The organism is Nocardioides sp. LS1, from assembly GCF_003865225.1.
GTDB lineage: Bacteria > Actinomycetota > Actinomycetes > Propionibacteriales > Nocardioidaceae > Nocardioides > Nocardioides ginsengisegetis.
The window spans coordinates 621,219-676,908 of record NZ_BIFF01000005.1; the positions used below are offsets into that span (position 1 = coordinate 621,219).

Consider the following 55,690-nt stretch of genomic DNA (forward strand, 5'->3'; position numbering starts at 1 on the left):
GATGATCGGCGTCGGCGGATCCGGCGGAAAGACCCTGCGGATCATCCATCACGAGCTCGAGCGCCGCCTCCACGATGTGGGCTGGGAAGGCGACTTCCCCGCAGGCTGGCAGTTCCTCCACGTCGACGTTCCCAGCATCGCCGACGGAGATGACTCAGACCTACCTCCGCAGCTGTCCCACGCCGAGTACGCCGGCCTGGTGGCCGCCGGGGTCAACTACCGCAACATCGACGCCGCGCTGGCGGGCAGCGGACGCACTGCGGAGGGCGATGCCATCGCCGGATGGCGGCCCGCGCCCGACCATGTCGCGGTGCCTGTCGAGCGGGGTGCCGGTCAGTTCCGCGCGTTGGGCCGCATCATCGCGTTGGCCAACCTCAAGACAGCGAAGACTCGCCTCGACAGTGCCATGCGCAACATCGGCGGACGAGAGGTCAACGCCCAGCTCATGGAGCTCACCCGCCTGATGGGCGGGGTCCCCTCGCCCGTGGTCAAGACGCCCGTCGCGGTGGTCGTCTCATCGATCGCCGGAGGGTCGGGCGCAGGCGCCCTGATCGACATCTGCGACCTGCTGCGCGCGAGTGGCACTGGTGTCTGGGCTGGAGAATCGGTCGGCATCCTCTACTCCCCCGACGTTTTCGACTACCTCGACCCCGCACGCAGGCGCGGCGTCCGACCGAACGCCCTGGCCACGTTGTCCGAGCTGGTGGCGGGCTACTGGAACAAGTCGGGGCCGTCGAAGGACACCGCCGACATCCTGAACCGTCAGGGGATCGTGGTCGGGGACGCGGAGCGGCTCGGACCTCGCTACAGCTTCCTCGTCGGCGCCAAGAACGACTTCGTCACCTTCCGGACCCAGAACGACATCTACCACGCCATGGGACGCTCGCTGGCTTCGTGGGTGACGAGCGCCAGCCTCCAGGACCGCATGGATGCCTACGTCTCCGGCAACTGGAGCGCGTCTGCGATCTCAGTTCCGGACGAGATGGGGCTGAAGACGAACGAGATGGAGACGCCGTTCACCGCCCTGGGCTCTGCCAGGGTCGGCCTCGGTAGGGACAGATTCCGCGACTATGCCGCTCAGCGACTTGCGCGCGCGGCCGTGGAGCTCCTCCTCGAGAGGCACGAGCAGTTTCGTGCTCGCGGCGATGAGCGCCAGTCGCGGTTGATCGCACAGGAGACAGCCGACGCCGCATTCCAGGGATTCCTGGTCAACTCCAACCTCAATGAGCGCACCGAGGACTTCAACCAGATCATCGACGCGATCCGGCCCGAGACGCGGCAGGACGACCTTCTGCAGCTCAACGACCGGCTGCTCAGCCAAGTCATCGAGAACGCGCCCGCGAAGGGTCTCGGCATACCTGAGTGGCGAATGCGCATCGAGCAGCGCGTGAAGGAGGTCATCGACCTCCAGCTCGACGAGTTCGACGTCGGCAACCGCGACCGCGGCCGTGCTTGGGTCGCCTCGATCCAGCCAGACCTCCGCAGGCTGGCGGCACGGACCCTGTCGATGCACGGGTACGTCGTCAGCGGGATCCTGTTCCGCAAGTTGGCCGACGAGCTGACGGCAGTGCGCACCGAGCTGCAACAGGAGTCCAGCAAGTACCAGCGGGCCGGGGAGAACATCGAGAGCCAGATCGACGAAGCGCTCCGGCGTGCCGGTGGTGACGTTCTTCCTCCCAACCACCCCTCGGTCGGCGACGCAGTGACGCAGGCAGTTGCCGCGATCCACTACCGGTCCGAGGCACGCTTGCGATCTCTCGTCGTCGCGATCCTTCCGGACTTCGTGCAGAACGTCGTCCTGCGCCTCGCGGACGAGATCGAGAACGCTGGGCAGTCACTGCAGGTGGACCGGACACCGGGCAACGGCCAGACTTCGATCGTCACGAGTTGGCCGGACGGCGACGACATTCCCAAGGCGCTCCGCCCTGCCGCCAACGAGTTCCTCCTCGAGGACCCGGCTGAGTACGGCGCCGCGCTGCACCGGTTGATCGGCCGCACCGTCCAGACCAACGACCGTGACGGGGCGTTCTTGAGGGTCCTGCAGGACATCATCGCCGGCCGCGAACACGCTGACTCCCCAGACCAGGGGCTGGTGTCACAGCCGGCAGATTGGACACCCAAGGCGCACGACCTGCAACTCGAGCTGGCAACACCGCAACCGGCGTCGTACAAGATCGCGATGTCGGCGGCCGACCTGCTCGAGCGGGCCACGGCGTGGCTGAACCGGCCAGGCACTCCGGCCGGCAACTTCGTGAAGGAGGGACTCGACAGCTATCTCGACTCCGACACGGCCGAACCTGCCGAGCTGAGTCAGCGCCTGACGCGATTTGAGCAGCAGTTCGCTGCCTCAGTCGATGCAGCCCAGCCGCTCATCAGCATCAAGAAGGGTGTGCTGGTGGCTGTGCACCACCGTAACGAGGTTCGCAGCGAGACCTTCTTCACCGAGCTGCCCGTGGCCCCCAAGTCCAAGGCAGCGGCCGTCATCCAGAAGGTGCTCGAGAGTCGCGGCCGCTGGAATGCGGAGCTGGCCAAGAGCTTCAACGTGAGCGACCTCGGTTTCATCGACGCCTTCACCGTCCTCGTGGAGCCCTACGAGCCGGTCGTGTTCGACTCGCTGATGAAGCCGATCGCCGAGGAGTGGGGGGACCGCAACCAGACCGCCGATGGGCGCGAGGAGTTCTGGCGGTGGCGTCGGGCCAGGTCCTTGCCGGAATTCATCCCGGCAGCGCCTGCGGTCCGCAAGGCGATGGTGCGCGGCTGGTTCACCGCGACCATGCTCGGACAAGTGCGGTTCGAGGACCAGCGGGTCTCGATCTTCGTCCCGAACACGGTGGGAGGCAGCGGCACCTGGAGGGACTTCCCCTGTCCCCTGCTGACGAGCGGCCTGTCGGCCAGCTTCGAATATCTACCCCTGGTCCTGGAGGCCCTGCCCCTGGCCTTCGTCGACGTGAATGTGCGGGCAGACATCGCGCCGATCCTGCCCTACCGTCGCCTCCGCGAGCTGGGGACGAGTGGCAACGGCGGACTCGAGGCCTACGACCTGGCCAACAAGGAGCTCGAAGCCTGGATTGCTTCGGGCGAGGTGCCGCAAGGTGCCCCGACGCCCAACTCAGAGCAGATGGGGGCCACGGAGGACGCCTGGAAGATCAGGCGTGACTCGGTCGTGCGACGGGTCGAGACGCTGGCGAAGAGCTACCACCAGCTCTTCGAGTCCACCCGGCAGAGCAGCGACTTCGGCGTGCCTCGGGCCTACGAGCTCCGCACGGAGATCTCGAGCTCGTTCGATGAGCTCGCCCGAGCCGTGCGCGACCACGACGTGGCTGCGTCAGGACCCGACACATGGAACTGAGCCGGCGGGCCCTGACGATCGTCATCACGGATGACTCACCGGACGGTCAGGCAGTCATCGACCTCGCGGAGGAGTGGCATCGACTCGGGCTGCTCCAGGACTTCGCGGTCGTGACGCCGTGCTCGATCACCTCACCGGGCCGCGGGCCTGCCCACATCTCGGCCCGCCTCGTGGGGGCGGATCGTCAGGTGGACCTGATGGCTCACCTGGGAAGTCGACGTCGATCGCTCATCCGCCTCGTGGTCCTGCATCAACTGACCCACGAGCACTCAATGGCCGCAGACCTGGTTGCGGCGTGCAACCAGATCGCCGGGCTCGTAGAGCGGGCCATGCCGATCCGGGGGACGAACGGGGACGCTGACGCCACACGACTGCTTCGGATCAACCTCCTCGTCCCGGAGAGTGACGTGGCGGCGCAGTCGGTGGACATCTTGCAGCCGGGCTGGGAGATCAACGCGGTCGTGTCACCCGAGGATCGGCCCGACCTCGATCGCCTGAGTGTGTTCGTCCGCGCCGGCTCGAACCTTCACGGTCATGCTCTCGCGGCCGCTGCGTCGGTGGGTGGATTCTGGTCCAACGTGACGGAGGCCGTCTTCGACAGTCACGAACTCGACTCGACGGGCGGTGCCGATGACGTGCTCGTCCTTCGCTGCTCCACCAGAATCATCGTGGGTGACCAGCGGGCAGAGCTCCTGACATCGTCGGCGCTGGAAGCAGTGATCGGCCATCGTGACGGCGCCGTGCAGCACATCACCTGGGGCTATCCCTCCGATCGTCCAGCAGAGGTGGTTGACGGGGTGCTGTCCACGTTGCTCCGACAACAGGAGTGGGCCCCCCTGGAGCGGGTCCGTCGGCCGCTCGAGATCCGAAGCGTTCCCATGAGCCACCTGATCGGTGACTGGCTGCGCTTCCAGGCGACCCTCCCCTTTGCTGCGCTCGGCTTTCTCGGCGGACAGGCGATCTCCGCGGTCGAGAGGGGCGTCACGAGCGCGGTCGTCGGGTCCGAGTCCGGGGTCGTGGGACGCATCCTGCCGGTGTCACCCGACGAAGCGGGGCGCCGAGCTGCACAACGCCTCACCGAGCTCTCACAATCCCTCGAACCCGACCGTCTGGCCGAGGCGGCAGACACATGGGGGCAGGCGACGCCCACCGCTTGGCGGACGCTGCGCGAAGTCGCGATCGGCCAGGTCGACGGCTCTGAACTTCCGGACGGCTTCGTCCGATTGCGTCGGGCGAACATCGACGAAGTCCTCCCTCCCAGCTACGTCGTGCCGGCGCCACCCGACCCGGCGGCGGGACGCGACACGTGGGCAATCCGTTGCGTTGACGTTGCGGCCGTCGCACAGGTCGCAGCAGCCATCCCCGAAGGGCCAGATGCCGATGGCGCAGAGGCCCCGGGCGGGTTGGGCGATGAGCGCCTGGCCAGCGATGCGCCAATCCCCGACGACGCCCCCGAGGAGGGCAGCGCCGAGCAGGATGCCGCGGAAGCAGTCACCGATGAGCAGGGACTTGAAACGTGGGTCGAGGAGCGCCGCGAGTCACTGTTCTGGAAGCTGGCGTCACGCGTGTACGAGTTCCGACGCAGGGAGTCGGCGCGCGTCTCAGAGGCCAGACAATCACTGGCCGACAACGCCGATCCTCCGTCGACAGAGCAGCTCGAACGGGCTCGCAGCATCCTGGTCGGCTGCTGGATCGTCACCGCCATCGGACTGCTTGCCACCGCAGGCTGGCTGTGGAACGAACACGCCGAGTCACCCGTCATCCTCTGGCTCCCCGAGGGCACTTGGCGCAGAGCCATCCCGGTCGTCCTGGGGCTGTTGATGCTCTCCTTGGTGGGCGGGCACCACTACTTCCGTTCCCTCCGCAAGTACGAGTGGGCGGTACGTCGGCAGATGCACGATCTGGCAGCGGCGAGCGACGAATACGTCGTCGCCAGCCAACAAGAGAGGCGCTGGGCCCTCATGTATGCGGGTGTTCTCGACTGGGCGGACATTCTTGCCCAGCTGCTCCACCGTCCTTGGAGTTCGTGGTCGCCGGGGAGTCGAATCGTGCACGAGGAGTTCAGGGGTCTGCCCGCTGCCGTCGCCATCGCTCGCCCGACCGGGGAAGCAGCCACCCCGGCGCCGGACCTGGTGACTACGGTGGTGGAGTCCTTGTGTCATCCGGGCTGGCTGAAGGAGGAGTTCCAGCGCCTGCTGGTCAGGAGCCCACTCAACGACCCGTCTTCAGGGACCCAGTGGGGTGACCTCGCAGCCGACATGGACCTTGGCCTCCGCCCCGGAGGTCCGCGAGCAGACCTTCGCCGCGTCGCCGAGTCGGGACAAGCCAGGGAAGCCGCCACTGCGGTGGTCCTCGACGAGGTGGAGAAGCTGATCGCGGCGGGACGAGTCGCAATCCCACCACTCGCCGTACGACGGATCGATGCCTACTCGGCGGGCGAGCTGCAGAGCGATCGGGACTTTCTGCTTGGCACCAGCAAGATTCGCACGCCCTTGGCCTCGGACCTGTTCAGCGACCGCGCACGAGTCTCCGGCCTGGGAGTTCCCCAAACGGTCTCGATCAACGATGGGGCGGCCCACGCAAGGTCCGGGGAGTCCGACGTCACCGGCTGCGACGTGTCCATCAGTGCCCGAGTTGATGTCTCCCGCACTGTGCAGCCAGCCGAGCTGTCGATCTTCGAGGCGTCGAGCCACACGGCGGTGTTCGCCCGCACGGATCGCGCCGACGAGTTCAACTGACTGAGAGTCGACTGTCAGCAGCTGCTCGGCGCCGGCGTCCCGGCGAACCGCGACCCCAGCCAGGCCGTCGCCTCGTTGAGGAACGTCAGCCCGGCGTTGCTGTGGTCGGCGCCCTGGATCTCCTCGTACTGCACCGTCACGCCCTGGCTGCAGTACTCATCCGCCAACGCCTTCTGGTCGGCCGCGATCATCACGTCGTCGCCCTTGCCGTCGTGGTTGCCCGCGACGATGAACATCGGCGCACTCGGGTGCCCCTTCACCGAGCCCATGACCAGCCCGTCCAGGATCCGCTTGAAGACGGGCACGTGGAGGAGGTCCTCGTACTTCTTCTTCATCAGGTGCTTGATCGTCAGGTTGGGGAACTCCCCCGACATCTCGCCGATGCACTGCGTCGACTCGGTCCGCACCACCATCCGGCCCCAGTCGGAGAGGTAGGGCATCAGGTCGAGCCCGTGCGCGCGGCTGATGCCGAGCATCGCGCCGGGGATCACGTCGGACCACTCCGGCGTGCCGTCGACGTACGGCAGGGCCTCCAGTGTTCCGCGTCTTCCAAGCGCCACCGGCCCGGCCTCTCCCATCGGGAGAGGCCGGGCCGGTGTTTCGTTCTGGCCAATCAACTATGACTCTCGCAGCGAGAGTTGATAGGTGCTGTCATCGCGCAATAGTGGTGATAGATCACGCAATTCCCGGTGACATCTCCGTGCAACGCGTCATCAGCTGCAACCGCTGGTGCTGCCGCAGCCCTCGCAGACGTAGCAGGAGCCGGCGGGGCGCATCTTGGTGCCGCAGGTGAAGCAGAGCGGGGAGTCGACGGCGTGGCCGGTGATCTTCTCCAGGAGCTCGGCGGAGGTGTGGGCCACCTTGGTCTCGGCCACCGGGGTCTCGGCAGGCTCGACCACCGAGGTGGCGTCGACGGTCTCTACAAGCTCGACCACCGGGGCATCGTGGATCTCGATCAGCTCGGCGGCGGAGCCGGTCTCCTCGACGGGCTCGTAGGAGCCGGTCTCGAGGTGGCGCTGGCGCTCCTCGGCGGAGTAGATGCCCATGGCGGCGCGCTGCTCGAAGGGGAGGTAGTCCAGGGCCAGGCGGCGCCAGACGTAGTCCATGAGGGACTGCGCCATGCGGACGTCCGGGTCGTCGGTGAGGCCGGCGGGCTCGAAGCGCAGGTTGGTGAACTTCGCGACGTAGGTCTCCAGCGGCACGCCGTACTGGAGGCCGATGGACACCGCGATCGAGAAGGCGTCCATCACGCCGGCCAGGGTGGAGCCCTGCTTGCCGAGCTTGAGGAAGACCTCGCCGAGGTGGCCGTCGTCGTGGGCACCCGAGGTCATGTAGCCCTCGGCGCCACCCACCGTGAAGGAGGTGGTGCGCGAGACGCGGGACTTCGGGAGGCGCTTTCGGGTCGGGGCGTAGACGATCTTCTCGACGACCTTGGTCTCGGCAGGCTCAACCGCGGCGGTCTTGGCCGTGGCGGCCTCGCCCTTGTTGTCGCCCTTGCCGGTGGCCAGGGGCTGGCCGACCTTGCAGTTGTCGCGGTAGATCGCGGTCGCCTTCAGGCCGAGCTTCCAGGACTGGAGGTAGACGTCCTCGATCTCCTCGACCGTGGCGGACTCGGGGAGGTTGACGGTCTTGCTGATCGCCCCGCTCAGGAACGGCTGGCAGGCCGCCATCATCCGGACGTGGCCCATCGGCTTGAGGGCCCGCGCGCCCATGGCGCAGTCGAAGATCTCGTAGTGCTCCGAGCGCAGGCTCGGGGCGTCGATGACGTGGCCGTGCTCGGCGATGTGGGCGACGATCGCCTCGATCTGCTCGGGCTGGTAGCCGAGCTTCTTCAGCGCCCGCGGGACCGTCTGGTTGACGATCTGCATCGAGCCGCCGCCGACGAGCTTCTTGAACTTCACCAGGGAGAAGTCGGGCTCGATGCCGGTGGTGTCGCAGTCCATCATGAAGCCGATGGTGCCGGTGGGCGCGAGGACCGAGGCCTGCGCGTTGCGGAAGCCGTTGGCGGCGCCGAGCTCCTGCACCTGCGCCCACGCGACGGTGGCCAGCTTGTGGACCTGGCTGTCGGCGATCGCGAGGGTGCGGACGGTGTCGTTGGCGGCCTGGTGCTTGCGCATGACCCGCTTGTGGGCCTCGGCGTTGCGGGCGTAGCCGGCGTAGGGGCCGACGACCGCGGCGAGCTCGGCCGAGCGCTTGTAGGACTGGCCGGTCATCAGCGAGGTGATGGAGGCGGCCATCGCGCGGCCACCCTCGGAGTCGTAGCCCAGGCCCATCGCCATGAGCAGCGCGCCGAGGTTGGCGTAGCCGATGCCGAGCTGGCGGTAGTTGCGGGTGGTCTCGCCGATCGGCTCGGTCGGGAAGTCGGCGAAGCAGATCGAGATGTCCATCGCGGTGATGATGAACTCGACCGCCTTGGCGAACAGCTCACCGTCGAAGGTGTCGTCGTCCTTGAGGAACTTCAGGAGGTTCAGCGAGGCGAGGTTGCACGAGGAGTTGTCGAGCGACATGTATTCCGAACACGGGTTGGACGCGGTGATGCGGCCGGTCTCCGGGTTGGTGTGCCAGTCGTTGATGGTGTCGTCGTACTGGAGGCCCGGGTCGGCGCACTCCCAGGCGGCCTTGCTGATCTTGTGGAACAGGTCGCGGGCGTCGACCATCTCGATGACCTCGCCGGTCTTGCGGGCACGCAGGGCGAAGTCGGTGCCGTCCTCGACGGCGCGCATGAACTCGTCGGAGACGCGGACGGAGTTGTTGGCGTTCTGGTACTGGACGGAGGTGATGTCGGCGCCGCCGAGGTCCATGTCGAAGCCGGCGTCGCGGAGGGCGCGGATCTTGTCCTCCTCGCGCGCCTTGGTCTCGACGAACTCGACGATGTCGGGGTGGTCGACGTCCAGGACGACCATCTTGGCCGCACGACGCGTGGCGCCGCCGGACTTGATGGTGCCGGCGGAGGCGTCGGCGCCGCGCATGAACGAGACCGGGCCCGAGGCGGTGCCGCCGGAGGAGAGCAGCTCCTTGGAGGAGCGGATGCGGGAGAGGTTGAGGCCGGCGCCGGAGCCGCCCTTGAAGATGAAGCCCTCCTCCTTGTACCAGTTGAGGATGGAGTCCATCGAGTCGTCGACCGAGAGGATGAAGCAGGCCGAGACCTGCTGCGGCGACGGGGTGCCGACGTTGAACCACACGGGGCTGTTGAAGGAGAAGTACTGGTTGACCAGCAGCCAGGTGAGCTCGTGCTCGAAGATCTCGGCGTCGGCGTCCGTGGCGAAGTAGCCGTGGTCGATGCCGGCCTTGGTGTAGGTCTTCACGATCCGGTCGATGAGCTGCTTGAGGCTCCACTCGCGGACGTCGGAGCCGACCGCGCCGCGGAAGTACTTGGTCGTGACGATGGTGCTGGCGTTGACCGACCAGGTGGTGGGGTATTCGACGCCGCGCTGCTCGAAGACGGTGGCGCCGGTCTTCCAGTTGGTCTGGACGACGTCGCGACGCTCCCAGGTGACCTCGTCGTAGGGGTGGGTGCCCTCGGTGCTGAAGACGCGCTCGATCTTCAGGCCGGTCTTCTCGGCGCCCTCGGCGCCGGTCTGGGCACCACTCTGCGTCTCGGTCATCTGCAATCTCCTCTGTGCGACAGCGTTGTCTGGTGGTCTGGAATGCGTTGGTGCTGGTGATGGCCTCCTCGACCCCCCTGTCCCCCATGAACAGGATGGTCGGGACCACCGACAGTTGGTGCGCCCGGCGCGTACAGCTTCCCCACTGCACACGCCGGGCGGTCTGGGGTCAGCCCGGTGGGGCCGAGGACGCCGCGTCGACCAGGTCGGCCGGCGTCATGGGGAGCGACCGCTCCGCCTTCAGGAGGGCGATCTCGTCCTCGAAGTCGTCGGCCGACTCGAAGGCGCGGTAGACGCTCGCGAAGCGGAGGTAGGCCACCTCGTCGAGCTTGCGCAGGGGCCCGAGGATCGACAGGCCGACCTGGTGGGCCGGGACCTCGGCGAAGCCCTCGCTGCGGAGGTTGTCCTCGACCGCCTGGCCCAGGCAGGCCAGGTCGTCCTCGGAGACCGGGCGGCCCTTGCAGGCCTTGCGGACACCGGCGACGGCCTTCTCACGGGTGAACGGCTCGGTCGCGCCGCTGCGCTTGAGCACGGTCAACTGCATCTGCTCGACCGTGGTGAACCGCTTGCCGCAGCCCCCGTTGTCGGCCGGGCAGGTACGACGGCGACGGATCGAGCCGCCGTCCTCGGCGACCCGCGAGTCGAGGACCCGGGTGTCGGTGTTGCGGCAGTACGGGCAGTGCACCGTCGGGCTCCTCTCCTGGGTCGTCCGGGGTCTCGGCAAGCTCGACCACCGAATGGGCCACCGACCTCCGGGCTCGCCTGTGACCCCTTCGCGAGGGGTGTCGGCGTTGTGGAAATCGGCGGTTCTACTGTGGATAACAACCGGTCACCTGTGGGGCTTCCACGTGTTCCTGTGGAACTAGATGTGGATAACTACACCGGTGTAAGTACTAGATGTTGTGGTTACCGTACGCCGCCGCCGCAAGGCTTCGCAAGTGGATCCGGAGGGTTGCGGCGCGTCGGATCGGCGCCGTCGGAAAACCGCAGGTCAGCGCGTCGCGGGGTCCCGAAAATAGTCATATCGGGTGGTGTGTCGCGGGCCGTTCGACAGGGCCTGCGGGAGGGGCTCAACCGGTCTGCTGGGAGCCGTTGGAGCCGCTCCCCCGCTCGAGCGCGAACCAGGCGGTGGTGCCGGTCGCGTCCTGCTCCGAGCCCCACCGGTCCGCGAGGGCGTCGACCAGCATCAGACCCCGGCCGAAGACCCGCAGCGGGTCGTCGTCCTCGGAGATCGTGATCGTCGTCGGGTCGCCCGCGCGGCTCGATCCGCCGAGGTCGCGGACCAGGACGGTGAGCACGCCGTCCTCCAGCGCCACGATCAGCTCCGACGACGTCCGGGCGTGCATGACGACGTTGGTGACCAGCTCGGACAGGCACAGCTGGGCGGTGTCGATGGCGTCGTCGTCGATGCCCCAGCCGGCCAGGGCGTCGCGCAGGAACCGGCGCGCGGCGCCGGGCGCCCGCGGGTCGCTCTCGAGCAGCACCGCGACCCGCTCCCCGTGACCGACGAGGGCCGGGTCGTCGGGGGCCACCTCGTCCGGGCCGCGGCCGGTGGCGATCCGCACCCGGCGTACGGCGTCGGCGGTGCGGCGGGCGGCCGCCTCGAGCAGCCGCTGCTGGCGCTCGCCGAAGGCCTGGGGCTCGTCGAAGAACAGGATGAGCCCGCCGACGGGCGAGCCGGTGCCGGGCAGCGGCCAGGCCCCCATCGCGAGCGTGCCCACGTCGCGCTGGTGCCCCACGACACCAGGGAACCGCGGCTCGAGGTCGTCGAGGCTGCCGAAGACCGGCTCCCCGCTGCGCACGACCGCGGTGAGCGGGACATCGTCGTAGGCGTCGATGTGGCACCACTCGAGATCCGCGTCGCCGACCTTGTCGGTGGCCACGAAGCGGAGCCGGCGGCCACCGCCCTCGGTCAGCGCGAGGCCGACGCGGGACACGTCAGGCAGCGAGACGAAGTCGGCCAGCAGGCTGCGTGCCACCTCGTCGAGGTCGTGGGCGTTGCGGAGCGCGAAGCCGAGGCGCGACAGATGCCCCAGAGGCGCGCGAGGCTGCCCGCCCCCCGTCGCGTCCGGGCCGGGTGCACCCCCACCAGACGACACACGAACATCCTAGTTCCGCACCGCCGGAGCGCATCCTCCAACCGGCCCTTGACAGACGGTTGCGGGGAACTCGCGGGTCGACCGGTCTGGACTGCGCACGATCAGTCAGAATGGGTTGGTGGGGAGTCAGGGCAAGCGCGCGGGTTCACGGAGGGGTCCGAAGAAGAAGGCCCCATCCCGCGCACCCCTGCTCGGACTCGCGCTCGGCGTGACCCTGTCGGTCGTCGCCTGGGGCTACCTCGTGTACGCCGCCATCGACTTCGGTGCCTCGGCCCGGGGCGGCGAGCGCAACGCGTGGTACTTCCTCGGCCTCGCCTCGCTCGGCGCCGTCGCCTGCCTGTTCATGGGGCTGATGCTCGTCGCCAGACTGCTGCGCCGGCTCGGCATCACCAGCGGACCGCGGCCGCCACGCCCGTGGCAGATCGTCGAGGACGACGAGCCCGAGGCACCACTGGACGCGACCCAGGAGATCACGCCCATCGTGCGGCCGCCCGGCGGCCGGCGCGCGGCGCGCTGAGCCCTGCCTGACATGGCCGGCTACTCGGGCACGCCCCTGGTCCGCAAGCTCGGGATCAAGGAGGGGCAGGTGCTCTTCCTCGACGGCCTGCCCTCGTTGGTGTCCCCCGACGTCGCGGCGCTGGCCCAGCCGGGCACGGCCGCGAGCGTCGTACGCCGCCTGCCGGCCCGCGCCGACGTGACGCTGACCTTCCACACCGAGCTCGCCGCGCTGACCCGCCGGCTGCCGACACTCTTCGAGCGCACCAGCACGGCCGGGATGGTGTGGGTCTGCTGGCCCAAGAAGGCGGCCCAGCGCTCGGCCCGCAACCCCCACGGGCCGGTCTCGGACCTCGACGAGAACACGGTGCGCGGCCTCGGCCTCGAGCTCGGGTTCGTGGACGTGAAGGTCGCCGCGCTCGACGAGGTCTGGTCGGGGCTGAAGTTCGTGCGGCGGGTGGCGGACCGGTAGGTCCGGCGTGAGCCGGGGATGCAGCGAGGGCGGGACTCGATGAGTCCCGCCCTCGTCTTCCCCTGCTCCGTCAGCCGGGGTCGAGGCGGCTGACGAAAGTCTGTGTGCGTCAGTCGACGATCGGCACGCGCAGGCGCTGGCCGGCGGCGACGAGCGCGGAGTCGAGGGCGTTGAGGTCCTCGATCTGGGCGATCATGGCGCGGACGTCACCATCGGGGGCGAGGTCGGAGGCGATGTCCCAGAGGGTGTCGCCGGTGCCGACCATGACCACCCGGGTCGAGGTGGGGGCGCCGGGGTGCTCGGTGGCGGCGGAGCGGGCTCCGCCGAGCAGGGCACCGACGGTGAGCACGACGAGCAGCGCCGCCAGGAGCACCACGGTGCGGCCGCGGCGGGTCAGCCGGACCTCGCCGGAGCGGGGACGCGCCGGGGCGAACGTGGGGTTGATCGTCATGGTGCTCATCGGGACCTCCTGGGGAAGTGGCGGTCAGCCATCGGTGCCTGTCCGTCGAAGAGATGTCTATCGGCGGCCGCCGACAGTCCTGGTCGGGCTGTCTGGTCCACCGATTCGATCAAGCATTCGATCGAACACATGTGCGACGTTAGAGCAGGTGTTCGAACGAGCGCAAGAGGCGCGCCGAACATTTGTTCGAACGGGTACTAGGACCACGCGCCTCCCACCACCACCCCCGGATGGCTCGGACGGGGCATGCCCGAGCCCCGAGGCCGCGAGTAGAGAGGGAACGACCGCCAGCCCCCTCAACGACAAGGACCCCCGCATGTCGTCTTCACGCACCTCAGCCAGCCCAGCCCGCGGCCGCACGCTCCCCGTGCTGCTCGCGGCCCTCGTCCTGATCGGCGGAGCCAACGTCGCGGCGTACGCCGCCAACGGCCACCCGCTCCTGCTCGGTAGCAGCAACTCGGCCACCAGCCCGACCACCCTGAAGAACACCGGCAACGGACCGGCGCTCGTCCTCAAGAGCAAGGCCAACGCGCCCTCGCTGGCCGTGTCGTCGAAGAAGCGGGTCGCCCGCCTCAACGCCGACCAGGTCGACGGCTTCAACGCCTCCAACCTGCAGTCGCGGGTCTGGAACTACACCGTCCCCTCGACCAGCTCGTCGAGCTCCGCCAGCGTCGCGTTCCCGGGCCTGCCGGCGGGCCGCTACCTCATGAGCTACAGCCTCGTCCTCAACGCGAGCGGGCAGCCCATCTGCTTCAGCCGCGACGCGACGATGACCGCCCTGGGGCTGACCTACGCCGTGCAGAGCAGCGGCTTCTGGACCGCCAGCAACACGATGCTCGTCGACACGACCGCCGGGCCGATCACGCTGGACTGCATCGGGGCCGGCATGTCGCTCTACACGGTCTCCGGCGACGCGGCCTCCACCGTCGCGTTCAGCCGCGTCGACCGGGCCGACGCGGCGACCAGCGCGCGGCACGCACCCCCGGGCGCCCGGCACCAGGGACCGGCCACGCGCCGCTGAACCGACCCGCTCAGGCGCCGGCGGACTTCTTCAGGGCCCGCCGGCCCTGGGCGGCGAACAGGCTGATCCCGCGCGCACTGACCGACGGCGCCAGCGCCGAGGCCCGTACGACGCCCCCGCGCCAGCCGGGCACCGCCCGGATCACTCGGTGGCTGCCGACCAGCGCGACGGCCTCGTCGGCGACCTCGTCGACGGTGAGGATCCGGCCACCGGAGTGGACCAGGAGGTTGCCCAGCCCCCCGGGCGTCTGCGCGTCGAGCATCGCGGTCTTGACCCCGTCGGGGCAGATCGCGTGGACCCGCACGTTCTTGGGCGTCTCGGCGTCGCCCGACATGGTCAGCGAGACGATCGCGGCCTTCGTGGCGGCGTACAGGCTGTAGCCCGGGACCGGCCCGAGTCCCGCGAGCGAGGCGGTGTTGACAACGTCGCCGCCGGCCTCGCCGAACGCCTCGAGCGCGGCGCGCATCCCCCATACGACGCCCATCAGGTTGACGTCGACCAAGCGTCGTACGGCGTCGTCGGAGAGCTCCGACAGCGTGCCGTCGTCGCCGACGCCGGCGTTGTTGAACCACGCGGTCAGGACGCCGTGGCGGGCCGCCTCCGCGACCGCGGCCGCATGCCCGGCGGGGTCGCGCACGTCGTGGGCGATGCCGGCCGCGGCGCCGATCTCGGCGGCCGTGCGGGCCGCGCCCTCGCCGTCGACGTCGGTGACCACGACCCGGTGGCCGCGGGCGACCATCCGCTCCGCGATGCCGCGGCCGATCCCGCGGGCTCCGCCGGTGACGACACAGCTGGTGTGGACAGGCGGTGCAGACATGGGCGAGGAAGGCTGGGCGGCAGGCATGCCGGGAGTCAACCAGATCCGCGAATTCGCCGATCCCGATGTCCCACCCGGCGTACGGTGCCCCGGTGACCCCCGTGCTTGCTGATCCGCGGGTGGCTCCGGTCGAGGACAACCTCATGGAGTTCCTGCGGGTGACGGCCTCCAACCCTTCCTTCGGGACCGAGGGTGCCGCCGACCTCCACACCTGGCACACCACCGTGCCGCACCCCGTCTTCAACGGCATCGCCGGCGCGCGCTTCGCACCCGGCGAGGAGCTGCGCCGCACCCGCGAGGTGCTGGCGGCGTACGTCGGCCGCGGACTCCCCTTCCTGTGGTGGGGCTCCCCCTCCACGATGACGGCCGAGATCGCCGACGTGCTCGTCGCCGCCGGCATGCTGCGCGACGAGACGCCCGGCATGCACCGCGTCCTCGACGGGCCGGTGCCGATGGCGCCGCCCGGACCCGGCGTCCGGATCCACGTCGTGGGCCCGGAGTGCCACGCGGCCACCGCGCGGGTGATGACCGAGGGCTTCGGCTTCCCGGCCGAGCTGGCCGGCCCGATCGTGGAGATGATGGCGCCCTTCGACGCGGCACATCTCCTCACCGTGCTCGCCACGGTCGACGGCCAGCCCGTCGCCTGCGGCACCGCCTGGCTCACCGGCCGCACCGCCGGCCTCTACAACATCACCACGCTCGAGGCCGCGCGCGGCCGCGGGATCGGGTACGCCGTCACCGCGACGCTGCTCGAGATGGCACGTGACCGGGGCTGCACCGAGGCGATCCTGCACGCCACCGAGATGGGCCGGCCGGTCTACGAGCGGCTGGGCTTCGAGGAGGTCTGCCGGATGCCGATGTTCGTGTGGGTGCCCCAGCTCTGACCGCGTCGTGGCGCCCCTCTCCGGCGCGACACGCTGTTCGAACAGATGTTTGAACAGGCGGGCCGACATGGCTACGGTGGGAACACCGGCCCGGGGTGCGTCCCCCGGGCGCACCGCCGTACACCGGAAGGCACCGCCATGGCCACGAAGAAGACGGGCGACGACTCCCCCACCAAGCCTGCCCGGGGTCGAGTCGCCGAGCTGCCCGACGGTCCCCCGGACGCCCACGGCCTGACCCCGCGGCAGCAGCGGGTCCTGGCCCACATCAAGGAAGCCATCGAGAAGCGCGGCTACCCGCCCAGCATGCGCGAGATCGGCGAGGCGGTCGGGCTCACCAGCTCCTCCAGCGTGGCCCACCAGCTCAAGGTGCTCGAGGAGAAGGGCTTCCTCAAGCGCGACCCCAACCGGCCGCGCGCGCTCGAGGTGTTCCTGCCCGAGGTGATGAAGGCACGGCGCTCGATCTCCTCGGCCGACGAGTCGACGTACGACGAGACCGGCGTTGGCGACGCCATGCCCGCAGCCTCCTACGTGCCGATGGTCGGCCGGATCGCCGCCGGCGGTCCGATCCTGGCCGAGGAGCGGGTCGAGGCGCTCTTCCCGCTGCCCCAGGAGCTGGTCGGCGACGGCACCCTCTTCATGCTCGAGGTCGTCGGTGACTCGATGATCGACGCGGCCATCTGCAGCGGCGACTACGTCGTGATCCGCCAGCAGCCGACCGCCAGCAACGGCGAGATCGTGGCCGCGATGATCGACGGCGAGGCCACCGTCAAGACCTTCCAGCGCAAGGACGGCAAGGTCTGGCTGCTGCCCCACAACGACGCCTACGAGCCCATCGACGGCACCCACGCGACGATCCTCGGCAAGGTCACCGCGATCCTGCGTCGGGTCTGATCGGAGGCATGATCGGGGTCCGGTAGCCTTCGGACCGGAAATCCTCACGAACCCCCGAGATAAATCCCGGGAACATTTCGGGGTGATTCCGTATTTTGTTACATGTGGGAACGACTGAGGGTGGGGGTATGTCTGTGACTGCCCTGCGCCGACGCCACCCGCAGATCGTGCGGGGCGTGCTCGAGATCGTCCTCATCCTGGCCCTCTGGGTGGGCTACAGCCTGTCCCGGCTCGTCGCCGACACCGCGATGGGGCCGGCCATGCACCGAGCCCACGAGCTGCTCCGCTTCGAGACCGTGCTCGGCATCCACTGGGAGGTGCCGCTCAACGAGCTGTTCACCAACCACCAGGTGATCGGACTGCTCGGCTCCTACTGGTACGCATCCCTCCACTACGTCGTCACCGCCGCGGTGCTGCTCTGGCTCTACCGGCTCGGCACCCGTGTCTATGCCCCGGCCCGCCGGGCGCTGGTGATCGGCACCCTCCTCGGGCTCGCGGCCTACCTGGTGATGCCGACGGCACCGCCGCGCTTCATCACGGGCTACGTCGACGTCCTCTCCCTGCACGCCTCCGACGGCTGGTGGGCCTCCGACGCCTCCGCGCCGCGCGGGCTCGGCGGGCTGACCAACGAGCTGGCCGCCTTCCCGTCGCTGCACGCCGGCTGGGCCCTGTGGGTCGCCATCTCGCTGCAGCGCCACGCCCGCCACCGGTGGGTCCGCGCCCTCGGCTGGACCTACGCCGTCGGCACCGGCGTCGTCATCATCGGCACCGGCAACCACTGGGTCATCGACGTGCTGGTGGGCTACCTCGTCATCGCCGCCGGCTGGGCCGCTGCCGAGTGGGCGCCGCGGATCCCCGTCCTCCTCTCCGCGCCCGCCGCCCGGCCGATGCCGGCCGCCGCGGCTCCGTTGCCCACCCCGGCCGCCCGCGGCCGTCGCGACTGACACGCGCCACCCCGGGGTGACCTGCGGGTGAACGGACGGTGCTCACACCGTCGATCCGGAACACGCCCGGCGCTGGCTCGTTGGGCCTCTCGTGAGCTCTCCCCGTGACATTGCTTCTGCCCAGCCCCTGACCTCCCGCCCCGTCGGTCGACGTACGGTCCTGGCCACCGGCACCGTCGGGGCCGTCGGCGTGGCCGCGGTCTCCTCGCCGCTGGCGACGGCCGCCCCGGCAGTAGCCGCGTCACGGGCCGCGGGCGACGGCACGGTGTTCGCGCACGGCGTCGCCTCGGGCGACCCGCTGCCCGACGGGGTCGTGCTGTGGACCCGGGTGACGCCGACCGCGGCGAGCACCCCCGGCTCCGGCGCGGGCCCGAAGGTCACGGTCCGCTGGGAGGTGGCGCGCGACGCAGGCTTCCGCGACGTCGTACGCCGTGGCCGCTTCGAGACCGGCCCGAGCCGCGACCACACCGTCAAGGTCGACGTGCGCGGCCTGCGGCCCGCCACGGCCTACCACTACCGCTTCCACCTCGGCGACGCCACGAGCCGGGTCGGCCGCACCCGCACCGCTCCCGCCCACGACGCGACGCCGGACCACCTGCGCTTCGGCGTCGTCTCGTGCGCCAACCTGCAGGCCGGCTGGTTCAGCGCCTACCGCGGGCTCGCGGCGCGCGACGACCTGGACGCGGTGGTGCACCTGGGCGACTACCTCTACGAGTACGGCCCCGGCGAGTACGGCTACGGCCAGTCGGACGAGGACATCCGCACGCACGAGCCCGCGCACGAGATGCTCTCGCTGGCCGACTACCGGCAGCGGCACGCGCAGTACAAGCGCGACCGCGACCTGCAGGACGCGCACGCGAAGTTCGCCTGGATCGTGACCTGGGACGACCACGAGGTCGCCGACAACCAGTGGAAGAACGGCGCGGTCAACCACAACCCCGGCGAGGGCGACTACAAGGCGCGTCGGGCGCGGGCGCACCGGGCGTACGACGAGTGGATGCCCGCGCGGCTCGACGGCACCGCCGCGCTGGGGGACGGCGACCGGCTCTACCGGCGGCTGCGCTTCGGCACGCTGGCCGAGCTGAGCCTGCTCGACCTGCGCACCCACCGCGACCAGCAGGTCGAGACCACCCCCACCCCGGTGCCCAACCCCGACCCGGCGGTCAACGACCCGGCCCGGACGATCACCGGCAACCGGCAGATGCAGTGGCTCAAGGACTCCCTGTCCGGCGACCGGCCGCAGTGGAAGATCATCGGCAACCCGGTGATGATCGCGCCGGTCAACTTCGGGGCCCTTCCCGACCCGATGGTCGACGCGGTGCACCAGGTCACGGGCGAGCCGGCCGCGTCCGACGGGACGCCGTACAACACCGACCAGTGGGACGGCTACACCGCCGACCGCCGGGAGGTCTTCGACCACATCCGCACCCACCAGGTGAAGGACGCGCTCTTCATCACCGGCGACATCCACTCCGGGTGGGCCGCGGAGCTGCCGTACGACGCCTCGACCTACCCCGTCGGCGACTCGGCCGGCGTGGAGTTCGTGTGCACGTCGGTCACGGCCAACAACCTCAAGGACATCACCGGCACGCCGGCCCACACCACCAGCGACGGCGTGGCCGAGACGATCAAGGCCAACAACCGGCACGTGAAGTACCTCAACTGGGACGACCACGGCTTCTCCGTGCTCGACGTGACCGCCCAGCGCGCGCAGATGGACTGGTACGTCATCGGGGACCGCAAGGACCGCAACGCCCCGATCACGTGGTCGGTGTCATGGAGGACCGACACCGGCACCGGCCGCGTGACGGAGGCCACCAAGCCGGTGGGCTTTTAGCCCGGGCCGGAACGGGCACTCTCGGTGTTGACCCCCTCGCGCGGCGCCGCGCAGGGGGCGCATCCCCCACCGAGAGAAGACCATGAGCATCAACGCACACGCCTACAGCGACCCCCACCCAGCCCCTGGCGACGTCCCGGACAGCTCACCGGCGGCGGCTCGACTGCTGGAGATGACCGCCCGGGAGACCGACCAGTGGCGATCCGAGGCCAGGAGCGAGGCCGCCACGATCGTGGCGGGCGCCCGAGATGAGGCGGCCGAGCTCGTGCGAGCTGCGCGCGAGGAAGCCGAGGCCCTGGTGGCGTCGGCCCGCAAGGAAGCCGCGCAGACGCTGCGCGACGCCCGCGCCGAGGCATCCCGGGTGCAGAAGGAGACGACCGCGTCCCGTGAGCGCCACGAGGGGGTCATCGCGGACCTCCAGCAGGCGGCCACGGAGCACCGGGAGAAGCTGCGGGAGCACCTCACCGACATGCTCGACCGGGTCGACTCCGCCCCGGTGGACTAGTTGCCGGCGAGGCGGGTGAGCGCCTTGCGGACCACGGCCGGGTCGGTGGTGGTCCACATCGGCGGCAGGCTCGCCTTGAGGAAGCCGCCGTAACGGGCGGTGGCGAGGCGCGGGTCGAGCACGGCCACGACCCCGCGGTCGGTGGTGGTGCGGATCAGGCGCCCGGCGCCCTGCGCCATCAGCAGGGCGGCGTGGGTGGCGGCGACCTGCATGAAGCCGTTGCCTCCGGCCTTGTCGGCCGCGCGCTGGCGCGCGCTCATCAGTGGGTCGTCGGGCCGCGGGAACGGGATCCGGTCGATCAGCACCAGCTGGCAGGTGTCGCCCGGGACGTCGAGGCCCTGCCAGAGGCTCAGGGTGCCGAAGAGGCAGGTGTGCGGGTCGGCGACGAACTGCTTGGCGAGCTCGGGCAGCTGGGCGTCACCCTGGGCCAACGTGGTCAGGTGGGGCAGCCGCTCGCGGACGGCCTCGGCCGCGGCCTCGGCCGCGCGCCGGCTCGAGAACAGGCCGAGCGTGCGCCCGTCGGCGGCGTCGACGAGGTCGACGATCTCGTCGAGCTGGGCCTTGACGAGCCCGTCGCGGCCCGGCGGCGGCAGGTGGCGGGCGACGTACAGGATCGCCTGCTGGCCGTAGTCGAAGGGTGAGCCCACGTCGAGCCCGCGCCACGGCAGGGCGTCGCCGCCCGAGGAGACGGCCCCGGACTCCACGACCCGCTCGGAGGGCTTGAGACCGACGCTGGTGGCGACCGAGGAGAAGTCACCGCCGAGCATCAGGGTGGCGCTGGTGAAGACGACGGTCTTGTCGCTGAGGAGCTTGTCGCGCATCTGCCCCCACACCTGGAGCGGCGCCACGCAGAGCCGCGGCGGGATCCGGTCGCCTCCCTCGGAGAGCCACAGCACGTCGGCGTCGGAGCCCGCGGCCATCCGCTCGGCGTTGACGAAGACCTCCTGGACCAGGCCCTTGGCCTGGGTGCGGCCGGCGTCCACCTCGCTCTCGGAGGTCTCCTTGGGGAAGGCCGAGAGGCAGGCCCGCGCCGCGTCACGCACCAGCACGAGGGCGTCCTTGAGCTGGTCGGGGACGACCTCGAAGCGGCCCGGGCTGGCCGCGGAGATGGCGTCGGCGAGCGCGTCGCCGGCGTCGGCGAGGTCGTCGGCCTGGCTGCCCTCGACCCAGCGCTGGCTGCGGCGGGAGGCACGGTCGACGTCGTTGCTGGCCAGCTCGTCGGTGGCCGCCTGGGTGACCCGCTGGACCAGCTCGTGGGCCTCGTCGATGACGACGGTGTCGTAGTCGGGGATCATCGGCACCCCCTCGATCGCGTCGATCGCGAGCAGGGAGTGGTTGGTGATGATCAGCTGGGAGCGCTGGGCCTGCTCGCGGGCGCGCTCGACGAAGCACTCCTGGCCGAAGGGGCACTTGGTGGCGCCGAGGCAGTCGCGGTGGCCGACGCTGACCTGGCGCCACTCGCGGTCGGTGTGGCGGGGCGCGGCGTCACGCTCGCCGGTGCCCTTGTCCTGGGCCTGCTTCTCCGCCCAGGTGCGCAGCTCGAGGACCTTCTTGGCCATCGACCCCTCGGGCACGTCGACGAGGGTGCCCTGGTCGTCGGGCACGCCCTCGCGGATGCGGTGCAGGCAGGCGTAGTTGGAGCGACCCTTGAGCACGGCATAGCTGGTGTCGACGCCGTCGACCCCGCCGATCGCCTCGACCAGCCGCGGGATGTCGCGCTCGACGAGCTGGTGCTGGAGGGCGAGCGTCGCGGTGGCGACCACGACCCGCTTGTCGTGGAGCAGGCTCGGCACGAGGTAGCCGAGCGACTTGCCGGTGCCGGTGCCGGCCTGCACCAGCAGGTGGCGGCCGTCGGTCATCGCGTCGGCGACGGCCTCGGCCATCTCGACCTGGCCCGCGCGCTCCTGCCCGCCGAGGGCAGACACCGCCGTCGCGAGGAGGTCGCGGACGGGGCTGGTGGTCGCTTCGGGCACCCCAGAACCCTAGCCGCGACCGGGGACATCCCTGTGGTCGCCGTACACAGGCACCGGGCTCAGCCGGCCAGCTGCGCGGCGACGAAGTCGCCGAACGTCCGGTGACCGGTCGGCGTGAGGTGCAGCCGGTCGTCGAGGTAGGGCAGCCGGAGGCCGGAGGTGCGGACGTAGGGCACGTCGTAGTCGGCGCAGAGCTCGGCGAGCAGCGCGTCGACACGGGGTACGCCGGCCGCGCGCGACGGGGCCGCCACCGGCCCGACCACGACGACCCGATAGCCGTCCAGCTCGGCCATCAGCCGGGCGAAGCCGGCCGTGATCGAGGACGCGGGCTGGTCGACGTCGTTGAGGCCGCCCTCGACGACGACCAGGTCGGCGCCGCCGCGGAGCGCGGCCGGGGCGCGGTCGGCGAAGGAGACCCGGCCGCAGGGACTCGCGTGCTCGGAGAAGCCCGAGCCCGAGAAGCCCGCGACGTGGACCTGGCCGGGCAGCCGCGACGGCCACGACCCCACGACCGAGGAGAGGCCCAGGCCCGCGGAGTAGGAGTCGCCGATCACGACGACCCGCTCACCGGCGCCCGTGACGGCCTGCGCGCGGGCGACCGAGCCGGCGGCATACCGCTCGCAGCGGGAGGCGTCCGCGCCCCGCGCCAGCCCCGAGAGGTGGAACGACAGGGTCGCCACCACCAGCACCACGAACAGCCCACCGACGACCAGCCCGCGCCGCGTCGCGACGAGTGCACCCATCATTCCCCCCAGACCCACGCACCGATGTTCAGCGACAAGACGGTGGTCCGTCGGGGTAATGACGCAGATTTACCCAGCCCGTGGCGGTTTCGTGATCAGGCGCCCGCGACGGCGTACGCCGCGAGCTCACCCGCGAGGTCGTCGTTGGCCCGGCCGCGGACGACGGTGCCGTCGGCGGTGTGCTCCATCGAGTCGATCTCGCCCTGCTGGTGAAGCCGGTTGATCAGGTCACCGCGCTCGTAGGGCAGCAGCGCGTGGAACTCCACGCCCGGCCGCGGCAGGTCGGCCTCGATGACCTCGAGTGCCTCGCGGATGCCCTCGCCGGTCTTGGCCGAGACCACCAGCGAGTGCGGCTCGCGCTGCCGCAGCCGCGCCAGCACCATCGGGTCGGCCGCGTCGGCCTTGTTGATGATGACCAGCTCGGGGACCTTGGTCGCGTCGATCTCGGCGAGCACCTCGCGCACCGCGGCCAGCTGGCCCTCGGGGTCGGGGTGGGATCCGTCGACGACGTGCAGGATCAGGTCGGCGTCGGCGACCTCCTCCAGCGTCGAGCGGAACGCCTCGATCAGCTGGTGCGGCAGGTGCCGGACGAAGCCGACCGTGTCGCTCATCGTGTAGACCCGGCCGTCGGAGGTCGTCGTACGCCGCGTGGTGGGGTCCAGGGTCGCGAACAGGGAGTCCTCGACCAGCACCCCGGCGTTGGTCAGCCGGTTGAGCAGCGAGGACTTGCCGGCGTTGGTGTAGCCAGCGATCGCGACGGCGGGGATGTGGTTGCGGCGGCGCTCGGCGCGCTTGGTGTCGCGGGTGCCACGCATCGCGGTCAGCTCGCGGCGGAGCTTGGCGATCTTGGTGTTGATCCGGCGCCGGTCGGTCTCGATCTTGGTCTCACCGGGACCACGGCCACCGATGCCGGCACCGCCGGCGACCCGGCCACCGGCCTGGCGGGAGAGGTTGCCACCCCAGCCGCGCAGCCGCTGCTTCATGTAGTTGAGCTGGGCGAGCTCGACCTGGGCCTGGCCCTCCCGCGACTTCGCGTGCTGGGCGAAGATGTCGAGGATCAGCGCGGTCCGGTCGACGACCTTGACCTTGAGCCGGTCCTCGAGGTTCCTCAGCTGGCTGGGCGCGAGCTCGCCGTCGCAGACGACGGTGTCGGCGCCGGTGGCCTGCACGATCTCGCGGATCCCGTCGACCTTGCCGCGGCCGACGTACGTCGCGGGGTCCGGGGTCTGGCGGCGCTGGTAGATCGCCTCCAGCACCTCCGAGCCGGCCGTCTCGGCGAGCAGCGCGAGCTCGGCCATGGAGTTCTCGGCGTCCTCGACCGAGCCCTCGGTCCACACGCCGACGAGGACCACGCGCTCCAGGCGGAGCTGGCGGTACTCGACCTCGGTGATGTCCTCGAGCTCGGTGCGGAGGCTGGCGACGCGGCGCAGGGCGTGGCGCTCGGCCAGCTCCATCGCGCCGACGGTGGGTTCGTCCTCCTCGGGATCCGGCTCGTCTGCGTATCCGGACTCGAACTCGTCGGAGTCCCAGTCGTCGGTCTCGTCGAGCTCGGCGTCGAGGTTGAAGTCAGATGCGTTCGTCATGTAGGGACCAGCGTAGGTCGCCGCGACACGCCGCGCGAACCCTTAACGTTCAGCCATGACCCTGCCGGCCGTTCCGTCGGGCATTCGACTGCTCGGAATCACGGGCGCGCCGGGGGCCGGCAAGACCACGCTGGCCGCTGCGCTGGGCCTCCCGGTCGTGCCGATGGACGGCTTCCACTACGCCGACGCCGAGCTGGTCCGGCGCGGGCTGCTGGACCGCAAGGGCGCCCCGGAGACCTTCGACGCGGAGGGGTACGCCGCGTTGCTGCGGCGCGTCCGGACCGGCGAGCCGGCCGTCGTGGCGCCGATGTTCGAGCGCGACCTCGAGCAGCCGATCGCCGGGGCGATCCCGGTCCCGGCGACCGGGACCGTGGTGACCGAGGGCAACTACCTGCTGCTCGACGAGCCGCGGTGGCGGGCGGTGCGCGCGGAGATCGACGTCGTGTGGCACGTCGAGGTCGACGAGGCGGTGCGGCTCGAGCGACTCGTCGCCCGGCACGTCGCGTTCGGCAAGACCCCCGCCGAGGCGCAGGCGTGGGTCGAGCGGGTCGACCAGGCCAACGCCGCGCTCGTGCAGGCCGCGCGCGACCGGGCCGACCTCGTCATCGACCTCACCACCTGGACCCCCTGACGGGGTTACTTCGGGGGCATCCGGATGCCGCCGTCGACACGGACGACCTCGCCGTTCATGTAGGGGTTGGTCAGGCACTCGATGACCATGCTGGCCAGCTCGGCCGGCTGCCCGAGGCGCTTGGGGAACAGCACGCTCTCCCCGAGCTTGGCCTTGAACGCCTCGGCGTCGGGGCCCTCGCCGTAGATCGGGGTGTCGATCAGACCGGGCGCCACCGTGTTGAGCCGGATGCCCGAGGCCGACAGGTCGCGGGCGACCGGGAGGGTCATGCCGACGATGCCGCCCTTGGAGGAGGAGTACGCCGCCTGGCCGATCTGGCCGTCGAAGGCCGCGACGCTCGCGAGGTTGACGATCGCACCGCGGCAGCCGTCGGCGTCCGGCTCGTTGCGGCTCATGGCGGTCGCGGCGATGCGGACCATGTCGAAGGTGCCGATCAGGTTGATCTCGATGACCTTCTTGTAGAGGTCGAGGTCGTGCGCCGACCCGAACTGGCCGTCGCGACCGATCGTGCGCGCGGCCCAGCCGACCCCGGCGGAGTTGACGACGGCCCGCAGCGGCGCGATCTCGGCGGCGGCGTTGACCGCGGCCTCGATCTGCTCGGTGCTGGTGACGTCGACCTGGGCGAACACGCCCCCGATCTCCTGGGCGAGGGCCTCGCCCTTCTCGGTCTGCACGTCGGCGACCACGACGACGGCGCCCAGGGCGGCGAGCTGGCGGGCGGCGGCGGCACCGATGCCCGACGCGGCGCCCGTGACGATGGCGGAAGAACCCTTGATGTCCATGCCCGGGAGCATAGGGAACGGCTGAGTAGCGCGGCCCATGGTGGTCCGGGCAGCGGCTCGGGCACCCTGCTGCGCATGGCCCGCGACGAGACCGCCCTCCACGACGGCACCCACGGCGGCACCCACGTCCTCACCCAGGTCGGCCTGGGGATCAGCATCGTCCTCACCTCGCTGACCGGGGTGATCTGCTGGTGGGGCTACACGCAGTTCTACTTCGAGCCCGGCTCGGTGTCGCCGGCCGACTACCAGGGGGCGCTGACCACCGAGCTCGTCACCGCGGCGATCCTGCTGGCCGGCACCCTCGCCGTACGCCACTTCCGCGGGCAGCCGTGGCTCCACGTCCTCACGGGCTTCGGGATCCTGCTCCAGCTGGCCCTCGCCGCCGGCGAGCTGGACGGCGCGACGACACCGGTCGACCCGGACGACATCAGCCCCGACACCTACTCGTTCGTGCTCTCGCTCCAGCCGCCGTTCCTGATCCCCACCAGCTGGCCGCTGCTGGCGCTGGTGCTGGCCGCGCTGATCAGAGTGCTGTGGTCCCGGACGCGACGACCACGGCCGGACCGGTGAGCAGCACCCGGTCGTCGGCGGTCCACGTGATCCGCAGCGTCCCGCCGGGCACGTCGACCCGGTAGGTCAGGTCCTCGGCCGGCGGACCGCTCACCCCGTCGGCGAGCGCCGTCGCCACCATCACCGCGCAGGCGCCGGTGCCGCAGGACCGGGTCTCGCCGGACCCGCGCTCGTGCACGCGCATCGCGACGTGCCGCTCCCCGGCCCGCACCACGAACTCGACGTTGACGCCCTCGGGGTAGGTCGAGGCGTCGTACGACGGCTCGTCGAGCAGCGGGCCGACCGGCCCGTGCGGGTCGAGGGAGTCGACGAACGCGACGGCGTGCGGGTTGCCCATGTCGACGTGGCGCGCCGGCCATCGGGCGTCCCCCACCGACACGGCTGTCTCGCCGAGCACCTTCGGGCGGCCCATGTCGGCGGTGACCAGGTCGCCCTCGACCCGCAGCACCTTGATGCCGTCGCGGGTCGCGACCGGGATCGGGGCGGAGCCGTCGGCCAGGCCCTCGTCGACGAGGTGGCGGGCGAAGACCCGGATGCCGTTGCCGCACATCTCCGAGACCGACCCGTCGGAGTTGCGGTAGTCCATGAACCACTCCGCGTCCTGGCCGCGACCGGCATCGCCCATGGCCGCGGTGCGGATCACCCGCAGCACGCCGTCGCCGCCGATCCCCGCGCGGCGGTCGCACAGCGCGCGGACGCGGGCGGGGTCGAGGTGGCCGTGGACGGAGCCGTCGTGGTCGGGCAGCAGCACGAAGTCGTTCTCGGTGCCGTGGCCCTTGAGGTAGGGGTAGGTCATCGGTAGACCCCCTTGGCGTAGGACGGGCCGTAGTAGGCGTCCAGCTCCTCGATGCTCGTGTCGGGGCGGTCCAGCTCGTGGGCCAGGACGGCGCGCCGCGGCACGGTGGCCGTCGGGGCCCAGGTCTCCGGGTCCCACAGTCCCGAGCGCAGGAAGGCCTTCTGGCAGTGGTGGAAGACCTCGTCGATCTCGACCAGGAGGGCCAGGACCGGCCGGTGGCCCTTGACGACCATCGCGTCGAAGAACGGCGCGTCGGAGACCAGCCGGGCGCGGCCGTTGATCCGCAGGGTGTCGCCGCGGCCGGGGATGAGGAAGTTCAGGCCGACGTGGGGGTTCACCAGGACGTTGCGGTAGCCGTCGGCCCGCCGGTTGCCGGGCCGCTCGGCCAGCGCGATGGTCCGCTCGTCGATGACGTGCACGAGCTGACCGGCGGGGTCGCCCTTGGGCGAGGCGTCGCACTCGCCGGAGGCCGATGCGGTCGCGACGACGCAGAACGGCGAGGCCGCCAGCCAGTCGCGGTCGCGGTCGACGAGCGCGGACCGCACCTTGCCGCGCACCGCCGCGGTCGGCTCACCGAGGAGAGCGGTGAGCTCGGCCTCGGTGGTGATCTCGGTCAGCGGTTCGATGGTCACGGGAAGACGGTACGCCGTGTGGTGAAGGTCCCCGGGGCCACCGGGGGGGCAACCTGACACGTGGCCCCGGGGACATTGGGGGGTCAGTCCGCAGGGCGGACGACCTCCGCGTCGCCACCACCACGCCGCTGGGGCTCGGCCACGACGGTCACCACACCGTCCGGTCCGAACTCGATGGCGGTGGCGGCGCCGATCTCGGCCGCGCTGGTGAACGCGTCACCGGCGGGCTGGAGCTGGTGGCCGTAGGCCTCCAGGAGCGGGCCGTAGGCGTCGATGAAGGCCGGCTCGGCCGTGACCTTGGCCGTGTTGCGCTGGGCGGCCCGCGGTGCCGCGATCGCCTCGGGCAGCGACATCCCGCGGTCGATCCGGTTGAACAGCATCTGCAGGACCGTCGTGATGATCGTCGAGCCGCCGGGCGACCCGAGCGCGAGGAACGGCTTGCCGTCCTTGAGCACGATCGTGGGCGACATCGACGAGCGCGGCCGCTTGCCGGGCTCGATCCTGTTGGGGTCGTCGGCGGCCCAGACGGTGGAGAAGTCGGTGAGCTCGTTGTTGAGCAGGAAGCCGCGACCCGGCACCACCATGCCCGAGCCGCCGGTCTGCTCGATCGTGAGCGTGTAGTCCACGACGTTGCCCCACCGGTCGGCGACGGTCAGGTTGGTGGTCGAGATGTTCTCGGTGTCGGTGTCGCGCTGGGCGGTCGCGGGCGAGCCACCGCACTCCCCGTCGTACGACGTCACGTCGCCGGGCGCCGTCGGCTTGGCCATCGCGTGGTCGGGGTCGATCGCGCAGGCCCGCTCGGCGGCGTAGGTGTCGCTGAGCAGGTCGGAGAGCGGGACGTCGACCGAGGCCGGGTCGCCGACGTAGCGGCCGCGGTCGGCGAAGGCCAGCGCGCTCGCCTCGAGGTAGTGGTGCAGGGCGTCGCCGTCGTCCATGGCGCCCAGGTCGTAGCCCTCGAGGATGTTGAGCGCCTCGCCCACGGTGGAGCCGCCGCTCGAGGACGGGGCCATGCCGTAGACGTCGTAGCCGCGGTAGCCGACCTTCGTGGGCGCCTGGTCCTTGGCGCGGTAGCCGCCGAGGTCGGCGGTGGTCATCGATCCGGGCGGCACCGGCAGTGTCGTGTCGGCGGTCTTCGGCGGGTGCTGGACGGTGTCGGCGATCCTCGCGGCCAGCGGCCCGGAGTAGAAGGCGCGGGGGCCGCGGGCGCCGATCAGGTCGTAGGTGTCCGCGAGGTCGGGGTTGCGGAAGCGGGTGCCGACGGCGGGGGCGGCACCGCCGGGCAGGAAGAGCTTGCGCGTGGAGGTGAACGCGTCGAACCGCTTCTGGTTGTCGACGGTCTGGTCGTGGAAGGTCTGGTCGACCACGAAGCCCTTGCGCGCCAGCGCGGACGCGGGGGCCAGGGCGGTCCTGAGGGAGTCGGTGCCCCAGCGGTCCAGGGCGCGCTGCCAGGTCGCGAGCGTGCCCGGCACGCCGACCGCGACGCCGCTGGTGACCAGCTCGGGCGTGAAGCGGTAGGGCTGGCCGGTCGCGGGGTCGATGAACGCGTCGTGGGTGATGCCGGCCGGCGCCGTCTCGCGGCCGTCGATCGTCTCGACGCGGCCGGTGCCGGCGTCGTAGTGGACGAAGTAGCCGCCACCGCCGATCCCGGCGCTGTAGGGCTCGGTGACGCCGAGGGCCGCCGCGGTCGCGACCGCGGCGTCGGTGGCGTTGCCGCCCGCCTCGAGCACCGCCAGCCCGATCCGCGAGGCGTCCGCGTCGACGGACGTCACGGCACCGCCGTACCCGCGCTGGGTGGCGGTCTTGGGCGTCGGCGTCAGGCCCGTGGCTCCCGCGGTGGGGGTGGTCTCGGCCGAGGACCGGGGCGCCGTGAGGACGGCTCCACCGACCGAGGTGGCCACGGCCAGGGCAGCGACGGCTGCGGTCGTACGACGCATGCGTTCCTCCCGAGAACGGTGCTGCGGACGGTCTTCACCCTGCACGTCCGGGGCCCCGATGTCGAGGGATCTCTTTACTTTGTTTGGCGCCCCGGTACGGCGGCGAGCGCGTCCCTCACCCGGTCGGGTGAGGCGTGGTCGACCCAGACGATGCGCGGGTCCTTGCGGAACCACGAGTCCTGCCGGCGGGCGAACCGGCGGGTGGCCACGACCGTCTGCTCGCGGGCCCGGTCGAGGGTCAGCTCGCCCGCGAGGTGGGCCATCACCTCGCGGTAGCCGATCGCGCGGCTCGCGGTCCGGCCCTCCGCGAGGCCCTCGTCGAGCAGCCGCTCGACCTCGGCCACGAACCCGTCCTCGAACATCTGCGCCACCCGCTGCTCGATCCGCGCGTCGAGCGTGGGGCGGTCGATGTCGACGCCGAGCTGGAGGGTGCAGGGGTCGGCGTACTCGAGGGTGGGGAGGGAGGCCGAGTAGGGGCGCCCGGTGAGCCGGATGACCTCGAGCGCACGGACCACGCGACGGCCGTTGCCGGGGATGATCCGGTCGGCGGCCTCGGGGTCGAGCTCACGGAGCCTCCGGTGGAGGGCACCGCTGCCGACCTCCTCCAGCTCGGCCTCGAGCTCGGCGCGGACCGCCTCGTCGGTGCCGGGGAACTCGAAGCGGTCGAGGATGGCGCGGGTGTAGAGCGCGGAGCCGCCGACCAGGACGGGGACCGTGCCGTTTCCGCGCAATTGCTGGATCGCGGACCGCGCCCATCCCTGGAACTCCGCCACGGTGGCGGTGTCACGGACGGTCAGGGTGTCGAGGAGGTGGTGCGGGATGCCGCGCCGCTCGGCGACGGGGAGCTTGGCGGTGCCGATGTCCATGCCGCGGTAGACCTGCATCGCGTCGGTGTTGACGACCTCCCCGCCGAGCGCCTCCGCGAGGTCCAGCGAGAGGCCGGTCTTGCCGGAGGCCGTGGCTCCCACCACGGCGACCACGGGCACGCTGGGGGGCTCGGGCGGCATGTCGTTAGTGTGTCAAACAGCGGTCCCCCGTCCTCGGGGGCCACCGACGAAGGGAGCGCACCATGGGATTCCTGGACGACGCGAAGGACAAGCTGGCCGACGCCGTCGACAAGCACGGCGACAAGGTTGCCGACGGGATCGACAAGGCGGCCGAGCTCCTGGACGACAAGACCGGCGGCAAGCACGCCGACAAGATCGCCGAGGGCGCGGTCAAGGCCAAGGACGCGCTCGACAAGCTCGACGGCAAGAACGACGACCTGTGAGGACGACATGAGCCAGAAGCAGAACCACGAGGACCTCGACGCCCCGACCCCGCCCGGCGGCCCCCAGCGCACCGACGCGCCCGACGGGACCGAGACCCCCGGCCGGACGACGGTCGGCACGCCGTCGGCGCCCTCCTCGAGCGGTTCGGCGCCCGACGACGAGCTGCCCCCGCCCGTGGACCGCAAGCAGCAGACCGAAGAGCGGCGGGACCTCCAGGAGGAGAACGCCGAGACCTCCCTGGACCAGCCCTCCCAGTAGTCAGGAGATGCGATGACCGACGGACCAGCCGAGGACGAGCTCGCCGAGGAGCTCGCGGCCGCCGACGAGCCGCAGGCCGAGGAGTACGAGCCCGACGCGGACGTGCACTCCGACGAGACCGGCACCGCCTACGACGTCACCGGCGAGGCGGAGACCACCCCGCACGACGACGAGCCGGAGGACGAGTCCTGAGCACGCACGACCGCTTCACCGTCGTCCCCGCCTCCTACGTGTTCCTGCTCCGCGACGGCGTCACCGGCCCGGAGGTGCTGCTGCAGCTGCGGCAGAACACCGGCTACATGGACGACCACTGGGCCGCGGCCGCGGCCGGTCACGTGGAGGCCGGCGAGACGGCGTACGACGCCGCGCACCGCGAGGCGAGCGAGGAGATCGAGGTCTTGGACCTCGACCTCGCCTTCGTGACCGCCATGCAGCGCACCCGGCACGCCGACGCCATCGACGAGCGGATCGACTTCTTCTTCACCGCGCGCACCTGGACCGGTGAGCCGCGGATCGTGGAGCCGGACAAGTGCGCCGAGCTCCGCTGGTGTCCCCTGGACGCCTTGCCCGACCCCGTCGTCCCCCACGAGCTGCAGGTGCTGACCGCGCTGCGCGGCGGGACGACGACGCCCTACTCGACGTTCGGATTCGACGCGTGAGCGATTCCATGGAGGAGCAGCAGATGACCGACCTCGGCCCCAAGCCCGAGCCCCAGATCGAGCCCGGCGAGCCCAACCCGGGCGGTGTCGACGCCATCGACGGCGGCGACCACCACGACCTCAAGCCGGAGATCCCCAACCTGCCGACGGAGAAGAACCCCGCCGTCGACGACGTGGCCACCGAGGACGTCAAGGACCAGATGAAGGACAGCGAGGACACCTCGACCCGGGCGACCGAGGACGGCGAAGAGGTCCCGCCGGAGGACGAGTCGCCGGCCTGAGATCGGGTACGGGCCGCTCATGAGCGACCCGAAACAGGTGGACGAGACCGAACGTCCCGACGGCATGGGCGTCAGCAGCGAGCGCCTCGGCCGCACCGGCCCCGGACAGTACGACACGTCCGGTCTCCGTGACACCCGGGCCAAGGACCCCCGCGTCGAGGAGCCCGAAGGGCCGCCCGAGCAGAGCCCCGGCAACCCCGAGGACAACCCCCAGGGGCTGGCGCCGAAGGCGGGCTACCCCTCGGTCGACCCGCGGTCCTGACGGTGTTGGTCAGCGACAGGCGGGCGCGTCCGGCAGCGGTGCCGGTACGCCGATCGCCGGCATGCCGAGCGTGACGCCGGTGCCCCCGGTGGTCGAGCCTGCCGAGACCCGCCGCTCCCAGGCATCGCCGGAGCGGGTCCGGCGTACGGCCTGGACGGGACCGTCTGCGACGAGGTGGTGCGGCGCGGCGTAGGTGATCGTCACGGTGACCATGTCGCCGGGGCGCACGCCCACGGCGGTCGAGCCTCCATCGGTGGTCGAGCCTGCCGAGACCTCGACGGCGGAGAAGTCCGCCTCGAAGTGCACGAGCCGGTTGTCCGGGCCGCGGCCCGACAGCCGGTGGGTCGCGGCGTCCTTGCGGCCCTCGCCCTCGGAGACCATCAGCTCGACCTGCCGGCCGACGAGCTTCTTCCCCTCGTCCCACGCGATCTCGTTGACGACCTCGACGAGCCGCTCGTAGCGGTCCTTGACCACGTCGGGCGTGATCTGGTCCGGGAGCGTGGCGGCGGGGGTGCCGGGACGCTTGGAGTACTGGAACGTGAACGCCCCCGCGAACCGGGCCGCCCGCACGACGTCCAGGGTCGCGAGGAAGTCCTCCTCGGTCTCGCCGGGGAAGCCGACGATGATGTCGGTGGTGATCGCGGCCTCGGGCATCGCGGCGCGGACGCGCTCGATGATGCCGAGGAACTTGCTCTGCCGGTAGGACCGGCGCATGTCCTTGAGGACCTTGTCCGAGCCGGACTGCAGCGGCATGTGCAGTTGCGGCATCACGTTGGGGGTCTCGGCCATCGCCTCGATGACGTCGTCGGTGAACTCCGCCGGGTGCGGGGAGGTGAACCGGACCCGCTCGAGCCCATCGACCTCGCCGCACGCGCGCAGCAGCTTGGAGAAGGCCTGCCGGTCGCCGAACTCCACGCCGTAGGCGTTGACGTTCTGGCCCAGCAGGGTGATCTCCGAGACGCCCTCGGCGACCAGCGCCTCGATCTCGGCCAGGATCTCGCCGGGGCGGCGGTCCTTCTCCTTGCCGCGCAGGCTGGGGACGATGCAGAACGTGCACGTGTTGTTGCAGCCCACCGAGATCGACACCCAGGCCGCGTAGGCCGAGTCGCGCTTGGTCGGCAGGGTCGACGGGAAGACCTCGAGCGACTCGAGAATCTCGACCTGCGCCTCCTCCTGCACGCGCGCCCGCTCCAGCAGCACCGGCAGCGAGCCGATGTTGTGGGTGCCGAACACGACGTCGACGTACGGCGCCTTCTGCGTGATCGTCGAGCGGTCCTTCTGCGCCAGGCAGCCGCCGACGGCGATCTGCATGCCCGGGTTGGCGGCCTTGACCGGCGCGAGGTGGGAGAGGTTGCCGTAGAGCTTGTTGTCGGCGTTCTCGCGGACCGCGCAGGTGTTGAACACGACCACGTCGGCCTGCTGGTCGGCCGCCGCCGCGACGTACCCCGCGTCCTCCAGCAGCCCGGTCAGGCGCTCGGAGTCGTGGACGTTCATCTGGCACCCGTAGGTCTTGACCTCGTAGGTGCGGGGGGCGGTGTCGGGCGTGGCAGTCATAACCGGTCAAGGGTACGGCGGCGCACGGGGCCCGCGGGAATCGTGCACGGTCCGCGCCCCGGGAGGGCATATTGGCCCCACCATGTGCGACCACCACTGCTCCTCCACGGGCCACGGCCCCCATCTCGACCGCCGCGCCCTCCTCGCCGCCGGCGCGGGCGTCGTCACCACCGCGGCCCTGCTCGAGTTCGAACCGGCGAGCGCGGGCACGACGAAGACCAAGGTCTTCCGCGGCGAGTTCACCGACGCCAACACCCCGGACTGGCACTACCTGCCGTTCTCGGTGCCGGCCGGGGTCAACGCGATCGAGGTCTCGTACACGTTCTCCCCCACCGACACCGGCGTGGGCTTCAGCTACAACGTGGTCGACATCGGGATCTTCGACCCGTCCGGGCACGACCTGGGCGACAGCGCGGGCTTCCGCGGCTGGTCGGGCGGCGCGCGGCGGAAGTTCTGGATCAGCCGGTCCGGCGCCACCCCCGGCTACGTCCCTGGCCCGATCACGGTCGGGGTCTGGAACATCCTGCTCGGCCCCTACACGATCATCCCGCCGGGGACGCCGTACGAGGTCCGCGTGACGCTGCACTTCGGCCCGCAGGGCCCGGCGTTCGTGCCGCACCCGCCCCCGCGGCGGGTGAAGGGCACCGGACCGGGCTGGTACCGCGGCGACCTGCACCTCCACACGATCCACTCCGACGGCAAGCGCACGCTGCCCGAGATGATCACCGCCGCCCGCAAGGCGGGCCTGGACTTCATCAACTCCAGCGAGCACAACACGATCTCGGCGCACCTGGCCTGGGGGAAGTACGTCCCCGACGACTTCCTCGTCATGACCGGCGAGGAGGTCACCACCCGCAACGGGCACTGGCTGGCCGTCGGGCTGCCGGCCGGGTCGTGGATCGACTGGCGCTACCGGGCCGCGGACGGCGAGTTCCCGACGTACGCCGCGCGCGTGCGCGAGCTGGGCGGGCTCGCGATCGTCGCGCACCCCTTCAACCCCGTGCCGAGCATCAAGTGGGACTTCGGGCTCGACTTCGCCGACCTGGACGCGATCGAGGTCTGGAACGGGCCGTGGACCGGCGACGACCAGACCTGCGTCGAGCACTGGCACGACCTGCTCGTGTCCGGTCGCTACCTGCCGGTCGTCGGCAACTCCGACTCGCACACGCCCGAGCAGACCGTCGGGCTGTCGCAGACCGTCGTCCGGGCCACGTCGCTGTCGAGCGGCGCGATCATCACCGCGCTGCGCGGCGGGCACGCGTGGATCGCGGAGTCCTCCAAGGTGCACCTGACGTTCACCGCCACCCTCGGCGACCGGGTCGCGGAGTGCGGTGACGGGGTGGGGGCCACGCCGACCGACGTGGTCGACGTACGCCTGGTGGTCAAGGGCGTGCCCGGCGCGCTGGCGCAGGTCCGCGGGCCCGAGGGCGTGCTGGCGGGCGGGGTCGCCGACTCCGCGGGCCGCGCTGTCGTGACGGTGCAGGTGCCGGGGTCGACGCCGTTCGTGCGGGCGGAGGTGCGCCGAACCGACGACGTGGTCGTCAGCCCGGTCGACGACTTCCCGGGCGCGCCGATGGTGGCGCTGACCAACCCGGTGTTCGTGGCGGCTACTTCCTAGGCGTCTTGGGGGTCACCCAGAGCTTGATGACGCCCTCGATCACGACCTCGCCGTCCTCGCGGATCCCCTTCACCCGCACCGGGAGGTCCGGGTTGTCGGAGGTCCACTGCTCGGGGTCGGTCTCGGCGATGCAGGTGATGTCGCTGGTCGCCTTGGCGGTGTAGCTGATGTCCATGCCCTTGGGGATCCAGCGCTTGTCCGCCGGGATCGTCACCTCGGCGAGCGCACCCATCGCGGCCTCGAGGCCGTTGCACAGCGCGATCGCGTGCACGGTCTTGATGTGGTTGTGCACGGCCCGGCGCTTGGGGATGACCAGCTCGGCGTAGTTGGGCCGGATCTCCTGGAAGCGGGGGTGGATGGTGGCGAAGTACGGCGCCTTCTGCGAGAACAGCAGCGAGAAGATGCGCTTGCCCTGGGGCAGTGCGGTGGTCTTGTTCCACAACGTGAGGACCTGGCTCATGGGCCGCATGCTACCGGCCGGTAACCTCTGCGCGCTGTGACACCACTCACCGCTCGCGCGGGGTGAGCACCTCGACCCGGTTGCCGTGGCCGTCGAAGACGTGGAAGCGCTCGTGGCCCGGGAACGAGTCGGCCTGGCTCCGGTCGGGCGCGAACCCGAGCTCGTCCAGCCGCGCCAGCACCGCGTCGTACTGCTCACGGTCGAGCACGAACGCCGGGTGCGCCTTGCGGGCGGGGGCGAACGGGTCCTCGACGCCGACGTGGACCTCGGCGGTGACGGCCTCGCCGTCGAACGCGCGGAACCACGCGCCGCCCCGCCGCGCCAGGTCGGCGGGCTTGGCGACCTCGGTCATGCCCAGGCCCTCGCCGTAGAAGCGGCGTGCGTCGTCCTCGCCGCCGGGCGGGCAGGCGACCTGGACGTGATGGAGCCTCATCGCTCGGTGGTCGCGCTTGAGCGCTCGGTGGTCGAGCTTGCCGAGACCCGCGCGACCACGAAGATGCGGCGGAACGGCATCACGACACTGTGCTCGCGCGGCGGGTAGGCCTCCCGCAGCCGCCTCTTGAACTCCGCCTCGAATCCGGGTCGCAGGTCGTCGGGCAGCGCCTGCAGCGTCGGCCGGGCGCCGGTGCCGGAGACCCAGGTGAAGACCGGGTCCTCGCCGGTCAGGACGTGGAGGTACGTCGTCTCCCACGCGTCGACCTCGCAGCCGAGCGCGGTCAGGGCCTCGAGGTAGGTCACGGGGTCGTGGCTGTCGGGGACGGCGACGCCGGCGGTGTGGGCGGCGTAGGGCTGCTCCGCGGCCAGGTCGCGCCGGATGGTGTGGCTCGGCTCGTCGAAGTTGCCGGGCACCTGGAAGGCGAACCAGCCGCCGGGACGCACCCGCGCGACCAGTCGCGGCAGCAGCTCCAGGTGGTCGGGCAGCCACTGGAGGGTGGCGTTGGAGACGAGCACGTCGACGCGGTCGTGGGTCGAGCCTGCCGAGACCCATTCGCGCAGGTCGCCGACGGCGTAGTCGACCCGGCCATCGGCCTCCCGGGCTGCGGCGATCATCTCGGGGCTGGAGTCGAGGCCACTCACGGCCGCGCCGGGCCACCGGTCGGCGAGGAGCGAGGTGAGGTTGCCCGGGCCGCAGCCCAGGTCGACGACCGTGGCCGGGTCGTCGGCGCCGATCCGGCTGACCAGCTCGACGAAGGGGCGGCCGCGCTCGTCGGCGTAGGTGAGGTAGCGGTCCGGGTCCCAGGTGTGTGCCATGGCTTGTCCCCTTCGGCGATCGAGCCTGTTCGGTGATCGAGTCTGTTCGGTGATCGAGCCTTGCCGAGATCTCTTGATATCAAGACACTTCCCATCGTGGATCCCAAGTGTCTCGATGTCAAGATTCTCGACCCACCCGCTACGATGCGGGCATGAGGGACGAGGTCGACGAGCTGGTCGAGGCATGGACGCGCGAGCGGTCCGACCTCGACCTGGCGCCCGTGGCGGTCTTCAGCCGCATCTCCCGGCTGGCCCGCCACCTCGACCTGGCCCGTCGGGCCGCCTTCACCCAGCACGGCATCGAGTCGTGGGAGTTCGACGTGCTGGCGGCACTGCGCCGCGCGGGAGCGCCGTACGAGCTGTCGCCGGGGCGCCTCCTGCGCGAGACCCTCGTGACCAGCGGGACCATGACCAACCGCGTCGACCGGCTCGCTGCCCGCGGCTTCGTCGAGCGCTACCCCGACCCGGAGGACCGCCGCGGCGTGATCGTCCGGCTCACCGCCGAGGGCAAGACCGCCGTCGACGGGGCCTTCGAAGCGCTGCTCGAGGCCGAGAAGACGTTCCTGGCCGGGCTCCCCACCAAGGACCGCGCCCGGCTGGCCGCGCTCCTGCGCACCCTCCTGGCCCCCTTCAGCTGAGAGGGCAGTTGGGGGCACTCTCACCCCGACGAGAGGGCGTTCCGAGGCACTACTCGAGCGCCTCGGCGGCCTCCAGCCACTCCAGCTCGAGCTCCTCGCGCTCGGCGGTGACCGCGTTGAGCTCGGCACTCAGTGTCGCAAGCTTCTCGTAGTCCTGGGCGTGCTCGGCGATCTGGGCGTTCAGCTCGGCCTCACGGGCGGAGAGCTTCTCCATCATCTTGTCGAGGCGGGCGAGGTTCTTGCGCGCCGCGCGCTCCTCGGCCGAGCCGGCCTTCACCCCGGGGGTGGCGGACTGGGACTGCCCCGAAGCGCCCGCTCGGTCCTCTGAGAGTGCCCCCAACTGCCCGCTCGGCGTGCTGGGAGTGCCCCCCAGTGCCCCCTGGGCGCGGCGCTCGAGGTACTCGTCGACGCCGCGGGGCAGCATCGAGATCTGCCCGTCGCCCAGGAGCGCCCAGATCGAGTCGGTGACCCGCTCGAGGAAGTAGCGGTCGTGGGAGACGACGACGAGGGTGCCGGGCCAGCCGTCGAGGAAGTCCTCGAGGACGTTGAGGGTGTCGATGTCCAAGTCGTTGGTGGGCTCGTCGAGGAGCAGCACGTTGGGCTCGGTGAGCAGCAGCCGCAGCAGCTGGAAGCGACGGCGCTCGCCACCGGACAGGTCGCCGATCCGGGCGGTGAGCCGGTCGCCGGTGAAGCCGAAGCGCTCGAGCATCGAGGTGGCAGTCAGCTCGGAGCCGTCGAGGGTCTTGGTGACCCGGCGGATCGACTCGACCGTCGGCAGCACCCGGCCCTCGGGGTCGAGGTCGTCCAGCGCCTGGGTGAGGTGCTGCATCGCGACCGTGCGGCCCTGCTTCACGCGCCCGGCGGACGGCGCCAGCTCGCCCGAGATCAGCGACAGCACGGAGGTCTTGCCGGCGCCGTTGACGCCGACGATGCCGACCCGGTCGCCCGGTCCGAGCCGCCAGGTCGCGTGCGACAACAGCTTCTTCTCGCCGCGCGCCAGGTCGACGTCCTCGATGTCGATGACGTCCTTGCCGAGCCGCTGGGTCGCGAACTTCTGCAGCTCCAGCCGGTCGCGCGGCGGCGGCACGTCCTCGATCAGCGCGTTGGCCGCGTCGATGCGGAACTTCGGCTTCGACGTACGCGCCGGGGCGCCGCGGCGCAGCCAGGCCAGCTCCTTGCGGGCGAGGTTCTGGCGGCGGGTCTCCGACGCGGAGGCCTGCCGCTGGCGCTCCGCCTTCGCCAGGACGTACGCCGCGTAGCCGCCCTCGTAGGCGTCCACGACGCCGTCGTGGACCTCCCAGGTCGACTGGCAGACCTCGTCGAGGAACCACCGGTCGTGGGTGACGACCACCATCGCCGAGGTGCGCTGGGCCATGTGGGAGGCCAGCCACGCGACGGCCTCGACGTCGAGGTGGTTGGTGGGCTCGTCCAAGACGATCAGGTCGTGGTCGCCGAGCAGCAGGGCGGCCAGCGAGCAGCGGCGGCGCTCGCCACCGGAGAGGCCGAGCACGGCGCGGTCGAGCGAGACGCCCGCGAGCAGCACCTCGACGATCTCGCGGCTGCGCGAGTCGGCGGCCCACTCGTGGTCGGACATGCCGCCGAGCACGGCCTCGCGGACCGAGTGGGTGTCGACGAGCTCGTCGCCCTGGTGGAGGTAGCCGACGAGCAGCCCGCGCGTGCGCGAGACCCGGCCGGTGTCGGGCTCCTCGAGCCCGGTCATGACCTCCAGCAGCGTGGTCTTGCCGTCGCCGTTGCGGCCGACGATGCCGATCCGCTCCCCCACGGCGATGCCGAGGGAGACCTCGGTGAGCAGCGGGCGCACGCCGTAGGACTTGGAGACGCGCTCGAGGTTGAGGAGGTTGGCCATCAGCGCGGGTCACCCGAGGTGTCGTAGTGGACGACGTGCGCGCCGGCGACCGGGCCGTTGGCCACGAGCACCACGCTCTCGTCGAGGGAGCCGGCCACCGCGCGCGCGTGGTCGCCGGACTCGCAGAGGAAGACGACCGTGGGGCCCGAGCCCGACACGAGGCCGCGGATCGCGCCGGCGGCCTCGCCGCGCTCGATCAACGCCTCGAGGTCGGGGCGCAGGTCGCACGCGGCGGCCTGGAGGTCGTTGTGGAGCAGCGCGCCGAGCTGGTGCGGGTCGCGCGAGGCCAGCGCCGCGAGCAGGCCGTCGGCCGCGGGCGGCTCGGCCGGGGCGTCGGGGAACAGCTCGTCGAAGTGGCGGTAGACCTCGGGCGTCGAGAGCCCCTCGGCCGACGGCACCACGACCCACCACCACGTGCCGGTGTCGACGACCGGCGTGACGAGCTCGCCGCGCCCGACACCGAGGGCGGTGCCCCCGAACAGCGCAAAAGGTACGTCGCTCCCGAGCTGCGCGGCCAGGCCGAGCAGGTCGTCGTCGGACGTCTCGGCGTCCCACAACCGGTCGAGGGCGACGAGCGCCGCGGCGGCATCGGCCGAGCCGCCGGCCATGCCGCCCGCGACCGGGATCGCCTTGGTGACCAGCACGTCGCCGGTCCGCTCGATCCCGTGGTGGGCCGCGAGCAGGTCGGCCGCGTGGTCGACGATGTTGTCGCCGTCGGTCGGCACGCTGCCGGGCTCGATGTGGTCGGCGACGGTGATGCCGAAGCGCCAGTCGGGTGCCTCGGCGGCGGTGAGGTCGTCGTACAGCCCGACGGCCTGGTAGACGGTCACCAGCGGGTGGAAGCCGTCCTCGCGCGGCGCACCGACGCCGAGGTGGAGGTTGATCTTCGCGGGGACCCGGACGGTCGTGGTCACGGCAGCATCAGTCCTTCGGCGATCTTCACGAACGCCTCGACGGGCAGCGCCTCGCCGCGGGTCATCGGGTCGACGCCGGCGTGCTCGAGGGCCGCGGTCGCGGCCTCGGCGGAGCCGGCCAGCTCCCGGAGCGCGCCGCGCAGCGCCTTGCGCCGGTGGGCGAAGGCGGCGTCGACGACGGCGAAGACCTGCTGGCGGGTGGCGGTGGTGGCGGGCGGCTCGCGCCGGGTCCAGGCGACCAGCCCGGAGTCGACGTTGGGGGCCGGCCAGAAGACGTTGCGGCCGATCGACCCGGCCCGCTTCACGTCGGCGAACCAGGCGGCCTTGACCGACGGGACGCCGTACACCTTGGAGCCGGGCTTGGCGGCGAGCCGGTCGGCGACCTCGGCCTGCACCATGACCAGCCCCTTCTCCAGCGACGGGAGCAGGGTCAGCATGTGCAGCAGCACCGGCACCGAGACGTTGTAGGGCAGGTTGGCGACCAGCGCGGTCGGGGGCGGCCCGGGGACCTCCTCGATGCGCATGGCATCGGCGAGGACGACCTCGAAGGCGTCGGCCTGGCCGGGGGCGTACTCCGCGATGGTGGCCGGGAGCCGCTCGGCGAGCTTGGGGTCGACCTCGATCGCGACCACGCGACCGGCGACCTCGAGCAGGGCCAGGGTCAGCGACCCGAGGCCCGGGCCGATCTCGACGACGACGTCGGCGGGAGTCACGTGGGACTCCCGGACGATCCGGCGGACCGTGTTGGCGTCGATGACGAAGTTCTGGCCGCGCTGCTTGGTGGGACGCAGGTCGAGCTCGGCGGCGAGCTGACGCACGTCCGCCGGCCCGAGGAGTCTCGGGCCGGCGGAGGTGTCAGACATGGCGCCCAGCGTAGGGGGCGGGGTGGAGGCTCAGGCCTGTGCCCCACACACGGGCCAGGCACCGTAACCACCCGAGGCGTCGCGGACCTTCTCGGCGATGCTGATCTGGTACTCGCGGCTGGTCAGGTCCGGGCGGCTCACGCCGCCGTAGGCCTGCCACGTGCTGAGGTTGAACTGCAGCCCGCCGTAGTAGCCGTTGCCGGTGTTGGCGGCCCAGTTGCCGCCCGACTCGCAGGCCGCGATCCGGTCCCAGACCGAGTCGCCGCTGGAGTAGACGGGCGCCGCGGACTTCGTGCCGACCTTGAGGATCTCGTCGACCGGGTCGCGCAGGACCTTCTGGTGCAGCACCTTGGTCACGGCGAGCTTGCCGTTGCGGTAGGTGAGCCGGTAGGACACGTTGCGCAGGCCGGTCTGGCCGGAGCGGACCACGGTGGAGTCGCCCTCGAGCATGGAGGAGTCCTCCTGCTTGACGGTGCCGAAGTCGATGGACTCGCCGTCGACGTGCTTGCGGACCACGCGGACGTCGGTGAAGACGACCTTGTCGCCGTCGTGCAGGACGTGCTGCTTGGCGGGCGCGGTCTCGTCGTGCTTCTGCACCTTCACGCCGAGCTCCTTGAGAGCGTCCTCGACGGTCAGCGCGGTGACGGTGCGCTTGGCCCACTTGTGGGCGCCGAGCTTCACGTGCAGCGTCTTGGGGGTGACGACCTCGAGGTGGAGGCCGTCGCGGCGGATGTAGCCGCTACGGCTGGTGGACAGGTCGGCGCCGAGGAAGCGCTGGCCGATCTCGCCGAGGGCTCCGGCCACGTCGGTGGCGGTCACCCAGTAGTGGTGCTTCTTGCCGTCGACCTCGAGGTCGAGCGGGCGGCCGAACTTGACGGTGATCCGGCTTCCGTCGGTCACCTTCTCGTCCAGGCCGGGAGCGACGATGTCGTGGGCACCGATGTCGATGCCTTCGGCGTCGAGCACGTCGCCGACGGTCGAGCCCATCGCGGTGACGTTCTCGGACTTGCCGTCGAGGTTGAGGGTCACCGACTTGCTGAGAGCGGCGTACCCCATCGTGGTGCCGGCGACGGCCAGGATCACCACGGACGCGAGGGCGACCATCAGAGGGCGGCTGCTGGTGAGCCGCTGGGTCAGGGATGCGAGCTTGCTGTTCTCATTGCTGGGCACAGTGTTCCGAACGTCGTACTCCCCGGGCCTCGGGTGCCAGCGCGTCCGCGCGGCGCGATCCACCCAGGGGTGGTCCGTGCGTGTGCGGGGGTGTGGTGAAGCGGGGCTGCCGCGACGTTGCGGCGGCCACCAGCACTGGTCAGATCGATCCCGATCCCGGCCGTTAGCACACGACCATAACCACGCGTCGGCGGGGTCGACAACTCAGGGAGACCCGACTGACGGGTAACGTGAGCAGGCTCTCGATGGCAAAAAGCGTCCGATATCCGGGGCTCGACGTCTACCAGTGCCCGCCGAACGCGACCTCGGTGTTGGCGTCGACGGCCGTGCAGAGCAGCTCCAGGTCCTCGCCGCGGACCTCGGCCATCGCCCGCATCGTCACCGGCACGAGGTACGACGCGTTCGGCCGTCCCCGCCAGGGCGTCGGCGTCAGGTAGGGGGCGTCGGTCTCGACGAGGACCCGGTCCCGGGGGGTGATCGCGAGCGCGTCGCGCAGCGGCTGGGCGTTCTTGAACGTCACCGTGCCGGCGAAGGAGAGGTGCGCGCCGCGGTCCAGGCAGGCCCGCGCGACGTCGGGGTCGCCGGAGAAGCAGTGCATGACCCAGCGGTCGGGCGCCCCCTCCTCGTCGATGATCCGCAGCACGTCGTCGTGGGCGTCGCGGTCGTGGATCACCAGGGTCTTGTCGAGACGCCGGGCCAGGTCGATGTGGCGGCGGAACGACTCCTCCTGCGCCGCCCGGCCGTCCTCGCCGGTGCGGAACGTGTCGAGCCCCGTCTCCCCCACGGCGCGCACCTTGTCGTGGGCCTGCGCCAGCGCCTCGATCTCGGCCATCGCCTCGTCGAGGGTGCCGGCGGCCGCGTGGCGGGGCGCCTCGTTGGGGTGCAGGGCGACACCGGCGACGAGGGCGTCGTACGTGCGGGCGGCCTCGACGGCCCAGCGGGCGCCCGGGAGGTCGCAGCCGATCTGCACGATGCGGGGTACGCCGACGGCCGCCGCGGCCCGCAGCGCCTCCTCGGTCGAGAACCAGCCGTCGGGGTGGTCGGCGTCGGCGATGTCGAGGTGGCAGTGGTTGTCCACGACCGGGTGCGGCAGCGGCTCGGGGGCCGGCAGGCGCTCACGGTCACGGCGGCTGCCGGACCTCTCCTCGGTGCCGGCGCGGGCGCGGGTGGGGCGGTCGACGCTCATGGGGAGATTCTCTCGAGGACGTGGCGGGCGAGCTCCTCGGGCGCCTGGCTGGGGATCCAGTGGCTCACGCCGGGCAGCACGACGAGCCGGTAGTCGCCGTCGACCCAGTCGGCGGTGCGCTCGACGGTGGACCGCAGCACCGCGGTGTCGGCGTCGCCCCAGACCAGCGTGGTCGGCACGGTGACCCGGCGGGAGACCGCGCCGGGTCGGGTGAACGGCATCGCGCGGTACCAGTTCAGCGCGCCGGTCAGCGCACCCTGCTCGACGATCTCGCGGCGGAACGTCGCGATCTCCTCGGGCGTCATGCCGCCGTCGGCGAAGCCGCGCTCCATCGGCCCGCCGGCCCGCCGGGCGAGCATCTCGGGGACCCGCGGCAGTTGGAAGGCGAGCATGTACCAGGACGCGAGGCCCTGCCGGGACCTCGGCATCGCGCGGACGAACGCCGCGGAGTGCGGGACGGCCACGGCCGTCAGGGTGCGGACCAGGTCGGGGCACTCGGCGGCCAGCAGGTAGCCGACGGCGGCGCCCCAGTCGTGCCCGACGACGTGCACCGGCCGGCCGATCTCGGCGATCAGGGCCGCGGCGTCGTCGACCAGCAGCGGCAGCGTGTAGTCGCGACGGCGACGCGGCCGGGCGCCGGGCGAGTAGCCGCGCTGGTCGGGCGCGACGGTCCGGAAGCCCTGCGCGTGGAGGAGCGGCGCGACGTGCCGCCAGGTGCCGGCGCGCTCGGGGAAGCCGTGCAGGAGCAGGACGGGCGTGCCGTCGAGCGGTCCCTCGTCGCGGACGTCGAAGGTCAGGCCGTCGTGGAGGTACGACGTGATGCGCCCGCTCATGAACCGTGCACCAGGTTGTAGACCTCGCGCTTGGGCACGCCCGCCAGCTTCGCGACCTCCACGATCGCCTCCTTGCGGGGCATCCCGGACCCCTCGCGGTCGGCGACGGCCGCGAGCAGGCTGGCCGGGTCGTTGGCGACACCGGCCGCCTCCGGGGCGCCGGAGACGACGATGGTGACCTCGCCGCGCACGCCCTCGGCGGCCCACGCCACCAGGTCGTCGAGCGGCCCGCGGCGTACCTCTTCGTGGGTCTTGGTGAGCTCGCGGCAGACCGCGGCGGCCCGGTCGCCGCCGAGGGCCTCGGCCATCGCGGCCAGCGCGGCCTCGGTGCGGTGCGGCGCCTCGAAGAAGACCATCGTGCGCTCCTCGTTCGCCAGCCCGGCGAGGCGGCGGGAGCGCTCGCCCGCCTTGCGCGGCAGGAAGCCCTCGAAGCAGAACCGGTCGACGGGCAGCCCGGAGACCGCCAGCGCGGTGAGCACCGCGGACGGGCCGGGCACGGCGGTGACGAGGACGTCGGCCTCGACCGCGGCGGCCACCAGCCGGTAGCCGGGGTCGGAGACGCTGGGCATCCCCGCGTCGGTGACGAGCAGGACCCGCTCGCCGGCCAGCAGCGCCTCGAGCAGGACGGGCGTGCGGGCGGTCTCGTTGCCCTCGAAGTAGGACACGACGCGACCGGTGATCGTGACCCCGAGGTCCGAGGTGAGCCGCTTGAGCCGGCGGGTGTCCTCGGCCGCCACGACGTCGGCGGTGGCCAGCTCCTCGGCCAGGCGGGGCGGGGCGTCGCCCACGCGACCGATCGGGGTCGCGGCGAGGACGAGCACGCCGGGTTCGGGAGTCACGGACCGATCATGGCAGGGCCGTATTGTTCACCCCCGTGACGACCCCCGCGCCGACCGCCCGCCGGGCGATCCCCTCCGCGTGGGTCCGGGCCCGGGCCGCCGTGGACTTCGAGGACCCCGTCGTCGGCTGGGCATCCGCGATCGCGGTGATGCTCTTCTCGTTCTTCCTGCGCGTGTGGCACCTCGGGTCGCCGCACGAGTTCGAGTTCGACGAGACCTACTACGCCAAGGACGCCTGGTCGCTGGCGCACTTCGGCTACGTCCGGGACTACCAGCCCGACGCCAACGCGCAGATCCTCGACGGCCACACGATGGACCAGTGGAAGGACGGTCCGTCGATGATCGTCCACCCCGAGGTCGGCAAGTGGCTGATCGCGATGGGCGAGAAGGCCTTTGGCATGGACCCGTTCGGCTGGCGGATCGCGGCCGCGGTCGTCGGCTCGCTGATGATCCTGGTGATGTGCCGGCTGGCCCGCCGCATCACCGGCTCGACCGCGCTGGGGCTGGTCGCCGGCCTGCTGCTGAGCTTCGACGGCCTTCAGTTCGTGCTGTCCCGGCTGGCGCTGCTCGACATCTTCGTCGCGTTCTTCGTGCTCTGCGGCGTGGCCTGCCTGGTCAACGACCGTTTCTGGCTGCGCGCCCGGATCGCACGGCTCCAGCCCGAGACGGTCACCGGCGGCGGCTGGGGTCCGGTGCGGCGGGTGCTGTTCCGGCCGTGGCTGCTGCTCGGCGGCATCTGCTGGGGCCTCGCGCTCGGCAGCAAGTGGGAGGCGGCCTACCCGCTCGCGGCGTTCGGCGTGCTCAGCTGGCTGTGGAGCGCCGGCGCGCGCCGCTCGTTCGGGGTCCGCTGGCCCGTGCTGAAGGCAGCCGTGGTCGACGGCATCCCGGCGTTCGTGCAGGTCGTGCTGGTCGCCGTCCTGGTGTACGTCGCGTCGTGGACCGGCTGGCTGATCCACGCCCAGGAGTACGAGACGCACCTGTCGGCCACGCAGTACACCCACTACGCCGGCGGCAAGGACTGGCCGACGCGGGACCAGAAGGACGCCTCGGGCTTCGGCGAGGTCGTGCAGTCGCTCGACTCGCTCGCGCACTACCACCGCGACGTCTACATGTTCCACACCCACTTCCTCAACGACTCCACGCACACCTACGCCTCGAAGCCGTCGGGCTGGCTGCTCCTCAACCGGCCGGTCGGCGTCGCCGCCGACGTCGACATCAAGCCGGGCACCCAGGGCTGCCACGCCTCGCCCGACAGCGACTGCCTGCGGCAGGTGCTGCTGATCGGCACGCCCGCGATCTGGTGGGCCGGGATCCTCGCGCTGCTCTACGCCGTGGCGACCTGGGTCGGCGGCCGCGACTGGCGCTTCGGGATCGCCGTCGTCGGCACCGCCTCGACCTGGCTGCCCTGGCTGCAGTACGACGACCGGCCGATCTTCCTGTTCTACGAGGTCGTGACGCTGCCGTTCGTGGTGCTCGCGCTGACGCTGGCGATGGGCAAGATGATCGGGACCTCGACGCAGCCCTCGCCGCGGCGCACGGCCGGGGTGATCGCGGCCGGGTCCTACTTCGTGATCGCGCTGATCAACTTCGCGTGGTTCTGGCCGATCTTCACCAACCAGCTGCTGACCCACTCGGAGTGGCTGGACCGGATCTGGTTCCAGCGCTGGGTCTGAGGCGGGTCTACAGACCCAGGCTCTCCTCGACCCAGGCCCACATCCGGTCGCGCTCCGCGTCGCCGGTGCGGGTGCGGGGCAGCAGGTGGGTGGGCCGCGCACGCCGGTCGTGCCACAGCAGTCCGCCGGGCGGGGCCGGCTCGACGGCCGCGACCCAGACCGTGGTGTCGGCACCGCCGACGGCATCGCGCAGGAACGGCCCGGTGACCTTGTGGAAGGAGGGCAGCGAGTCGACGACGCCCGGGGTGTCGGCCCAGCCGGGGTGGGTGGCGTGCACGTCGATGCCCTCCCAGCGGTCCTGCAGGACCGGCAGGAGCTCGACCTGGGCACGCTTGCTCCGGGCGTAGGCGGTCGTGGGCGAGTAGTCGCCGGTGAGGTACTCCGGGTCGTCGGCCCGCAGCCGCTGGCCGTACATGCCGCCGCTGGTCACCAGCACCGTCCGGCCGCCGGCCATCCGGTCGCGGAGCAGCTCGGTCATCAGCACCGGCCCGAGGACGTGCAGCGCCATGGTGAGCTCGTGGCCCTGCGCCGACTCGGTGCGCTCGGCCGGCATGGCCCCGGCGTTGTGCACCAGCACGTCCACGCGGTCGGCGCCGAGCTCGCCCGCGAAGCGTCGTACGTCGTCGAGGTCACCCACGTCGCACCGGTCGACGTGCAGCCGGGCGCCCGGGACGCGGCCGACGATCTGGCGCACGACCCGGCCGCCCTTGTCGGGGTCGCGCACGACGAGGCGCACCTCGGCGCCGAGCGTCGCGAGGCCCTCGGCGGTCGCGAGGCCGAGCCCCGAGGTCGCGCCGGTGACCGCGACGACCTTGCCAGCCATCGAGCCGGGGGCCGGGTCGGCGGGCCAGGTCGGCAGGTGCCGGCGGACGGCGAGGCCGACCCGGGTGTAGCCCGGCGCGACCGTCCGGTCCAGGGCGGTGTCGAGGCCGGCGGACAGGACACGCACGAAGGGCTGCATGACGGCGACGGTAGCCGGTGGCACCATGGCGCCGGTGACCTCGTGGACCCCTGACTGGGACGACTTCCCGCCCGACCTGCTGGCGTTCTGGACCGAGCGGCACCTGTGCACGCTCACGACCGTCCGCCCCGACGGGCGGCCGCATGTCGTGCCCGTCGGCGTCGCGCTCGACCACGACGAGCGGTGCGCCTGGGTGATCACCGGCGGCTCGTCGCGCAAGGCCGCGCACCTCGCCTCGCCGGGGCCGGTGGCCGCGTGCCAGGTTGACCGGGCCCGGTGGTCGACGCTCGAGGGCACGGGCGTGGTCGTCGCCGACCCGGCGTCGGTGGCGCGGGCGGTCGCGATGTACGCCGCGCGCTACAAGGTCCCCCGCGAGAACCCGAGCCGGGTCGCGATCCGGATCGAGGTCACCCGGATCCTGTCGTCACGGACGGTGTGAGCGCCGTGCTGCACGAGTGGCGGATCGCGCCGCGGGAGTACGCCCGGCACGAGTCCCGGCGGGGTCGGCGCTTCGCCCACGAGTCGCTCGTACCGGCCCGGACCGCGCTGGTCGTGGTCGACGTGGTGCCGTTCTTCGTCGAGCAGAACCCCTACTGCGCCGGGATCCTGCCCCAGGTCCGCGCCCTGTCCACGGCCGTGCGCGAGGCCGGTGGCGTGGTGGCCTGGGTCCGGCCGACGTCCGGCCCGCCGACGCCCGCGGCGGTGGCGTTCTACGGTGCGGACGTGGCGACACTGTACGCCGCGTCCGGCGGCGAGCCGGCCGCGGAGGCCGGCGTACGGGAGGGCGACCTGCACGTGGAGAAGAGCGTGCCGAGCGCGTTCTTCCCGGGGCTCTGCGACCTGCACGACCTACTGGCGGAGCGGTCGGTCGACACCGTGATCGTGACCGGCACGGTCACCAACGTGTGCGTGGAGTCGACGGTCCGGGACGCCGCGACGCTGGGCTACAAGGTCGTGCTCGTGGCCGACGCGTGCGCGGCGGTCGACGACGCGACGCACAACGCCACGCTGCACACGGTCTACCGCTCGTTCGGCGACGTCCGCCCGACCGCCGAGGTGCTCGCGCTCCTCGGCGGCTGACTCACGCGCCCAGGCCGAGCTTCTCGGTCAGCGCGTCGGTCAGCAGGGCGACGAGCGCCTCGAGCTGGACGTCGGCGGAGGAGGAGATCTCCTCGTCCGAGCCGTCGAGGGCGACCGCAGCCAGGCCGGCCTTGCTGTCGATCAGCTCGGCGACCTTGGTGTCGATCGTCTGGGCCGCGATGATCCGCCAGGCGGTGACCGGCTCGGCCTGGCCGATGCGGTGCACGCGGTCGATGGCCTGGGTCTGCTCGGCGTCGGTCCAGGACAGCTCGGCGAGCACGACGTTGGAGGCGACCTGGAGGTTCAGGCCGACGCCGGCGGCGGTCAGCGAGCAGACGGCGATCGCGACGTCGGGGTCGTTGACGAAGTCGTCGATGTTCTTCTGGCGGACCTTGGTCGACTGCTCGCCGCGGATCGAGGAGTAGCGGATGCCGCGCTTGTCGAAGAGCTCCTGGGCGGCGTCCATGACGTCGATGTGCTTGGCGAAGAAGACGACCTTGCCGACGTTGCGGGCCAGCTGGGCGGCGTAGTCGGCGGCGAGGCCGGACTTGGCCTGACCGATCCGCCGCATCATCGTGAAGACGTTCTCGTCGGACTTGGTCGTGGTGGTGTCCTCGCGCTCCCACGTCGCCACACGGCGTACGAGCTCGTGGTCGATGCCCTCGACGGTGATCCCGGAGGTGCGGGTGGCGAGCGCGGTCTCGTAGCGGTGCACGAGGCGACGCGCGAGCTCCCGCTCGGCGGCCCGGATCGAGCGGCCGGCCTCGTCGTCGAGCTCGACCGGGAGGTCGGCGATCCGGCGGGCCGGGATGTCGGCGGCGACGTCGACCTTGCGGCGCCGGACGATGCCCATGTCGATGACGGCGTTGCGCGCGGCGGGGTAGAAGCCGAAGTCGGCCGGCGTCATGTCGGTCTCCTCCAGCGCGGCCATCAGCGCGGGGAGCGGCTTCTTGTCGTCGATCCAGCCGAGGAACTGCCAGATCGCCCGGAAGTCCTCGATGTCGTTGATCAGCGGGGTGCCGGTCAGTGCCATCAGCAGCGGACGGACGGTGCGGGTGCGGATCCGCTCGGAGAGCTGGAGCGCGTGCTGGGAGCGCTGCGAGGTCTTGTTCTTGATGAAGTGGGCCTCGTCGACGACCATGCCGCGGAAGCCGAAGTCGCCGAGCCAGCCGACGTGGCGGTCGAGCACCTCGTAGTTGACGACCACGATGTCGGCGAAGCCGTCGATGGTGTGGCCGTCACCGTGGATGACGGTGGCGGTGCGGTTGGGGGTCCAGATGCCGGCCTCGCGCGCCCAGTTGGTCTTGACGACGTTGGGGACGACGACCAGCAGCGGGTAGGCGTTGGCGGCCTCGGCGGCGAGCAGCGCCTGGGCGGTCTTGCCGAGGCCGGGCTCGTCGGCGAGCAGGAAGGTGCGGTGGCCGTTGGCGGCCGCGGCCACCACCCCGGCCTGGTGCGGCATCAGCTCGTGGCCGCCGGGGGCCCGGAGCGAGGTCGGCTCGGGCAGCGGCATGCACGAGGAGGAGCCGCCGTACTCGAAGGAGCGGAAGAGCGGGCCGAGGAGCTCCCACGAGGCGAGGCGGCCGGTGCGCGGCCGGGGCTGCTGCTCGGCGGCGCTGAAGTCGGGGACGAGGAAGGGGTTGGCGAGCTGGCGCGAGACCACGGACTGCGGCAGCACGCGCTTCTCGTTCTGCGGCGGCGCGGCGCTGGGCTCGGTCGGGGCGACCGGGTCCGGGGTGGGCTCCATGCCGGCGGCCTTGAGCATCTCGCGCTTGCGGGAGCGGGCCGACTCGGTGACCACGGCGTCCTCGGCGAGGAGCTGCAGCAGGGAGGTGTCGCGGGCGGCGGTCTTGGCCATGATCGTGGCGATGCCGTCGAGGCGCTTGAGCTGCTCGGCGCGGTGCGCCTCGGTGCCCTCCTCGTCGGCCTTCACCCGGGCCCGCTCCTCGCGGACCAGCTGGGCCAGGGCCTGGAAGGTGGCGCGGCCGGACGGGTTGACCGGGCCTCGCTGGGCGCCGGCCTCGACCTCGCGCACGGCGCGCGCGAGGACCGGGATGACGCCCTCGTTGTCGAGGTTGCGGGCACGCCGCTGGTTGCGCGGGGCGGTGCGGACACCGCCCCCCTGACGCTGGCCTCGTCGAGCCAAGACTCCTCCTCCGGATGCCGTGGCGCCACGCCACGGCCGGTAGCAGCGCTGCAGGCAGCCCCGCGACCGGGAGCGACGAGACGCCGAGCGGACTGAGCCAGGAAGACGGTCCGGCGGCGCTACTCGATCCACCCGATCTCCGGGACCTGACATGGAGACCGACATCCCGGAACCGATGGTCCGCGATGAGCGTGGGGCCTGCGAGCCTCGAGATGAGGGTCGCTGCTGCACCCAGCCTATCCCCCGGCCGCGCCCCGCGGGGAACCCCCGGCACATCCGTGCCATCCGGGCCTTGATTGGTGTGGCCCCAACGGGTGACTCCCACGCACATCGGGACTACTCTCGAAGGGTGCGCGTTCCCCGGGTCGCAACCGGGCACTCGGCGGCCAGCGGCCCTCTCCAGAAGTGCGCGGCCTGCCCTGACCCCGCACCCGGGGTGAGTGCGGCATGAGCGCCCTGGCACACGAGGCCACGCCCCGCTTCGAGCACGCGACGCTGTGCTACCGCGACGACGCGGAGTTCCTCGACCTCGTCGGCGGATTCGTCCGGGACGGCGTCGAACGCGACGAGGCCGTCCTGGTCGCCGAGCCGACCGGTCGTCTCGCCCAGCTGCGCGACGCCCTGGGTGGCGACGCCCGTCGGGTCGAGTGGCTGGACATGACGGAGGCCGGGGCCAACCCGGCCCGGATCATCGCCCTCTGGGCCGAGTTCGTGTCCCTCGGCGAGGAGGCCGGGAGGGCGATGCGTGGGGTCGGTGAGCCGGCCTGGCCCGGGCGGCGCCCGGAGGAGCTCGACGAGTGCCGGCTCCACGAGCTGCTGCTCAACCGGCAGTTCGACGACGGGCCGGGCTGGCTGCTGGTCTGCCCCTACGACATCACCGGGCTCCCGGCGTACGTCGTCGCGGAGTCGCTGCGCACCCACCCGCTGCGCTACGACCACGACGGCTTCACGACCACCTCGTCCTACGACGGACTGCTCGTCGACCGGACCTTCGCCGCTCCCCTGCCCGCGCCGCCCGCCGACGCCCGGACGCTCGCCTACGACGCGCCCTCGGCCGCCCTCGTCCGCACGGCCCTCCAGGACTTCGGGGCGTCGTGCGGGGTCACCGGGGAACGCCTCGAGGACCTGTCCGTGGCCGGCTGGGAGATCGCGGTCAACAGCATCCAGCACGGCGGCGGGCGCGGCGTGCTGCGGCTGTGGCGCGAGCCGGGTGCGATGCTCGTGCAGTTCGAGGACGACGGCGTCATCACCGACGCGCTCGTCGGCCGGCAGACCCCGCCGCTCGACGGGACCGGTGGCCGCGGCGTCTACCTCGCCCACCAGCTGTGCGACCTGGTGCACCTGCGCTCGTCGACCGGCGGCACCGTCGTACGCCTCGTGACCTGGCTGTAGCCACGGACGGGCAGCCGACCTCCGCGAGCGTCGACCTCTACTGGCTGCCGCTCGGGGCCGGCGACAACACGCACTGCGTGCGGACCAACGGCCGGATCTACGAGTGGGTCAGCGCCCTGCTCGAGCGCCGCGAGCGTTGCGACCTCTACCACGCGGCGCTCGAGGTGTGCCTCGGGTCGGAGGCGTTCGTGATCGAGATGGCGCCGGTGTGGAGCCTCGACGACCCCGACCGGGGCGTGGTGTGCGAGGGGCCGGTCGGGCTGGGCTGGCTCAGTCGCTCGCGGATGTTCCGCTACGAGGTGCACTGCTGGCGCGACGGCGTCATCCCGGACGTGGACGAGGCCGTCGACAGCCCCCAGCGACTGAGCACCGACCCGGGCCGGGCACAGCGCCTTCTCGCCCTCCTGCCGTCGTTCCCCAACGCGACGTGGGGCCGGGACGACCTCGGCGCCGGCGAGATGTGGAACTCCAACTCGCTCGTCTCGTGGCTCCTGGCGCGCAGCGGCCACGACGTCGCCCCACTCGGACCCCCGGTGCACGGACGGGCGCCCGGCTGGACCGCCGGGCTCGTCGTGGCGTCACGCGTGGTGCCGACGCCGGGGCCGTGACCCGTCAGGCCCGGTGCCAGACGATCCCGAAGTCGTCGGTCAGAGTGTCGCTGCCGGCGTCGTAGGCATAGCCGAGGGTGATGCGCGACCTGAACACGTTGCCGCCGGGCAGGCAGACGAGAGCCCCGGTCGTGACCAGGTCGTTGCCAGACACGAAGCCAGGGCCGGAGATCTGCGCGGGGTTGCCGCCGCACGCGCTCGTGGCGGACTCGTCGTAGTAGACCACCGAGTAGGCGTGCCTTCCCGAGCCCACGATGCTCAAGATCTGGGTGCTTCCGTCCGTGTCGACCGACGTCCAGGTGCCGGCCAGCGCTCCGCCGGCCGCGGATGCGGGTGCTGCGAGGCCGGCGCCGCAGAGCCCGAGGATCACGGTGAGCGCCAGCGAGAGAGTTGCCCTTTTCATGAGGTCGCTGCCTTCCTCCAGTTCGGACCAATCACCCAAGGCTCCTGCTGGCCGGCCGACATCGGCAATGGCCCGGGTGAGCCACGCGAGGGGGCACGATGGGGGCGGGGAGACATGACGAACCCTGTCGAGCCGCGCCAACGAAAAAGGCCCAGGTCAGCGACCTGGGCCTCGTGGTGGAGCTGAGGGGATTCGAACCCCTGACCTTCTCATTGCGAAGGCTTGCCCGGCCCCGACCACGTCGTGCGGCCGCGTGCGGCTCCGTGAAATCCGTGTCGAGACTGCCTGTCTCAGGATGTCGGGGGTGCGCGCGGGGTGCCCACCTTTTTCCTTTTTGCGGTCGGCACACTCCCGTCGTCGTCCCGATAGCCAGCCCACTTGCGCGACGCCGGTCGGGGTCAGGGGTGGCCGGAGGCCATCGCGGAGCGACGCTCTGCGCCCTTGACCCCGACCGGCGTCGGGCAAACGATTCCGATCGGGTCGACGACCCTCCCTGGTCCGCGGGCCAGGAGGCTGACGTGGGGTGCGCGAGGACGGCGCGCCAGCGCCGCCCGCAGCGCTGGGCCCCGCCGCGCGCCGAAGGCGCGCCTTGAGCCAGTAAGGAAAGTCGTAACCGCCGAGCTTGGAACTCGACGTTCAGGTCGGACTCGACTCGGGCCGTCCGGACAGGAAGTCCTGGGCAGCGTTGCCATCGACGAGGCGGTTGTCGACCAGCCATTCCACTGCTCGGCCTTCGCCTCTCGCGTCCCTGAAGGCATGCCACGCCGAGATCAGGTCTGGGTGGTTCTCGTACAGCTCATTCTTGAAGCGCCGGAACGCGCCACGACCGTCCAGCGCACTCGTCAGCGCCGATCGAGCCGTCTCGTCACTCACGGCATCAGCGAAGTCAGCCATGTCGCGGTACCAGACTGAGGACGGCAGCGGGCTGATGGCCACGAGCTTCTCGTCGAGCTCGTCGAGTTCGATCGGGTTCTGCCCATCGATCCCGGTGTCAGACGTCCACAACACGAGCTCGCCGCTCGCGGAATCAACCAGCCACTGGTGCTCGTAGTCGTTCTGATCCGAGAGCGCCGTGGCAATGGCGTCCAGGTCGAACCGATGCAGCTCGAGCATGGCCCGAGCCTAGGGTGCACGGAATCCGCGTTTCAACGGCCCAATGGCGCGCTCAGTGACTGCGCTCGCGCAGATAGATCAGTTGCACCGCCGTGGTGCACGCACGCTCATGCCGATGAGCGCGCACTCATGCGGCTCAGCGCCGAGCACCTCTCACGCCTCGACGCGCTCCACCGTCCGGCGTGAGTCGAGGCGGGCAAACTCAAGCGGCGCAGGAGGGCCGCTTGAACAAGAGCTCGGCCTCACACGTGTGAAGATGCGGCATGGCTCGCTTCACCGACGTCGTGGTGTACCCGCCGACTGGGTTCCCCGAGCGCCTCATGAACTGGCCTCGGAGCACTCCCGCCAAGGATGCGTTTCTGCGCGCGAGTCGGCCGGTGTGCGAGTTGTACAGTCAGGGCCTTCGAGCGTTGGACGTTGACGGCTTCAAGTCCAAGCTGCTGTTGACGCCATGGTTCCCGGAGGACGAGCACGGCGGCCGTCGCGCGAGCCAGGGTCGGAACGAGATCCACGTCGCCGTATGGCCCGAGAAGCCGTACAGCCTCCCGGGCGAGATGGGCGAGATCCACGCGGCGGCGTCGGTGGGGGAACTCGACACCCGGGACCGGGCGCGGCTGGTGCTGGAGGTG

55 protein-coding genes (2 of these 55 only partly in view) are annotated in these 55,690 nt (G+C 71.4%); 26 read left to right on the forward strand and 29 right to left on the reverse strand.

All coding sequences use genetic code 11. The annotated features are described in order from the left end of the window. Both EJF31_RS17215 and EJF31_RS17220 read left to right on the forward strand, forming a co-directional pair. Positions 1-3,349: the 3' portion of a tubulin-like doman-containing protein gene (locus EJF31_RS17215; RefSeq protein ID WP_125038352.1), read on the forward strand. The gene continues 17 nt to the left of window position 1, outside the view; only the last 3,349 of its 3,366 coding nucleotides appear in the window; its start codon lies beyond the left edge, outside the window; its stop codon occupies positions 3,347-3,349. Then, the gene (locus EJF31_RS17220) at positions 3,340-6,087 is read left to right on the forward strand and encodes a hypothetical protein (protein WP_125038353.1); all 2,748 of its coding nucleotides are present in this window, start codon (positions 3,340-3,342) and stop codon (positions 6,085-6,087) included. The genes EJF31_RS17215 and EJF31_RS17220 overlap by 10 nt, the downstream gene beginning before the upstream one ends. A 14-nt stretch (positions 6,088-6,101) precedes the next feature. On the opposite strand, the gene EJF31_RS17225 is transcribed toward EJF31_RS17220, so the two are convergent. From EJF31_RS17225 to EJF31_RS17240, 4 genes are all read right to left on the reverse strand, one after another. Next, the gene (locus EJF31_RS17225; protein WP_185736330.1) at positions 6,102-6,647 is read right to left on the reverse strand and encodes a lipase family protein; all 546 of its coding nucleotides are present in this window, start codon (positions 6,645-6,647) and stop codon (positions 6,102-6,104) included. 153 nt (positions 6,648-6,800) lie between these two features. Continuing rightward, positions 6,801-9,692, reverse strand: coding sequence for a vitamin B12-dependent ribonucleotide reductase (locus EJF31_RS17230; protein ID WP_125038355.1), 2,892 nt, complete (start codon positions 9,690-9,692; stop codon positions 6,801-6,803). Between the two features lie 169 nt (positions 9,693-9,861). Beyond that, positions 9,862-10,377, reverse strand: coding sequence for a transcriptional regulator NrdR (gene nrdR, locus EJF31_RS17235; protein ID WP_125038356.1), 516 nt, complete (start codon positions 10,375-10,377; stop codon positions 9,862-9,864). Between the two features lie 385 nt (positions 10,378-10,762). Further along, positions 10,763-11,791 (reverse strand): ATP-binding protein, encoded by a 1,029-nt coding sequence (locus EJF31_RS17240; RefSeq protein ID WP_125038357.1) that lies wholly within the window; start codon positions 11,789-11,791, stop codon positions 10,763-10,765. A gap of 118 nt (positions 11,792-11,909) precedes the next feature. Here EJF31_RS17240 and EJF31_RS17245 point away from each other — a divergent pair, with 118 nt between their 5' ends. Both EJF31_RS17245 and EJF31_RS17250 read left to right on the forward strand, forming a co-directional pair. After that, entirely contained in the window at positions 11,910-12,308 is a 399-nt protein-coding gene (locus tag EJF31_RS17245; RefSeq protein ID WP_125038358.1) for a hypothetical protein, read from the forward strand. 12 nt (positions 12,309-12,320) lie between these two features. Next, complete coding sequence (locus EJF31_RS17250; protein ID WP_125038359.1) at positions 12,321-12,758, forward strand: DUF3052 domain-containing protein; 438 nt, start codon at positions 12,321-12,323, stop codon at positions 12,756-12,758. Between the two features lie 109 nt (positions 12,759-12,867). On the opposite strand, the gene EJF31_RS17255 is transcribed toward EJF31_RS17250, so the two are convergent. Beyond that, positions 12,868-13,218: a LysM peptidoglycan-binding domain-containing protein gene (locus EJF31_RS17255; protein WP_125038360.1), complete on the reverse strand. Its 351-nt coding sequence runs from the start codon at positions 13,216-13,218 to the stop codon at positions 12,868-12,870. A gap of 316 nt (positions 13,219-13,534) precedes the next feature. On the opposite strand from EJF31_RS17255, the gene EJF31_RS17260 reads away from it, so the two are divergent. Beyond that, positions 13,535-14,239: a hypothetical protein gene (locus EJF31_RS17260; RefSeq protein WP_125038361.1), complete on the forward strand. Its 705-nt coding sequence runs from the start codon at positions 13,535-13,537 to the stop codon at positions 14,237-14,239. Positions 14,240-14,249: 10 nt separating this feature from the next. Here EJF31_RS17260 and EJF31_RS17265 read toward each other — a convergent pair whose 3' ends face one another. After that, positions 14,250-15,056, reverse strand: coding sequence for an SDR family oxidoreductase (locus EJF31_RS17265; RefSeq protein ID WP_185736331.1), 807 nt, complete (start codon positions 15,054-15,056; stop codon positions 14,250-14,252). Positions 15,057-15,148: 92 nt separating this feature from the next. Between EJF31_RS17265 and EJF31_RS17270 the strand changes: the two genes are divergently transcribed. From EJF31_RS17270 to EJF31_RS17290, 5 genes are all read left to right on the forward strand, one after another. Beyond that, on the forward strand, positions 15,149-15,940 hold the full coding sequence (locus EJF31_RS17270) for a GNAT family N-acetyltransferase (RefSeq protein WP_125038363.1): 792 nt from the start codon (positions 15,149-15,151) through the stop codon (positions 15,938-15,940). Between the two features lie 138 nt (positions 15,941-16,078). Beyond that, a complete protein-coding gene (gene lexA, locus EJF31_RS17275; RefSeq protein WP_125038364.1) occupies positions 16,079-16,831 on the forward strand; it encodes a transcriptional repressor LexA in 753 nt (250 codons plus the stop codon). Between the two features lie 128 nt (positions 16,832-16,959). Continuing rightward, positions 16,960-17,775: a phosphatase PAP2 family protein gene (locus tag EJF31_RS17280; RefSeq protein WP_125038365.1), complete on the forward strand. Its 816-nt coding sequence runs from the start codon at positions 16,960-16,962 to the stop codon at positions 17,773-17,775. Between the two features lie 91 nt (positions 17,776-17,866). Then, entirely contained in the window at positions 17,867-19,612 is a 1,746-nt protein-coding gene (locus tag EJF31_RS17285) for an alkaline phosphatase (RefSeq protein WP_260430924.1), read from the forward strand. 82 nt (positions 19,613-19,694) lie between these two features. Then, positions 19,695-20,117 carry a hypothetical protein gene (locus EJF31_RS17290; RefSeq protein WP_125038366.1) on the forward strand — a complete coding sequence of 141 codons (423 nt, stop codon included), beginning with the start codon at positions 19,695-19,697 and terminating at the stop codon, positions 20,115-20,117. On the opposite strand, the gene EJF31_RS17295 is transcribed toward EJF31_RS17290, so the two are convergent. From EJF31_RS17295 to hflX, 3 genes are all read right to left on the reverse strand, one after another. Next, positions 20,114-22,090, reverse strand: a complete 1,977-nt coding sequence (locus tag EJF31_RS17295; RefSeq protein WP_125038367.1) for an ATP-dependent DNA helicase — start codon at positions 22,088-22,090, stop codon at positions 20,114-20,116. The two genes, EJF31_RS17290 and EJF31_RS17295, sit on opposite strands and share 4 nt — an antisense overlap. Positions 22,091-22,149: 59 nt before the next feature. Then, positions 22,150-22,851, reverse strand: a complete 702-nt coding sequence (locus EJF31_RS17300; protein WP_125038368.1) for an SGNH/GDSL hydrolase family protein — start codon at positions 22,849-22,851, stop codon at positions 22,150-22,152. Positions 22,852-22,928: 77 nt separating this feature from the next. After that, on the reverse strand, positions 22,929-24,416 hold the full coding sequence (gene hflX, locus EJF31_RS17305) for a GTPase HflX (RefSeq protein ID WP_125038369.1): 1,488 nt from the start codon (positions 24,414-24,416) through the stop codon (positions 22,929-22,931). 55 nt (positions 24,417-24,471) lie between these two features. Here hflX and EJF31_RS17310 point away from each other — a divergent pair, with 55 nt between their 5' ends. Further along, on the forward strand, positions 24,472-25,047 hold the full coding sequence (locus EJF31_RS17310) for a nucleoside/nucleotide kinase family protein (RefSeq protein ID WP_125038370.1): 576 nt from the start codon (positions 24,472-24,474) through the stop codon (positions 25,045-25,047). A gap of 5 nt (positions 25,048-25,052) precedes the next feature. Here EJF31_RS17310 and EJF31_RS17315 read toward each other — a convergent pair whose 3' ends face one another. Then, positions 25,053-25,829, reverse strand: a complete 777-nt coding sequence (locus tag EJF31_RS17315) for an SDR family NAD(P)-dependent oxidoreductase (RefSeq protein ID WP_125038371.1) — start codon at positions 25,827-25,829, stop codon at positions 25,053-25,055. Positions 25,830-25,904: 75 nt separating this feature from the next. On the opposite strand from EJF31_RS17315, the gene EJF31_RS17320 reads away from it, so the two are divergent. After that, a complete protein-coding gene (locus EJF31_RS17320; protein WP_125038372.1) occupies positions 25,905-26,399 on the forward strand; it encodes a hypothetical protein in 495 nt (164 codons plus the stop codon). On the opposite strand, the gene dapF is transcribed toward EJF31_RS17320, so the two are convergent. From dapF to miaA, 4 genes are all read right to left on the reverse strand, one after another. Further along, positions 26,353-27,195, reverse strand: coding sequence for a diaminopimelate epimerase (dapF, locus tag EJF31_RS17325; RefSeq protein WP_125038373.1), 843 nt, complete (start codon positions 27,193-27,195; stop codon positions 26,353-26,355). The genes EJF31_RS17320 and dapF overlap by 47 nt on opposite strands. Then, a complete protein-coding gene (locus tag EJF31_RS17330) occupies positions 27,192-27,827 on the reverse strand; it encodes an MSMEG_1061 family FMN-dependent PPOX-type flavoprotein (protein ID WP_221767625.1) in 636 nt (211 codons plus the stop codon). The genes dapF and EJF31_RS17330 overlap by 4 nt, the downstream gene beginning before the upstream one ends. Positions 27,828-27,910: 83 nt before the next feature. Next, positions 27,911-29,761, reverse strand: coding sequence for a gamma-glutamyltransferase (gene ggt, locus EJF31_RS17335; protein ID WP_125038374.1), 1,851 nt, complete (start codon positions 29,759-29,761; stop codon positions 27,911-27,913). 74 nt (positions 29,762-29,835) lie between these two features. After that, positions 29,836-30,768, reverse strand: coding sequence for a tRNA (adenosine(37)-N6)-dimethylallyltransferase MiaA (gene miaA, locus EJF31_RS17340; RefSeq protein ID WP_125038375.1), 933 nt, complete (start codon positions 30,766-30,768; stop codon positions 29,836-29,838). A gap of 62 nt (positions 30,769-30,830) precedes the next feature. Here miaA and EJF31_RS17345 point away from each other — a divergent pair, with 62 nt between their 5' ends. The 6 genes from EJF31_RS17345 to EJF31_RS17370 are packed head-to-tail and all read left to right on the forward strand — an operon-like array spanning position 30,831 to position 32,492. Further along, a complete protein-coding gene (locus tag EJF31_RS17345; RefSeq protein WP_125038376.1) occupies positions 30,831-31,031 on the forward strand; it encodes an antitoxin in 201 nt (66 codons plus the stop codon). A gap of 7 nt (positions 31,032-31,038) precedes the next feature. After that, the gene (locus tag EJF31_RS17350; protein WP_125038377.1) at positions 31,039-31,290 is read left to right on the forward strand and encodes a hypothetical protein; all 252 of its coding nucleotides are present in this window, start codon (positions 31,039-31,041) and stop codon (positions 31,288-31,290) included. Between the two features lie 12 nt (positions 31,291-31,302). After that, the gene (locus EJF31_RS17355) at positions 31,303-31,482 is read left to right on the forward strand and encodes a hypothetical protein (protein ID WP_125038378.1); all 180 of its coding nucleotides are present in this window, start codon (positions 31,303-31,305) and stop codon (positions 31,480-31,482) included. Between the two features lie 38 nt (positions 31,483-31,520). Then, on the forward strand, positions 31,521-31,949 hold the full coding sequence (locus EJF31_RS17360; protein WP_260430925.1) for an NUDIX domain-containing protein: 429 nt from the start codon (positions 31,521-31,523) through the stop codon (positions 31,947-31,949). Then, complete coding sequence (locus EJF31_RS17365) at positions 31,946-32,230, forward strand: hypothetical protein (protein WP_125038380.1); 285 nt, start codon at positions 31,946-31,948, stop codon at positions 32,228-32,230. The genes EJF31_RS17360 and EJF31_RS17365 overlap by 4 nt, the downstream gene beginning before the upstream one ends. A gap of 19 nt (positions 32,231-32,249) precedes the next feature. Then, on the forward strand, positions 32,250-32,492 hold the full coding sequence (locus EJF31_RS17370) for a hypothetical protein (protein ID WP_125038381.1): 243 nt from the start codon (positions 32,250-32,252) through the stop codon (positions 32,490-32,492). Positions 32,493-32,501: 9 nt separating this feature from the next. Here EJF31_RS17370 and miaB read toward each other — a convergent pair whose 3' ends face one another. Further along, positions 32,502-34,046 (reverse strand): tRNA (N6-isopentenyl adenosine(37)-C2)-methylthiotransferase MiaB, encoded by a 1,545-nt coding sequence (gene miaB / locus EJF31_RS17375; RefSeq protein ID WP_125038382.1) that lies wholly within the window; start codon positions 34,044-34,046, stop codon positions 32,502-32,504. An 82-nt stretch (positions 34,047-34,128) separates the two neighbouring features. Between miaB and EJF31_RS17380 the strand changes: the two genes are divergently transcribed. Then, entirely contained in the window at positions 34,129-35,664 is a 1,536-nt protein-coding gene (locus tag EJF31_RS17380) for a CehA/McbA family metallohydrolase (RefSeq protein ID WP_125038383.1), read from the forward strand. Here EJF31_RS17380 and EJF31_RS17385 read toward each other — a convergent pair. The 3 genes from EJF31_RS17385 to EJF31_RS17395 are packed head-to-tail and all read right to left on the reverse strand — an operon-like array spanning position 35,654 to position 37,375. Continuing rightward, positions 35,654-36,124, reverse strand: coding sequence for a hotdog fold domain-containing protein (locus EJF31_RS17385; protein WP_125038384.1), 471 nt, complete (start codon positions 36,122-36,124; stop codon positions 35,654-35,656). The two genes, EJF31_RS17380 and EJF31_RS17385, sit on opposite strands and share 11 nt — an antisense overlap. Positions 36,125-36,170: 46 nt before the next feature. Continuing rightward, on the reverse strand, positions 36,171-36,557 hold the full coding sequence (locus EJF31_RS17390; RefSeq protein ID WP_125038385.1) for a VOC family protein: 387 nt from the start codon (positions 36,555-36,557) through the stop codon (positions 36,171-36,173). Next, entirely contained in the window at positions 36,554-37,375 is an 822-nt protein-coding gene (locus tag EJF31_RS17395) for a trans-aconitate 2-methyltransferase (protein ID WP_125038386.1), read from the reverse strand. Before EJF31_RS17395 ends, EJF31_RS17390 begins: the two co-directional genes overlap by 4 nt. Positions 37,376-37,527: 152 nt before the next feature. On the opposite strand from EJF31_RS17395, the gene EJF31_RS17400 reads away from it, so the two are divergent. Next, positions 37,528-38,013, forward strand: coding sequence for a MarR family winged helix-turn-helix transcriptional regulator (locus EJF31_RS17400; protein WP_125038387.1), 486 nt, complete (start codon positions 37,528-37,530; stop codon positions 38,011-38,013). A 49-nt stretch (positions 38,014-38,062) separates the two neighbouring features. On the opposite strand, the gene EJF31_RS17405 is transcribed toward EJF31_RS17400, so the two are convergent. The 7 genes from EJF31_RS17405 to rsmI all read right to left on the reverse strand — a co-directional run bounded on the left by EJF31_RS17405 (position 38,063) and on the right by rsmI (position 45,685). Continuing rightward, positions 38,063-39,880, reverse strand: a complete 1,818-nt coding sequence (locus tag EJF31_RS17405) for an ABC-F family ATP-binding cassette domain-containing protein (RefSeq protein ID WP_125038388.1) — start codon at positions 39,878-39,880, stop codon at positions 38,063-38,065. Beyond that, a complete protein-coding gene (locus EJF31_RS17410; RefSeq protein WP_125038389.1) occupies positions 39,880-40,794 on the reverse strand; it encodes a 4-(cytidine 5'-diphospho)-2-C-methyl-D-erythritol kinase in 915 nt (304 codons plus the stop codon). The genes EJF31_RS17405 and EJF31_RS17410 overlap by 1 nt, the downstream gene beginning before the upstream one ends. Further along, entirely contained in the window at positions 40,791-41,657 is an 867-nt protein-coding gene (gene rsmA, locus EJF31_RS17415) for a 16S rRNA (adenine(1518)-N(6)/adenine(1519)-N(6))-dimethyltransferase RsmA (protein ID WP_125038390.1), read from the reverse strand. The genes EJF31_RS17410 and rsmA overlap by 4 nt, the downstream gene beginning before the upstream one ends. Positions 41,658-41,687: 30 nt before the next feature. Beyond that, on the reverse strand, positions 41,688-42,827 hold the full coding sequence (locus EJF31_RS17420) for a resuscitation-promoting factor (protein WP_307718980.1): 1,140 nt from the start codon (positions 42,825-42,827) through the stop codon (positions 41,688-41,690). A 280-nt stretch (positions 42,828-43,107) separates the two neighbouring features. Then, on the reverse strand, positions 43,108-44,013 hold the full coding sequence (locus EJF31_RS17425) for a TatD family hydrolase (protein ID WP_125038391.1): 906 nt from the start codon (positions 44,011-44,013) through the stop codon (positions 43,108-43,110). Continuing rightward, on the reverse strand, positions 44,010-44,846 hold the full coding sequence (locus EJF31_RS17430) for an alpha/beta fold hydrolase (protein ID WP_125038392.1): 837 nt from the start codon (positions 44,844-44,846) through the stop codon (positions 44,010-44,012). Before EJF31_RS17430 ends, EJF31_RS17425 begins: the two co-directional genes overlap by 4 nt. Next, positions 44,843-45,685, reverse strand: a complete 843-nt coding sequence (gene rsmI / locus EJF31_RS17435; RefSeq protein ID WP_125038393.1) for a 16S rRNA (cytidine(1402)-2'-O)-methyltransferase — start codon at positions 45,683-45,685, stop codon at positions 44,843-44,845. Before rsmI ends, EJF31_RS17430 begins: the two co-directional genes overlap by 4 nt. A 35-nt stretch (positions 45,686-45,720) precedes the next feature. Here rsmI and EJF31_RS17440 point away from each other — a divergent pair, with 35 nt between their 5' ends. Next, complete coding sequence (locus tag EJF31_RS17440) at positions 45,721-47,358, forward strand: dolichyl-phosphate-mannose--protein mannosyltransferase (protein WP_260430926.1); 1,638 nt, start codon at positions 45,721-45,723, stop codon at positions 47,356-47,358. A gap of 7 nt (positions 47,359-47,365) precedes the next feature. Here the strand turns inward: EJF31_RS17440 and EJF31_RS17445 are convergent, their stop codons facing one another. Beyond that, on the reverse strand, positions 47,366-48,319 hold the full coding sequence (locus tag EJF31_RS17445) for an SDR family NAD(P)-dependent oxidoreductase (RefSeq protein WP_125038394.1): 954 nt from the start codon (positions 48,317-48,319) through the stop codon (positions 47,366-47,368). On the opposite strand from EJF31_RS17445, the gene EJF31_RS17450 reads away from it, so the two are divergent. Then, positions 48,318-48,758 (forward strand): pyridoxamine 5'-phosphate oxidase family protein, encoded by a 441-nt coding sequence (locus tag EJF31_RS17450; RefSeq protein WP_260430927.1) that lies wholly within the window; start codon positions 48,318-48,320, stop codon positions 48,756-48,758. The genes EJF31_RS17445 and EJF31_RS17450 overlap by 2 nt on opposite strands. After that, on the forward strand, positions 48,755-49,399 hold the full coding sequence (locus EJF31_RS17455) for a cysteine hydrolase family protein (RefSeq protein WP_221767626.1): 645 nt from the start codon (positions 48,755-48,757) through the stop codon (positions 49,397-49,399). The genes EJF31_RS17450 and EJF31_RS17455 overlap by 4 nt, the downstream gene beginning before the upstream one ends. Before the next feature lies 1 nt (position 49,400). On the opposite strand, the gene EJF31_RS17460 is transcribed toward EJF31_RS17455, so the two are convergent. After that, positions 49,401-51,545, reverse strand: coding sequence for a DEAD/DEAH box helicase (locus EJF31_RS17460; RefSeq protein WP_125038395.1), 2,145 nt, complete (start codon positions 51,543-51,545; stop codon positions 49,401-49,403). 447 nt (positions 51,546-51,992) lie between these two features. Between EJF31_RS17460 and EJF31_RS17465 the strand changes: the two genes are divergently transcribed. Both EJF31_RS17465 and EJF31_RS17470 read left to right on the forward strand, forming a co-directional pair. Then, positions 51,993-52,937: a sensor histidine kinase gene (locus tag EJF31_RS17465; RefSeq protein WP_125038396.1), complete on the forward strand. Its 945-nt coding sequence runs from the start codon at positions 51,993-51,995 to the stop codon at positions 52,935-52,937. 77 nt (positions 52,938-53,014) lie between these two features. Then, complete coding sequence (locus EJF31_RS17470; RefSeq protein ID WP_260430928.1) at positions 53,015-53,545, forward strand: hypothetical protein; 531 nt, start codon at positions 53,015-53,017, stop codon at positions 53,543-53,545. A gap of 4 nt (positions 53,546-53,549) precedes the next feature. Here the strand turns inward: EJF31_RS17470 and EJF31_RS17475 are convergent, their stop codons facing one another. Both EJF31_RS17475 and EJF31_RS17480 read right to left on the reverse strand, forming a co-directional pair. Then, positions 53,550-53,948: a hypothetical protein gene (locus EJF31_RS17475; RefSeq protein ID WP_125038397.1), complete on the reverse strand. Its 399-nt coding sequence runs from the start codon at positions 53,946-53,948 to the stop codon at positions 53,550-53,552. 636 nt (positions 53,949-54,584) lie between these two features. Then, a complete protein-coding gene (locus tag EJF31_RS17480; RefSeq protein WP_125038398.1) occupies positions 54,585-55,061 on the reverse strand; it encodes a UPF0158 family protein in 477 nt (158 codons plus the stop codon). A gap of 263 nt (positions 55,062-55,324) precedes the next feature. Here EJF31_RS17480 and EJF31_RS17485 point away from each other — a divergent pair, with 263 nt between their 5' ends. Further along, on the forward strand, positions 55,325-55,690 hold the 5' end (the start) of the coding sequence (locus EJF31_RS17485; protein WP_125038399.1) for a hypothetical protein. It continues 516 nt past the right edge of the window; 366 of the gene's 882 nt are visible here — the first part of the coding sequence; the start codon lies at positions 55,325-55,327; its stop codon lies beyond the right edge, outside the window.

Bases quoted from the DNA above. Each gene is read 5' to 3' on its own strand.
- EJF31_RS17220 (WP_125038353.1), top strand. From the start codon at position 3,340: ATGGAACTGAGCCGGCGGGCCCTGACGATCGTCATCACGGATGACTCA.
- EJF31_RS17230 (WP_125038355.1), bottom strand. From the start codon at position 9,692: ATGACCGAGACGCAGAGTGGTGCCCAGACCGGCGCCGAGGGCGCCGAG.
- EJF31_RS17250 (WP_125038359.1), top strand. From the start codon at position 12,321: ATGGCCGGCTACTCGGGCACGCCCCTGGTCCGCAAGCTCGGGATCAAG.
- EJF31_RS17255 (WP_125038360.1), bottom strand. From the start codon at position 13,218: ATGAGCACCATGACGATCAACCCCACGTTCGCCCCGGCGCGTCCCCGC.
- EJF31_RS17260 (WP_125038361.1), top strand. From the start codon at position 13,535: ATGTCGTCTTCACGCACCTCAGCCAGCCCAGCCCGCGGCCGCACGCTC.
- EJF31_RS17265 (WP_185736331.1), bottom strand. From the start codon at position 15,056: ATGTCTGCACCGCCTGTCCACACCAGCTGTGTCGTCACCGGCGGAGCC.
- lexA (WP_125038364.1), top strand. From the start codon at position 16,079: ATGGCCACGAAGAAGACGGGCGACGACTCCCCCACCAAGCCTGCCCGG.
- EJF31_RS17280 (WP_125038365.1), top strand. From the start codon at position 16,960: ATGTCTGTGACTGCCCTGCGCCGACGCCACCCGCAGATCGTGCGGGGC.
- EJF31_RS17290 (WP_125038366.1), top strand. From the start codon at position 19,695: ATGAGCATCAACGCACACGCCTACAGCGACCCCCACCCAGCCCCTGGC.
- hflX (WP_125038369.1), bottom strand. From the start codon at position 24,416: ATGACGAACGCATCTGACTTCAACCTCGACGCCGAGCTCGACGAGACC.
- EJF31_RS17310 (WP_125038370.1), top strand. From the start codon at position 24,472: ATGACCCTGCCGGCCGTTCCGTCGGGCATTCGACTGCTCGGAATCACG.
- EJF31_RS17315 (WP_125038371.1), bottom strand. From the start codon at position 25,829: ATGGACATCAAGGGTTCTTCCGCCATCGTCACGGGCGCCGCGTCGGGC.
- EJF31_RS17320 (WP_125038372.1), top strand. From the start codon at position 25,905: ATGGCCCGCGACGAGACCGCCCTCCACGACGGCACCCACGGCGGCACC.
- dapF (WP_125038373.1), bottom strand. From the start codon at position 27,195: ATGACCTACCCCTACCTCAAGGGCCACGGCACCGAGAACGACTTCGTG.
- ggt (WP_125038374.1), bottom strand. From the start codon at position 29,761: ATGCGTCGTACGACCGCAGCCGTCGCTGCCCTGGCCGTGGCCACCTCG.
- miaA (WP_125038375.1), bottom strand. From the start codon at position 30,768: ATGCCGCCCGAGCCCCCCAGCGTGCCCGTGGTCGCCGTGGTGGGAGCC.
- EJF31_RS17345 (WP_125038376.1), top strand. From the start codon at position 30,831: ATGGGATTCCTGGACGACGCGAAGGACAAGCTGGCCGACGCCGTCGAC.
- EJF31_RS17350 (WP_125038377.1), top strand. From the start codon at position 31,039: ATGAGCCAGAAGCAGAACCACGAGGACCTCGACGCCCCGACCCCGCCC.
- EJF31_RS17355 (WP_125038378.1), top strand. From the start codon at position 31,303: ATGACCGACGGACCAGCCGAGGACGAGCTCGCCGAGGAGCTCGCGGCC.
- EJF31_RS17370 (WP_125038381.1), top strand. From the start codon at position 32,250: ATGAGCGACCCGAAACAGGTGGACGAGACCGAACGTCCCGACGGCATG.
- miaB (WP_125038382.1), bottom strand. From the start codon at position 34,046: ATGACTGCCACGCCCGACACCGCCCCCCGCACCTACGAGGTCAAGACC.
- EJF31_RS17380 (WP_125038383.1), top strand. From the start codon at position 34,129: ATGTGCGACCACCACTGCTCCTCCACGGGCCACGGCCCCCATCTCGAC.
- EJF31_RS17385 (WP_125038384.1), bottom strand. From the start codon at position 36,124: ATGAGCCAGGTCCTCACGTTGTGGAACAAGACCACCGCACTGCCCCAG.
- EJF31_RS17390 (WP_125038385.1), bottom strand. From the start codon at position 36,557: ATGAGGCTCCATCACGTCCAGGTCGCCTGCCCGCCCGGCGGCGAGGAC.
- EJF31_RS17395 (WP_125038386.1), bottom strand. From the start codon at position 37,375: ATGGCACACACCTGGGACCCGGACCGCTACCTCACCTACGCCGACGAG.
- EJF31_RS17400 (WP_125038387.1), top strand. From the start codon at position 37,528: ATGAGGGACGAGGTCGACGAGCTGGTCGAGGCATGGACGCGCGAGCGG.
- EJF31_RS17405 (WP_125038388.1), bottom strand. From the start codon at position 39,880: ATGGCCAACCTCCTCAACCTCGAGCGCGTCTCCAAGTCCTACGGCGTG.
- rsmA (WP_125038390.1), bottom strand. From the start codon at position 41,657: ATGTCTGACACCTCCGCCGGCCCGAGACTCCTCGGGCCGGCGGACGTG.
- EJF31_RS17425 (WP_125038391.1), bottom strand. From the start codon at position 44,013: ATGAGCGTCGACCGCCCCACCCGCGCCCGCGCCGGCACCGAGGAGAGG.
- EJF31_RS17430 (WP_125038392.1), bottom strand. From the start codon at position 44,846: ATGAGCGGGCGCATCACGTCGTACCTCCACGACGGCCTGACCTTCGAC.
- EJF31_RS17450 (WP_260430927.1), top strand. From the start codon at position 48,318: ATGACGGCGACGGTAGCCGGTGGCACCATGGCGCCGGTGACCTCGTGG.
- EJF31_RS17445 (WP_125038394.1), bottom strand. From the start codon at position 48,319: ATGCAGCCCTTCGTGCGTGTCCTGTCCGCCGGCCTCGACACCGCCCTG.
- EJF31_RS17465 (WP_125038396.1), top strand. From the start codon at position 51,993: ATGAGCGCCCTGGCACACGAGGCCACGCCCCGCTTCGAGCACGCGACG.
- EJF31_RS17475 (WP_125038397.1), bottom strand. From the start codon at position 53,948: ATGAAAAGGGCAACTCTCTCGCTGGCGCTCACCGTGATCCTCGGGCTC.
- EJF31_RS17480 (WP_125038398.1), bottom strand. From the start codon at position 55,061: ATGCTCGAGCTGCATCGGTTCGACCTGGACGCCATTGCCACGGCGCTC.